Here is a 57,256-nt window from a genome sequence, read left to right as displayed (position 1 = left end):
GGGACGTCGGCGTCCCGGCGCAGGGCACGGGGGGCCAGGGGGTCGGACTCCCCGTCCGGTTCCGGACGCGCGGGCCGGCGCAGCGGGCGTTCGCGCAGCCGCAGCGGCCGCGGCATCAGCCGGACGGTGTCGGACCGCACCTCGTCCTCGCCGTCGTCGGCCTCGTCGGCCGTGTCCGGCTCGGCGGCCCCGTCCTCCTCCGGCACCGCGTCCGCCGCCTCCGCGGGTGCGGCCGGGACCATCGGGGTCTCCAGCGGGATGGGGGCGGCATAGGGCGGTGGCGGCGGCACGTCGCCGCCGAACCACTGCTCGCGCGGCGAGGGCTCGGCCTGCCTGCGCGAGGCGATCTCGGTGACGGCGGCCCCGGACTCCTCCGGCTCGTCCTCCGCACGCCGCCACGGGGACGCGTCCGGCTCCTGTTCCTCGAAGCCCGCGCCCGTCCCGTTCTGATCCTGGTGTGACACCGAGTTCTCCTGCGTGAAGGGGGTGTACTGCGGAGGGAGGGGTACCCCGCCGGGAACGGGGGTCGCTCCCTGGGTTCACTCTTACCCGCGGCGGCCCTGCGAAGCATCCCCTCTCCCTTCTCGAACACGATCCACTTGGAAGTTCCGCCCTCCGCGGGGATACGGTCGGTTCCATGCATGCGATCCGTATCACCGAACCGGGCGGACCCGAGGTCCTGGCCTGGTCCCAGGTCCCCGATCCCGTCCCCGGCGAGGGAGAGGTCATCGTCGAGGTGGCCGCCACCGCGGTCAACCGCGCCGACGTCGCCCAGCGCCAGGGCTCCTACCCGCCGCCGCCCGGCGCATCCGAGTACCCGGGGCTGGAGTGCTCCGGCACGGTCCTGGCCCTGGGCCCGGGCACCGAGGACTCCGGCTGGGCGGTGGGCGACGAGGTGTGCGCCCTGCTGTCCGGCGGCGGCTACGCCGAGCGGGTCGCGGTGCCGGTCGGCCAGCTGCTGCCGGTCCCCCGCGGGGTGGGCCTGGTCGAGGCCGCGGCGCTGCCGGAGGCCGCCTGCACGGTGTGGTCGAACCTGGTCATGGTCGGCGGGCTGGGGCGGGGCGAGACCGTGCTGCTGCACGGCGGCGGCAGCGGCATCGGCACGTTCGCCATCCAGTTCGCCCGCTCCCTGGGCGCCCGGGTGGCGGTCACCGCCGGCGGGGAGGAGAAGCTGGCGGCCTGCCGGGAGCTGGGCGCGGAGATCACCATCGACTACCGGACCGAGGACTTCGCCGCGCGGATGCGCGAGGCCGGGGGCGCCGACCTCATCCTCGACATCATCGGCGGCTCCTACCTGGCGGACAACCTGCGCTCGCTGTCCACCGGCGGCCGCCTGGTGATCATCGGGCTGATGGGCGGCCGCTCCGGCGAGGCCGACCTGGGCCGTATGCTCGCCAAGCGCCTCTCCGTGCACGCCACGACCCTGCGCTCGCGCCCCCTGGAGGAGAAGTCGGCCATCGTCGCGGGAGTACTGGAGCAGGTATGGCCGTTGGTAGAACAAGGAGCCATCCGCCCCGTCGTGGACCGCGTCCTGCCGATGCGGAACGCGGCGGAGGCGCACGACGTCATGGAATCGAGCGCGCACACCGGCAAGATCCTGCTCACCCGCTGACGGGCGCGGTCGACGACATTCGGTAAGGGGACATATGAGCAATACGGACGATGCGAACGAGCAGCCCCAGGTCCTGGTCGTGGGAGTGGACCAGCGCGGGGAGGACGACGGCCACGAGGAGCCCCGCACGCTCGCGGACATGGTGGAGCAGCCCGCCAAGGTGATGCGGATCGGCAGCATGATCCGCCAGCTGCTGGAGGAGGTGAAGGCCGCGCCTCTCGACGAGGCCAGCCGCACCCGTCTCAAGGAGATCCACACCTCCTCCATCAAGGAGCTGGAGGACGGCCTGGCGCCGGAGCTGATCGACGAGCTGGACCGCCTCACCCTGCCGTTCGCGGACGGTTCCGCTCCCAGCGAGGCGGAGCTGCGCATCGCGCAGGCCCAGCTGGTGGGCTGGCTGGAGGGCCTGTTCCACGGGATCCAGACCACGCTGTTCGCCCAGCAGATGGCGGCCCGCGCGCAGCTGGAGAACATGCGCAAGGCCCTTCCTCCAGGTGTCGCGGGCCTCCAGGCGCAGGCGCAGCCGGGCCGGGCCCCGGGCCGCGAGGACAACGTCTCGGGCCCCTACCTGTAGGGGAGCCGGGGCGCGGACGCCCCGTGCCGGGGCGCACCGCACACACGGGAGCCCGTCCCCTCATCCTCGGGGACGGGCTCCTCGTGGTCTTCCGGTGCGCCCCGGCAGGCCGGGGCGCACCGGGGCGTCCTACCTGACCGGCTCCAGGACGTCGCGGCCCAGGTAGGGGCGCAGCGCCTCGGGGACCACGACCGAGCCGTCCTCCTGCTGGTGGTTCTCCAGGATGGCGACGATCCACCGGGTGGTGGCGAGCGTCCCGTTGAGCGTGGCGGCGAAGCGGGTCCTGCCGTCCTCGCCCCGGAACCGCACGTTGAGGCGGCGTGCCTGGAACTCGGTGCAGTTCGAGGTGGAGGTCAGCTCGCGGTAGGTCTCCTGGGTGGGGACCCACGCCTCGCAGTCGTACTTGCGGGCGGCGCTGGTGCCAAGGTCGCCGGCGGCGATGTCGACGACGCGGTAGGGCAGCTCGAGCTTGTCGAGCATCTCCCGCTCCCAGGCGAGCAGCCGCCGGTGCTCCTCGTGCGCGTTGTCGGGGTGGGTGTAGACGAACATCTCCACCTTGTTGAACTGGTGCACCCGGATGATGCCGCGGGTGTCCTTGCCGTAGGAGCCTGCCTCCCGGCGGAAGCACGGGGACCAGCCGATGTACCGGTTGGGCAGGACGTCGGCGGGCAGGATCTCCCCCGCGTGGTAGCCCGCCAGCGGCACCTCGGAGGTGCCCACCAGGTAGAGGTCGTCGGCGGGCAGCCGGTACACCTCGTCGGCGTGGGCGCCCAGGAAGCCGGTGCCCTCCATGGTCTCGGGCTTGACGAGGACGGGCGGGATCATCGGGGTGAACCCGGCGGCGACGGCCTGGTTCATGGCCATGTTCAGCAGGGCCAGCTCCAGCTGGGCTCCGACGCCGGTGAGGAAGTAGAAGCGCGCACCGGACACCTTGGCGCCGCGCTCCATGTCGATGGCGCCGAGCTTCTCGCCCAGTTCCAGGTGGTCGCGCGGGGTGAAGTCGAACGTGCGCGGGGTGCCGACGGTGTCGAGGACCTTGAAGTCGTCGACGCCGCCCTCGGGGGCGCCCTCCTCGACGAGGTTGGGCACGGAGGCCACGGCCCGGTCCAGCTCGGCGGCGAGGCGGTCGGCCTCGGCCTCGGCGGCCTTGACCTCGGCGGCCAGCCCCTTGGCCCGGGCGAGGAGCGCCTCGCGCTCCTCCGGGGAGGCCTTGGAGACCGACTTGCCCACGCTCTTCTGCTCGGCCCGCAGGGTCTCGAAGCGGGTGAGCGCGGAGCGGCGCTCGGAGTCCAGCGCGAGCAGGCGGTCGGCGACGGAGGGGTCCTCCCCGCGGGCCCGCTGCGAGGCGCGGAGTCGGTCGGGGTCTTCTCGGAGAGCGCGAAGGTCGATCACGTCTTGCAGGTTACCGCCCGGCCCCGGCCCCGCAGACATCTTTTCCCGGTTCGCGTCATGAACGCGGTGTCACCACGTCATCACGAAGAGAGATCACCGGGTTCCGGGAAGGGGACGGCAGTGAAACCGTTGCGCGAGATGAGCACAGAGGAGCTGAGTGCGGCGCTGGAGGCCCTCGAAACCGAGCGGCCCCGCGACACCGCGCTGCGGCTGGCGCTCTACCTGGAGTTGCGCCGGGCCGCGGCCGAGGAGTGGGTGTTCGACGCGCAGGACGACGACGGCCTCCCGGACTCCTGAGCCCGGCCCGCGGGCCCGGTCCGGGAGCGCGGGACCGTGCGCGGGGTCAGTCGACCCCGCCGGAGCGGATCCGGGCCAGCCACCGTTCCGACTCGGCGTAGTCGGCCTCGGTGGCGGGGCGGGGGCGCAGCGGCGGGTCGAGCTCGGTGGCCCGCCCGCTGCGCGGGTAGCTGCCCAGGAAGCGCACGTCGCGGCAGACCCGGCGCAGTCCCATGAGGGCCTCGCCGACGCGGGCGTCGGCGACGTGCCCCTCGGCGTCGATGCAGAAGCAATAGCTGCCCAGTCCGTCGCCGGTGGGCCGCGACTCCAGCCTGGTGAGGTTGACCCCGCGCACCGCGAACTGGGTGAGGACCTCGATGAGCGCTCCCGGGTGGTCGTCGGCGATGAACGCGACCACCGACGTCAGGTCGGCACCGGTCGGCGCGGGCGGGCGCCCGGGCCGGGACAGGTAGATGAACCGGGTGGCCGCGTCGGCGCGGTCGCCCACCCCGGTCGCCAGGGCGTGCAGCCCGTAGCGCTCCCCGGCGATGACGGCGCAGATCGCGGCGTCGTAGGGCGCCCCGGGTTCGGAGACGGCGCGGGCGGCGGCGGCCGTGGAGGAGACGGTGTGCGTCTCGGCGTCGGGCAGGTGCCGGGCCAGCCAGCCCCGGCACTGGGCCAGGGCGTGCGGGTGCGTGGCCACCGTCTTGACGTCGTGCAGGGTGACGCCGGGCCGGGCGACCAGGGCGAACTCCACCGGGACCGCGGTCTCACCGGTGATGACCAGCGGTTCGCCGCCGATGAGCTCGGCGATGGTGGAGGTGACCCCGCCCTCGACCGAGTTCTCCAGGGGCACGACGCCGCCCTCGGCCGCGCCGGTGCGGACGGCGTCGAAGACCGCGGCGACCCCGTCGCAGGGGACGCGCGCGGTGTCGGCCGCGTCGGGGCGCAGGGCCCGCAGCGCGGCCTCGGTGAAGGTGCCCTCGGGGCCGAGGTAGGCGTAGCGGTTGGGCATGGTGTTCAGGCTATACGCACCCGGGGCGGCGGGGGCGATCACGACGGGTCGCGCCGCGGGGCGGGCGCCCTGCGCAGACCGGTCCTGTGCTCCGCCGGGACGGAGGTGTCGGGCTCGATCACCCCCGCGGCGACCGCCGCCTCCTCCTCCGTGTCGGCCGCCGGGGCCGGCCCGGCCTCGGGGGCCTCGGGGTCGGGGACGACGGTGACCGGGACCTCGGCGTCCTCGGCGACCACCGGTCCGCTGACGCGCGGGGCGGGCACGGCCGCGCCGATGCCCTCGCCCAGCCGGGCGGCCCGCACCACGCGGTACTCCTCGGGGCTGAGCAGGGTCGCGGCCTCGCCGCGCACCACGGCCTTGGCGTAGGTGCGCGATTCGGTACGGCCGTTGATGGACGTGACGACCACCCCGTCCCCGTCGCCGTTGAGCAGGGCGAGGGAGAAGGAGCGGGCCCCGGACATCTCCTCCAGGGCGTCGTAGTGGAGCACCGCCATGTCGCGCACGGCGAGCGGGTCGGCACCGCCGACCTGTGCGGAGGCGGCGGCGCGCTGGGCGAGGACACGGGTGTCGGCGTCGATGGCGCGGGCTCTGGCCAGCGCGTACCCGCCCAGGGCGAGTCCGCCCAGACCCGTGAGCACGCCCGTGACGGCCAGGATCATGGTGAACACCGTGCGAGCGTATCGCTACTGAGCGAATTTGTGGTGTTACTACCGGCGATTTCTGCCAGAAAACGGTCCCGAACCGCGCTTTCGTGCCCTCGCACGGCCGCGCGCGCCGTCCAGGGCCCGCCGCACGGTGGGGCGCAGCTCGCGGGCGGCCAGCGCCCGCAGCACGTCGGCGAACTGGTGTGCGCGGTGCAGCTGGGCGCGCAGGTCGGTTCCGGTGGCCCGGTGCTCCAGGGGCACCTCCACCTCGATCACCCGCAGTCCCGCCCGCAGCACGTCGATGGTCAGCCCGGTCTCCACCCCGAACCCCGGTGCCAGCGGCCGCGCCGCCTCGAACGCGGCGCGGGTGATGCAGCGCTGTCCGTTGAGCGGCTGCTCGGGCTCCCAGCCGGTCGCCCGGCGGACGCCTCCGCGGGCCAGGCGCACCACGAACCCGTGGCCGCCCAGGCGCAGCCGGGTGGCCGGGAACAGCGCGATGGTCATGTCGGCCTTGCCCTCGGCGACCGGGTCCACCAGGGGCGCCGCCCCGGCCGCGCTCGCCTCCAGGTCCGCGTCGAGGAAGAGGAGGTGCCGGGGCGGGCGGATCCCGTCGGCGCTCTCCTCGTGCTCCTCGATGAGCCGCACGCCCTCGGCCCCGGTCTCCATCGCCGCGCCCTTGCCGCGGTTGCGGCTGTGCCGGAGCACCCGGGCCCCGGCCTCCAGGGCCACCTCCGAGGTGCGGTCGGCGGACCCGTCGTCGACGACGACGACCAGGTCCACCCCGGGCAGCGCCCGCGCGGCGGTCACGGTGCGACCGACCCGCGCCTCCTCGTCCTTGGCAGCGATCACGACGGCGATCCCAGCCTTCTCGGGTCCGCCGCCCTCCCCCCGTGTCACCGCGGCCCGGTCTACGGGACGGTCCCGGTACCCGCGGCCACCGGCAGTGCGTCGGTGTCGGGGTGGATGACGAAGACCTCGTGCAGGCCGGTGACCTCCAGGACCTTCATGACGGCCGGTTTGGGGGCCACCAGTTCCAGGTCTCCGCCCTTGTCGCGGGAACGCTTCATCGCCGAGAGCAGGACACTGATGCCGGTCGAGTCACAGAACTCGGTCGACGACATGTCGATGACCAGCCTCCGGGCCCCCTCGTCGAGGGCCGTGATGAGCTCGTCGCGCAGGCGGGGTGCCGTGTACAGGTCGATCTCGCCACCGACGGTTACCACCGCGAGGTCATCTTGAGATCGGCTCGATATCTTCAACTCCACAGTCGTGACTGTAGCGGCCCGGTCCGGACCGGGCCACCTCGTTGACGGTGTTTCGCGACATCGGTCACGTTCCCTCCCGCGGACCGGGCTCCGGAACGGCGCACCGCAGGTCAGAGCGGGTCAGAGCAGGGCGCCGCGGGCACGGCCCCCGCCGCGGACGGTGAAGGGCAGGGACGCGACGGCCCCGTCCCCGCGCGGGGGCCCGGCCCGCCCCGACGCGCGGTCGGCGGCGGACGGTGCCGTGTGGTCCGCCGCGGCGCCCGCCCCGCACTCCGCTGCGGTGTCCTCGTCGGGCAGGTCCAGCACGGCCCAGACCGTGGTGGTGGTCGCGTCCATCTCGGTGCCCCAGCGGCCGGCCAGGTGCTGGACGATCCCCAGACCCCGACCGCCCAGTGCGGAGGTGCCGGGGTCGGCCACCCGGGGCATGGTGGTGGAGCCGCCGTCGCGGACGGAGATCTCGAGCCAGCCGCCGGGCCCGGGGGAGGCCTCCACCTCGGCCCGCCAGGCGACGCCGACGCTGTTGGCCGGGTTGGCGGGGGTGGGCAGGGGGCTGGCGTGGCGCAGCGCGTTGCTGACCAGTTCGCTGATGATGAGGGCGGCCTCGTCGATGCGCTCCTGGGGGATGCCCATGGCGCGCAGGTCGTCGCCCAGGCGGCGGCGCGCGTCCATCACGCTGGTGGGAACGTAGGGGAGGATGACGTGCCGTTCGACCTTGCTCGGGTGACCCCCGGTGTCGAACGGGGTGTGATCTCCTGCCACGGCTTTCGTCCCTGCGAGTTCGTGCTGTGGTGCGGTCCGGAACCCGCCCGTTGTGTGACGGCGAATTCCGCCAGGGGTGGAAATGCCCCGATCACCTCGAACGGAAACCAACGCCCCGGTGAATCACCGGGGCCGGCCGGCCTTGGGGCGCGTGGATCGCTGGCGTGGCAGGGCTTCGGGGCCGGATGAGATTTTCGGCGTTTCCTGTGACGGGAGTGGCCCCTGGGGCGCGCTCCGGCCGGTCACCCCGACCCGGACCGCCGCCACCCCGGGCGGTTCGACGACCTCCCCGTCGCTCCCGCCTCCCTCCGGGCCGGGCCCCTCGCCCCGGTGCAGCGGCAGGGTGAAGCACATGCGGGTACCGCGGTCCAGCCTGTGCGCCGTGACGTCCCCGCCCTGGTCCTGGGCGAGTTTGCGCACGATGTAGAGCCCCAGCCCCAGGCCGCCGAACCTGCGCCGGTCGCCGCGCACCCCGCCCTGGAAGAAGCGGTCGAACACCCGCTCCTCGTCGCCCGGCCGCAGGCCGGGGCCGTCGTCGTCCACCGAGACCGTGACGGTGTCGCCCTCCACCGCCACCGCGACGTGCACCGTGCCGCCCTCGGGGGAGAACTTGATGGAGTTGTCCAGCAGCTGGTCCATGATGATGCCGGTGGCCAGCGGGTCGGCGAACACCGTGGGCAGGTCGCCGGAGGCGCTCAGCACCACGTCGTGCCGGTCCGACAGGGACCGGAACGTCATCACGGCCTGGCGCAGCACCCGGGCCAGCTCGAACGGGACGGGGTTGACGTCCAGCTCTCCCCGGGAGGCGTCGGAGCCCAGGCTGAGCCGCTCCACCAGCAGGGTCAGCGCCGTGGACCGGTCCACGATGTTGCTCACCGCCTCCCGCTGGGCCTCCGAGCTCATCCGGGACCACTTGCGGATCAGGGTGGTGGCGAACCCGTGGATCGCGGTGATGGGGGTGCGCAGCTCGTGGCCGGTGGTGGCCAGGAACGCCTCGCGCTCGTCCTCCATGGCCTTCTGCGCGGTGATGTCGCGAAAGTCCACCACCCACTCGTGGGTGCGGGGGATCCGCGCCATGAGGATCTCCAGCCAGCGCCCGTCCTTGAGCCGGTGCTTGATCGGGCGGCCGTGGCAGGCGGGGATCGGGAACGGCGGGTGGCGGCCCTCCACCACCTCGGCCGAGTAGCCCGTGAGCTCGACGGCCGAGCGGTTCCACTTGCGCACCCGGCCGCCGAAGTCCAGCACGGCGATGCCGTCGGCACTGGAGTCGGCGACCGCCTTCTCGTGCACCCGCTGGTGGTTGAGCTCCTCGTAGGCCATCGCGTTGCCGATGGCGACCCCCGCGTGGGCGGCCAGCAGCTCCAGCAGTTCGAGTTCGACGTGGCCGACCCGGCGCTGGCTGTAGAGGGCGTACAGGGCCCCGTAGGGGCGGCCGTGCACGTTGGACACGCACAGGGCGATGGTGTGCAGGCCGGGAAGGTCGGCCCAGACCAGGTCCTGCAGGCCCCGGGTGTCCTCGTTGGCGAGCAGCACCGACTTGCCGCTGCGCAGCAGCTCGCCGAACAGGCTGGTCTCCAGCGGGGCGCTGTAGCCCTGGAGCTCCTCGGAGAGCCGGGTGATGCTCACCAGCTCCACCCGGTCCTCGTTGAGCAGGACGAAGCCGCCGGCGTCGGCGCCGGTCAACTCCGTGATGCCGCTGGAGATGCGGTCCAGCACCGACTGCAGGCTCAGGTCCGCGTTGATGTCGACGACCACGTCGGTGAGGCGGCGCACCAGCCGGGCGCGCTCCATGGCGGCGGTGTGCGCCTGCTCCTCGTTGTCCGTGGGGTAGAGGGTGAGCACCCAGCCGCCGGGCCCGCCCTCCGGGTCGGGCAGGGCGGCGGTGCTGATCCGCACGTCGATCGGGGTGCCGTCGCTGCGCACGCGGCGGGTGTGGATGGTGAGGGAGGGCCCGGCGCGCACCTGTTCGAGCACCGCGCCGTGTTCGGCCTTCAACTCGGCGGGGACGATCGGCAGCGCGGCGCCGAGCACCTCGTCGGCCCGCCAGCCGAACAGTCGCTCGGCCGCCGGGTTCCACAGGAACACCCGGAGCTCACTGTCGAGACCGACCACCGCGTCCGCCGAGGAGGCCAGCACGGCTGCGGCGCTGAGGGGCGCGCGCTCGGAACTCACGACGTCATAGTGCCACCCGAGGGCCCCGCGGGGCAGGGCTTTGGGCAATCCGATCGCTTTCCGGGCCCGATGGGACTCAGATCACCCTCGGCTCGGCGTCCGCGTCGGCCGCCATGTCGAGTCCGGCGCGCTCCCAGGACTGCATGCCCCCGGCGACGTTGACCGAGGTCCACCCGGCGTTGTTGAGGGCGGCGACGGCCTGCGCCGAGCGCCCGCCCGCGCGGCAGACCACGTACACCTTGCGGTCCTGGGGGATCTCCCCGGCCCGGGCGTTGAGCTCGCCGAGCGGAATGTGCACGGCGGCGGGGGCGTGGCCCGCCGCCCACTCGTCGTTCTCGCGCACGTCGAGCAGGTATCCGTCCGCGGGAACCTCGGTGACGCCCACCTCGGGCACGTTGCCGAACATCCATGACCCCCATGTAGATCCGTTTCCTCCGGAATCCTCCGGAGATTTTTCCGGGGGAGGGAACCGTGAGTGACGCGGCGGCGTCCAAGCGTCATGGCTCAGCACACCTTCGCGACGGCCCTGCCGACCCGCCTCGCCGCGCTCGCGGCCCTCGGCCTGCTCCTGACGGCCTGCGGCAACGAGCCCACCGAGGTGGGCACCCCGGCAACCGGATCCGACGAATCCAGTCCCTCCGCCCCCGACCAGGATGCCCCCTCCGACGGGGGGGACGGTACCGACGCCCCCCAGGAGGCGCCCGGCGAGGGCTCCTCCACCGAACTGACCATCGAGCGCTCCCTCGGCGACGACGAGGGACCGACCCCCCAGTCGGGCTTCGAGGAGGGGACGTGGACGCTCACCTGCGCCCCCGCCGGCGGCGACCACCCCGACCCGGAGTCCGCGTGCGCGGAGATCGAGGAGGTCGGGACCGAACCGTTCCTGCTCGACACCAGCGACATGATGTGCACGATGCAGATCGGCGGCCCCGAGGTGGTCCGGGTGACCGGCAGCATCGACGGCACCGAGATCGACACCGAGTTCAACAAGCGCAACGGCTGCGAGATCGAGCGCTTCGCCGAGGTGGAGGAGGTCATCGCCCCCTGACCGGGCGCTCGCGAAGCCTCGCGGGGGTGCGGGCCGTCGGCCCGCGCCCCCGCTTCCGTCGTCGGGGAGCGGGGGCGCTCCCGTGGTCGCGGGGCCCGGAGCGGGGGCCCGGGGCGGAAAGCCGGCCACAGGACGCCCGCGGGGGTGAGGCCGCGGCCGCGGGCCGTCCCCTGAGGACTGCGGAGCGCGGCGGGCGGCGGGGGAGGAGACCCGGGGTCAACCCGTGTACGGGGTGTCCCAGAAGGCGAGCTCGTGGCGCATGCCCTCGCGGAAGAAGCGCTCGGCCCGCTCGGGGTCGGGGTCGGCCTCCTCCAGCATCCGCCCGTACCGCTCGGTCAGCTCGGTGAACCCGGGGTCGGCGTAGGTGTCCACCCAGCGGCGGTAGCGCGGCTCGGTCGGCCGGTTCTCGGCCAGGGCGATACCGAGTCGGTTGTAGCCCCACATGCAGGGGTAGACGGCGGCCAGGCCGTCGCGGTAGTCGGCGGCCGCGTCGATGATCCACTCGGTGTAGGCGGCGCAGGCCGGGCCCTTCTCGCGGGTGGTGAGGTCGGCGCCGAACTCCCCGGACAGGGACCGGTGGAGTTCGAGTTCCTCGTTGAGGGTGCTGTGCGCGATGCCCACCAGGTCGGCGAGGTGGCCGTCGGGGGCCTGCCAGGCGAGCCGGGAGAAGGCCCGGGCGTAGTCGAGCAGGTACAGGTGGTCCTGCTCCAGCCAGTAGCGGAAGGCGCGGTCGTCGAGGTCGCCGCGGGCGATACCCGCGACGGTCGGGTGTGCGAGCTGTTCGGCGACCATGGGCCGCCCGATCTCGTGAAGGCGTTCGGTGATTCCCACGTCCGCAGTGTGCCATCCGCCCGCTTCGGGCCGGACGGGCGCCCCTGCCGTCGCGCGACCTCGAAATTTTCGGAGCCCCGGGGCGAGACCTCCCCATGGCACATCACTCGCATACCGCTATGAACAGGGATCTTTCTCCAGGGCTTCCGCACTCCTGTGATTCAACTCTCTTCCCACCTTGACCCGGATGCCCGCCGAACGTACATTCTCGTTCCATTGGTTTCGATAAAACTTCCGAAACTTTCTGGACCACGGAAAGGGCACCCCCCGATGACCCCACCCCCCGAACCCCTGGACGGCCCCTGGCGGGACACCTCCCTGGCCGACGGCGAGCGCGTGGACCACCTGCTCGCCGCCATGACCCTGGAGGAGAAGACCGCCCAGCTCAACGGCGTCTGGGTCAGCGCCGACGCCTCGGGCGCCCCGGTCGCCCCCCACCAGCACGACGCCTCCGGTGAACCGCTCGCCTGGGAGGAGGTCATCCGCGACGGGCTGGGCCAGCTCACCCGCCCCTTCGGCACCGCCCCGGTGGACCCGGCGGCGGGACGCGCCTCCCTGGTCCGCAGCCAGCGCGAGATCATGAACGCGAACCGGTTCGGCATCCCCGCCATCGCCCACGAGGAGTGCCTGACCGGCCTGGCCGCCTGGCGGGCCACCATCCACCCGGTCCCCCCCGCCTGGGGGGCCGCCTTCGATCCCGGCCTCGTCGAGCGCATGGCCGCGAACATCGGCGGGACCATGCGCCTGCTCGGCATCCACCAGGGGCTCGCCCCCGTCCTCGACGTCGCCCGCGACCTGCGCTGGGGCCGCGTGGAGGAGACCATCGGCGAGGACCCCTACCTGGTGTCCACCATCGGCGCCGCCTACGTGCGCGGGCTCCAGTCCACGGGGGTCATCGCCACCCTCAAGCACTTCGCCGGGTACTCCGCCTCCCGGGCCGGACGCAACCACGCCCCGGTGTCCGTCGGCCCCCGCGAACTCGCCGACGTCGTCCTGCCCCCCTTCGAGGCGGCCGTGCGGGAGGGCGCCCGCTCGGTCATGCAGTCCTACAACGACAACGACGGGATCCCGGCCGCCGCCGACCGCCGCCTGCTCACGGAACTGCTGCGCGACCGGTGGGGCTTCGAGGGCACCCTCGTCTCCGACTACTTCGCCGTCACCTTCCTGCACACCCTGCACCGGGTCGCCGAGAGCCCCGAGAGCGCGGGCGCCCTGGCCCTGGAGTCCGGCGTCGACGTCGAACTGCCCGACCCGCACTGCTACGGCGACCGGCTCACCGCCCTGGTCCGCTCCGGGGAACTCGACGAGGCGCTGGTCGACCGCGCCGCCCGGCGCGTCCTGCTGCACAAGTGCTCCCTGGGCATGCTCGACCCCGGCTGGTCCCCCGACCCCGGCGACTCCCCCCTCGACCTCGACCCGGCCCCGCACCGCGCCCTGGCCCGCACCCTGGCCGAGCGCTCCGTCGTCCTCCTCGACAACCCGGGCCGAGTCCTGCCGCTGTCCGCCCCGCGGACACTGGCGCTGGTCGGACCGCTCGCCGACACCCCCGACGCCATGCTCGGCTGCTACACCTTCCCCGCCCACGTGGGGCGGAACCACCCCGGGACCCCGCTGGGCGTGCCCGTCCCCACCGTGTACGAGGCGCTGCACCGCGAACTGCCCGACACCCGGATCGTCCACACCCGCGGCTGCACCGTGGACGGGCCGGAGACGGACGGGTTCGAAGCCGCCCTGGCGGCGGCACGGGAGGCCGACGTGTGCGTGCTGGTGCTCGGCGACCGCTCCGACCTGTTCGGCCGCGGGACCTCGGGCGAGGGATGCGACGCCGAGGACCTGCGCCTGCCCGGGGTCCAGCAGGAGCTGTGGGAGGCCCTGGCGGCCACCGGGACCCCGGTCGTCGCGGTGCTGATCACCGGCCGCCCCTACGCCCTGGGCGCCGCGGCCGACGCCTCGGCCGCGGTCGTGCAGGCGTTCATGCCCGGGGAGGAGGGCGCCGGCGCCATCGCCGGGGTGCTGTCCGGCCGGGTCGGCCCGAGCGGGCGGCTGCCGTTCTCCGTCCCGCGCTCCCCCGGCGGCCAGCCCGCCACCTACCTGGGCGCACCCCTGGCCCGGCGCAGCGAGGTCAGCTCGGTGGACCCCACCCCGCGCCACCCCTTCGGGCACGGCCTGTCCTACACCTCGTTCTCCTGGGAGGACCCGCGGGTCGACGGCCGGCCCGCCGACGGCTCCCCGGTGCCCGTCCCCACCGACGGGGAGGTGACCGTGGGCTGCACCGTCCGCAACACCGGCCGCCTGGCCGGGACCGAGGTGGTCCAGGTGTACCTGCACGACCCCGTGGCCCGGGTGGCGCTGCCGGTGCGGCGGCTGGTGGGGTACGCGCGGGTGGACCTGGAACCGGGGGAGGCGCGCGCCGTGGACTTCACCGTCCACGCCGACCAGTCGTCCTACACCGGACCCGACGGGGTGCGCACGGTCGACCCGGGCCTGCTGGAGCTGTCACTGGCGGCGTCGTCCGAGGACCCGCGCCACACCTTCACCGTGGACCTGCGGGGCCCCGCCCGCACCGTCGACCACACCCGCCGCCTCACCGCGGCGGTGCGGCTGGACCCGGCGGGCGAGGAGGAGGCCGCCGCGCCCGGGGGTCCCGGCCGCTGAGGGCGGGGGGAGCGGGGAGGACAACGGGGAGGGGGAGGGTCGGAGGTGTCCGGTGGACGTGCGCCGCGCCCGTGGCCGGGAGCGGCCACGGGACCCCCGGAGGGGTGCGGGCACCGGACTCCGGGCATGAGAGAACCCGGTGATGATCGACTCACGATCTCCACCGGGTATCTTGTGGGCGAGGAGGGATTTGAACCCTCACATCCTTTCGGACACACGGACCTGAACCGTGCGCGTCTACCGTTCCGCCACCCGCCCGAGTGACATGCATTCAGTTATGTTGCCAGGTGATCCGGGCTTTTCGTCCGGTTCCCCCTGGCGACATGCATAAGGCTAGCACGCTCTCAGCGTGGGTCGCACATCGTTTCCCAGGGCCCCTCCGGGAGCCCCGGACGCCCCTCTTGCGGGGGTACGTATGAAACCAGGGGCACCATCGCCCGGTTACGATCGTCTACACATACGGATGTGGAGTACAAAGGGAGGTAGCTCGTGGGAGTGCTCCAGCGCTTCGAGCGCAGGCTTGAGGGCATGATCGAAGGCACTTTCGCGATGGCCTTCAAGTCCGAGTTGCAACCGGTCGAGGTGGCGAGCGCCGTCCAGCGGGAGATGGACGAGCGCGCCGCGATCGTCGCCCAGGGGCGGACCCTGGTCCCCAACGACTTCATCGTCGAACTGGCGGCCAGCGACAGGGAGCGCCTGGAGGTCTACGCGGACAGCCTGGGCCAGGAGCTGTCCAAGCTCGCCCGGGACTACGCCACGGAACAGGGCTACTCGTTCGTCGGTCCGGTCCGGGTGCACTTCAGGTCCGACGAGGGCCTCAAGACCGGCCGCTTCCGCATCCGCTCCGGCGTGGTGCGCGGAACCATGGTGAGCAAGGAGGGCGAGGTCCGCACCCCGGTGGGCGACCCCACCCCGGGAGCCCAGCGCCAGCCGGGCCGTCCGCGCCTGCTGATCTCCCCCGGCGGCGCCACCGCCGAGGGCAGTATCGCCAGCCACGGGATGCAGCAGTCCTTCGAGCTGACCACGCCGGTCACGCTGCTGGGCCGCGGCACCGACTGCGACCTGCGCCTGGTCGACAACGGCGTCTCGCGCCACCACGTGGAGATCCGCCTGGACGGCGACGAGGCCATCCTCGTCGACAAGGGTTCCACCAACGGGACCTTCGTCAACGGGCAGCAGGTGCGCCAGGCCCGCCTGGTGGACGGCACCAGGATCAGCCTCGGCCGCACCACCATGACCTTCCGGCGCGACTGAGCCGGACACAGGTGACCGAGGACTCCGGCCGGCCGCCCCGAACCGGGCGCAACCAACACCGCCGCGTCGGCGTCACAAAGGTCAAGTCCGGGGTTCGGGTCCATTCGGACCCGCTGTCGGATATCCGGCCGGGAAGGTAGTCTCCGCGAAGACCCGACCGATCGGGCACAATGGCCGCGACCCGAGGGGCCGCGGACCAGCGACCTCAACTCACCGGAACGAAGGTGGGGAAGACACGGTGGCGGCGCCGACGACCGCCACCCCGGCCGGAGCACGACAGGGGCTGAAGAGCAGTTCGATGTCCAACTTGACCCTCATACTGATCAAGATCGCGTATCTCGCGGTGCTTTGGCTGTTCATCCTCATGGCGATCGGTGTGGTCCGCACCGACCTCTTCGGTCCTTCCAAACGCAAGCCGAGGAAGAAGCCGCGTCCCGCCGCACGGCCGGCGCCCCGCGGCGGCGGCACCCCCTCCCACTCGGGGGCCGCGCCGGCCCGTCCCCAGCGCCCGCGCCGGAACGAGCCCAGCATCCTCGCCGTCACCCAGGGACCGCTGACGGGCACCACCGTGCCGCTCGCGTCCCAGCCCATCCTCATCGGGCGCGCGCCCGACTCGACGCTCGTCATCACCGATGACTACGCCTCGGGCCGCCACGCGCGCGTCTACTCCGACAACGGCCGCTGGTTCGTCGAGGACCTGAACTCGACCAACGGCACCTACCTCGGCCAACAGAAGCTGAACCGCCCCCAGCCCATCACGGTGGGTCAGCCCATCCGTATCGGCAAGACCGTCCTGGAACTGCGCAAATGACAATCGCTCTCCGATACGCGGCGTACTCCGACGTAGGATGCCTCCGCGAAGGCAACGAAGACTCCGGTTACGCCGGCCAGCACCTGCTCGCGGTGGCGGACGGCATGGGCGGCTACGCGGGCGGCGAGGTGGCCAGTTCCATCGCGATCTCCTCGATCCGCCGCCTGGACGCCGAGGACCACCGGGCCGACGACATGGCCGAGGTCCTCCAGCAGGCCGTGGAGCAGGCCAACGCCTCCCTCGCCCGGCGGATCATGGAAGAGCCCCGGCTGGAGAACATGGGCACCACCCTGACCGCCATGCTGTGGTCGGGTCCCCGGGTCGCCCTCATCCACATCGGCGACTCCCGCGCCTACCTGCTGCGCGGGTCGCGCTTCGAGCAGATCACCCACGACCACACCCTGGTGCAGACCCTCGTCGACGAGGGCAAGATCACCGAGGAGGAGGTCGCCACCCACCCGCAGCGGTCCCTGATCCTGCGCGCCCTCGACGGCAAGAGCCCGGTCGACCCCGACATCTCCATCAGCGAGGCCAAGGTCGGCGACCGCTACCTGCTCTGCTCCGACGGCCTGTCCGGCGTAGTCAGCAAGAAGACCATCCACGAGACCCTGGCGACCGAGACGGACCTGCGCACGGCCGCCAAGAAGCTCATCGACCTGGCCATCCGCGGCGGAGGCCCGGACAACATCACCGCGGTCATCGCCGACGTGATCGAGACCGAGGGCGACCGCGAGGGCCCCACCCTCGCCTCCCAGGTGGTCGGCGCCGCCGACCAGCGGCGGGACGTGGCCGCCCAGGGGCAGGACAGCCCGGCGAGACGGGCCCAGGAGGTGCGCTCCGGCGGCGGCGACACCGCCGAGATGGACCCGGTCCGCGGCGAGCCGGCCTACGCCGGGGCCCCGGCGCCGAGCGGCCCCCCGGCGGGCGGCGCCTACGCCGCCCCCTACGAGGAGCAGCCCTACCCCGACCACGAGGAGCCCGCGAACCCGCGGCGCCCGCGCGGCGGCGGCAACGAGCCCGAGTACCGGACCCGCCGCTGGTGGCCGATGATCGTCGGCTTCCTGGTCATCGTCGGCCTCGTCGCCGGAGCGGGCTACTACTTCGGGCGCCAGTACATCGACTCCCAGTACTTCATCGGCCCGTCCGAGTCGGGGCAGAACGTCTCGATCTACCGCGGCATCGACACCGACATCGCGGGGTTCAGCCTGTCCGAGGAGGTCGAGGACACCGGGATCACCCTGGAGTCCCTGACCGACGGGGAGCGCCAGTCCATCGAGAACAACATTCCCGCCGACGACCTCCAGGACGCGCGCCAGCGCGTGGAGGCGCTCCGCGGGGGCGCCGCCTCCGAGGGCGCACAGGGCGCGGAGACCGAGGAAGGAAGCGGGTGAGGCCAGGTGAGTGACACTTCCGCACCCGAGGCCCCCACCGCACTCCCCCCCGTCAAACGGCGCAACGCCGAGCTGGTCCTCATCGTGGTGGCGGTCCTCATCACGATGCTGGGCATCGCGATCGCCGGCCTGAACCTCAACGGCCGGGTCCCGGCCGCGACCTGGACCGTCGGCCTGACCTTCGGCGCCCTCTCCGTCGCCGCCCACGCGGCGATGCGCTTCGTGGCCCCCTACGCGGATCCGCTCATCCTGCCCTGCGCGCTGTTCCTCAACGGCATCGGCGTCGCCATGATCTGGCGGCTGAACGCGGTCGAGAACGAGAACATCGAGAGCGCCGGCGTCGGGATGCAGCTGGTCTGGACGGCGCTGGGCCTGATCTTCTGCTTCCTCATCATCATCTTCCTGAAGGACCCCCGGGTCCTCCAGCGCTACACCTACATCAGCGCCCTGGTGGCGCTGGTCCTGCTGGCCCTGCCGGCCCTGCCGGTCATCGGCCACGAGGTGTACGGCGCGCGGCTGTGGATCAAGATCGGCCCGATCACCTTCCAGCCGTCGGAGTTCGCCAAGATCGCGCTGGTCATCTTCCTGGCGTCGTACCTGATGAGCAAGCGCCAGGTGCTCCAGATCGTGGGCAAGCCGATCAAGATCGGCCGGTTCACCCTCATCGAGCTGCCGCGCGCCCGCGACCTGGCGCCGATCCTGGTCGGCTGGCTGATCGCCATCGGCATGCTGGTCGTCCTCAAGGACCTGGGCACCTCGCTGCTGCTCTTCGGCACCTTCCTGGCGATGCTGTACGTCGCCACCCAGCGCTCCTCGTGGGTGACCCTGGGGCTGCTGATGTTCGCGGGCGGCGCGACCGTCGCCCACTTCCTGTTCTGGCACGTGCGCGCCCGCGTGAACATCTGGATCAACGCGTTCGAACCGGAGGTCTACGAGGCGGTCGGCGGCAGCCAGCAGCTGGTGCAGGGCATCGTGGGCATGGCCTACGGCGGCCTGTTCGGCACCGGCCTGGGCGCCGGGCGGCCCACCGACATCTTCGCCGCCGACAGCGACTTCATCCTCGCCTCCATCGGTGAGGAGCTGGGCGTGACCGGCCTGCTGGCCGTGCTCATGGTCCTGTTCATCCTGGTGGAGCGCGGTATGCGGGTGGCCCTGGCCTCCACCGGCACCTTCAACAAGCTGCTGGCCAGCGGCATGGCGTTCGTGCTCGTGTACCAGACCTTCATCGTGCTCGGCGGCGTCTCGCGGGTCATCCCGCTGACCGGCTCGACCACACCGTTCATGTCCGCCGGCGGTACCGCGCTGCTGACCAGCTGGATCATGATGGGCATCCTGCTGCGCATCAGCGACAACGCCCGCCGCCCGGCACCGCAGGCGATCCAGGACGAGGGCGCGACCCAGGTGATCCGACGATGAACACGACGATCCGCAGACTGAGCATCTTCTGCCTGCTCATGTTCCTGGTGCTCATGGTCAACGTCACCTGGATCCAGGGCATCCAGGCTCCGGCGATCAAGGACGACCCGCTCAACCGGCGCCAGTACGCCGAGCAGGCCAGCGCCCCCCGCGGCCCGATCCTGGTGGCCGGGGAGAACGTCGCCTACTCCGAGAACATCGCGGAGGAGGGCGAGCCCGCCCGCTACCAGCGGATCTACGAGGGCGGGTCGATGTACACGCCGATCGTGGGCTCCTTCCGCAACTACGGCGCCTCCGGCATCGAGGCCACCCAGAACGACCTGCTCAACGGCAGCGACGACCGGCTGGCCGTGCGCAACTTCCGCGACATGATCACCGGCCGCGAGCCGGAGGGCGCCCAGGTGCAGCTGACCCTGGTGCCCGAGGTGCAGGAGGCCGGGTTCGAGGCGTTCGAGGCGCTGGGCGGCAGGAACGGCGCCGCGGTCGCGCTCGACCCGAACACCGGGGCGATCCTGGGCGCGATCTCCTACCCGTCCTACGACCCCAACACGGTCGTGGACATCAACAACCCCAACGACTCGGTCGCCAACTACGTCGAACTGGAGAACGACGAGCGCAAGCCCCTGCTGAACCGGGCGCTCAACGAGCGCTACCCCCCGGGTTCGACGTTCAAGCTGGTCACAGCCGCGGCGGCGATCGAGAACCTGGACGCCGGGCCGGACAGCACCCAGGAGGCACCGGACCTGCGCGAGTTCCCATCCGGTCCGCCGCTGCCCAACGCCATGGGCAGCTGCAACGGCGGGCAGCCCGACACCCTGGCGCACTCCATCCAGATCTCGTGCAACACCTCGTTCGCGAACTGGGCCATCGATGTGGGCGGCCAGGCGCTCAGCGACCAGGCGACGGCGTTCGGATTCAACCCCGAGGAGCCGATGGCCGTGCCGCTGTCGGTGGTGGACAGCTACGCTCCTGTGGAGACCGACGAGAGCATCCTGGGCCGCGCCGGCATCGGCCAGTCCAATGTCGAGGCCACCCCGCTCCAGATGGCGATGGTCGCCGCCGGTATCGCCAACGGCGGCGAGGTCATGCGACCCTACGTAGTGGACTCCGTGCGCGACTCCGACCTGTCGGTGATCACCCAGACCTCCCCGGAGACGCACTCCGAGGCGGTCAGCGCCCGCACCGCCGACATGCTGACGGAGATGATGGTCCTGGTCACCACGGCGCCCGAGGGCAGCGGCACCAACGCCGCGATCCCGGGCATCCAGGTGGCCGGCAAGACCGGTACCGCCGAGAACGGCACCGACCGGACCCACAACTGGTTCATCGGCTTCGCCCCGGCCGACGATCCCCAGATCGCGGTCGCCGTGGTGGTGGAGTTCGGCGGCGGGAGCGGCAACGAACTCGCGGCCCCGGTCGCACGAGCACTGATGGAGGCAGTGGTTCAGTAGTGAGCACCTACGAACCTCCTTCCCAGAACGGTCCCGGCGGGCTCGCCGGGACCGTTCTGAGCGACCGTTACCGACTCGAGGAGCAGATCGGCTCCGGCGGCATGGGCACGGTCTGGAAGGCCACCGACACCCTGCTCAACCGGCCCGTCGCGGTCAAGCTCCTGCACCCGTCGCAGATGGCCGAGCCCACCGCCAGAGAGCGCTTCCGCACCGAGGGGCGGATCACCGCGGGCCTCTCCCACCCGGGCATCGCCCAGGTCTTCGACTACGGGGAGGAGGACGGGCGGGCGTTCCTCATCATGGAGCTGGTGGTGGGCGAGCCCCTCTCCCAGGTCCTCAAGGAGCGTGGCGGGCTCACCCCGGACGAGACCCTCGACTTCATCGGCCAGGCCGCCCAGGCACTGGCTGCGGCGCACGCCCGCGGGGTGGTGCACCGCGACATCAAGCCGGGCAACCTGCTGGTCACCGGGGACGGCAGGCTCAAGCTCACCGACTTCGGCATCGCCCGCGGCGACATGTCCGTCACCCTCACCCAGACCGGAATGGTCATGGGGACCGCCCAGTACATCTCTCCCGAGCAGGCGTCGGGACGGCCCGCCACCGGCGCCTCCGACCTGTACGCGCTCGGCGTGGTCGCCTACGAGTGTCTGGCCGGGGAGCCTCCGTTCACCGGCGACAGCCCGATCGCGCTGGCCCTGGCGCACACCCGCGACGAGCCGCCGCCGCTGCCCGAGCACGTTCCTCCGGAGCTCGACGACCTGGTGTTCCTGCTGCTGTGCAAGGACCCCGAGGACCGGCCCGCCTCCGCGGGCGACGTCGCCCACATGGCCGCGGTCATCCGCTCCGAGGCGGGCACCGGACCGCCCACGCCCTCCGCCGGGTTCGGCGGCGTGGCCGCCACCCGGGTGGTCGCCGCGGTCCCCGACTCCGGGCGCACCACGGGGAGCACACCCCGGCGCACCACCGGACAGCAGACCGTAACGCCTGGTCAGGATGACGGCTCCGCTAGGCTGGCGTCCCAGCGGCGGGTCGGGTTGCCGGTGATCCTCGCCGCGGTCGGCGCGGCGGTCCTCATCGTCGCCGCCGTCCTGGGGGGCTTCTACCTCAGCGGCGACCGCTCGGACGGGGCGGACAACGTGCGCGGCGAGCAGCCGCCCGTCACCGTCGACGAGCCCACGCCGACCCCCTCCCCCGAGCCCGAGGAGGACGAGTCCACCGACGTGCCCGTCGTTCCCGACTACACACCCGACTACACGCCGACGACCCCCGAGGAGACCCCGAGCCACACCCCCGAGCCCACCGACGGGGAGACCGACCCCGACACGACCGACCCGGGCGACGGGAACGGTGAACCCACGGACGGGGAGACCGACCCCGGGACCACCGACCCGGGTGAGGGCGGCGGAGGCGGCGGAGGCGGAGGCGACGAGCCCCCGCCCGGAGGTGGTGGCGACGACGCCGCCGTGACGAGGCCATGAGCGGCAGACGCTCGGAGTAAGAAGGTCCGCACGCGGGCCCAGAACAAGGATCAGTACACGACATGTCCCAACCCCGGCTCTTCGGCGGGCGCTACGAACTCGACGGCATCGTCGGGCGCGGCGGCATGGCCGAGGTCTACCGCGCGCGAGACCTGAGACTCGACCGGCTGGTCGCCGTCAAGACTCTCAGGCACGACCTGGCCCGGGACCACGTGTTCCAGGCCCGCTTCCGCCGGGAGGCCCAGTCGGCGGCCTCCCTCAACCACCCCGCGATCATCGCCGTCTACGACACCGGCGAGGACATGATCGACGGGCTCTCGATCCCGTACATCGTCATGGAGTACGTGGACGGCAGGACGCTCAAGGAGCTCCTCGACGACGACCGAAGGCTCCTGCCGGAGCGCTCCGCCGAACTCGTCGACGGCATCCTGCGCGCGCTGGAGTACAGCCACGACAACGGGATCGTCCACCGGGACATCAAGCCCGCGAACGTGATGCTGACCCGCAACGCCGAGGTCAAGGTCATGGACTTCGGCATCGCCCGGTCCATGGACGACAACCAGGCGACCATGACCCAGACCTCGCAGGTCATCGGCACCGCCCAGTACCTCTCCCCGGAGCAGGCCCGGGGCGAGCGCGTGGACCCGCGCAGCGACATCTACTCGACCGGGTGCGTGCTCTACGAGCTGCTGACCGGGCGGCCGCCGTTCACCGGCGACTCCCCGGTGTCCATCGCCTACCAGCACGTCCGCGAGGAGCCGGTGCCGCCGTCGCAGGTGGACCCGCAGGTGCCGGAGTGGCTGGAGGACATCACCCTGCGGGCGATGGCCAAGGACCGCGACCAGCGCTACCAGAGCTCCGCGGAGATGCGGGCCGACATCCAGCGCGGCCTGGCCGGGATGCCCACCCAGGCGGGCAACATGGCGATGGCCGCCGGCGGGGCGACGACGATGCTGCCGCCCGCGGAGGACCGCTACGACGACCGGTACGACGACTACGACGACTACGAGGACGAGAAGAAGAACAACACGGGCAAGATCGTGTTGTGGTCCCTGCTCGGCATCGGTGTCATCGCCTCCATCATCCTGGTGATCTTCCTGATGAGCCGGGGCCCGGGGGAGGCCGAGACGCAGGCCGTGCCGAACGTGGTGGGGTCGACGGCCGAGGAGGCCCGGACCGAGCTGGAAGAGGCCGGGTTCAGCGAGGTCAGGATCGAGCAGCGCGCCGACGACGAGGCCGAGGAGGGCACGGTCGTCGAGACCGACCCGGAGGCCGGCGAGGAGATCGCGCTGGACGACGAGATCGTCCTGTACGTCTCCAGCGGCCCCGACGCCCAGGAGATCCCCTCGGTGCAGGGGCAGAGCGAGGCCGACGCGATCAACACGCTCAACAACGCCGGGTTCACGAACGTCGTCCCCGAGCAGCAGAACCACGACAGCATCGCGTCCGGGCAGGCGATCAACACCGACCCGCCCGCGGGCAACGCGGTCGCCCCGGACACGGAGATCCGGCTGTTCGTCTCCAGCGGCCCGGGCAACGTCCAGGTCCCCGACCTGATGGGGATGACCCGCGACCAGGCCGAGTCCGCCCTGTCGGAGCGCGGGCTGACGGCGTCCTTCCACGAGGTGGAGGACCCCAACAACCCGCCCAACACGGTCGTCAGCCAGTCGATGCAGGCCGGCCAGGAGGTGGCCCCGGGAACGACGGTCACCGTGACCGTGGCGATCGCCCCGACCCAGCCCGAAACGCCCACCGATCCGGGCAACGGGAACGGCAACGGGAACGGGCAGCCCACCGATCCCGGCGGGGAGACCCCGCCCGAGGGGGAGCAGCCGCCGGACCAGGAGGGGTTCGTGTTCGAACCGTCGCTGCGGGACTAGGCGCGGGAGGGAACGACGGCGGGGCCGCTCCGGCAGGGGCGGCCCCGCCGTCGTTCACAGGCCTTCCGTGCCCGACCCTGGGGTGACACCGGGCCCCGTGCTGGGCGTAGACTGTGTTTCCGTTCTGACCGGCCCCACCCGTACTGGAGCAGCGACCGTGCCCAAGTCCCGCAACGATCGCAAGAAGAAGGTCGTCTACACGCCGCCTCCTTCGAAGGAGAAGCCCAAGGTCAGCCCCAGGTGGCTGGTCCCGGCCATGCTCGGCTTCTTCGTCCTGGGCATCCTGTGGATCGCGGTCTTCTACATCGCGGGCCAGTACGTGCCCTACATGCAGGACCTCGGCAACTGGAACCTGGCCATCGGCTTCTCCGGCATCATCGTGGCCATCATCCTGTCCACCCGCTGGCACTGACCCCCGGCACGCCGCTCCCTCGGGAGCCGGCACCCTCGTGATCGCGGGCCGTCCGCAGCTCGGACGGCTCTCCCCCGTGCTCGCCCGCGGACGGATCGGGCCGGCCGCGGATGCACGAAGGCCCCCGGAGCACCGCTCCGGGGGCCTTCGCCGTACCGCGGCCTCAACCGGTGTACAGGGCCGCCAGGAGCACGGGGGACACGAGCACCAGTGCCGCCAGCACCGCCCCGAGCACGGCCATCGCCCCGATGTGGACGAGGTTCCGGGTGCGCGGGGAGGCCGATCCGCCGGGCAGGTGGGCGTAGACCGCCCCCAGGAGCAGGCCCACGGCCAGCCCGCCCAGGTGGGCGGTCCAGGAGATGCTCGGGAACACGAACGTGATGACGAGGTTGATCCCGATCAGCAGCGCCACCATCCGGACGTCCAGACCGAGCCTGCGGCCGATCACGAACACCGCCCCGAAGAGCGCGAAGATCGCCCCCGAGGCGCCGATGGACAGCGTGTCCGGGGCCGCCAGCAGGGTCAGCGCCGACCCGCCCAGCGCGCCCAGCACCCACAGCGCCAGGAAGCGCCCGTGGCCCAGCCACCGCTCCAGCTGCGGCCCCAGGGCGTACATGGCCCACCCGTTGAACAGGATGTGCCACAGCCCGGCGTGCAGGAACGCCGAGGTGATGAGCCGGTACCACTCCCCGCGGAAGGCCACGCCGCCGCCCCACATGCCCAGCCGCTCCACCAGCGGTGAACCCGCCGTGCCGAGCGGCGAGCCCGCGGTGAGCATCTGGGCGACGTAGCCGACGCCCATCAGCCCCAGGATCGCCCAGGTGACGTACGGCGCGGTGACGGCGCCGCCGCCGAACACGGTGCGGGTCCTGCGCACCCGGCGGTTGCCCTCCGCCACGCACTCGGGGCAGTGCTGCCCCACCGACGCCGCCGTCATGCAGTCCGGGCAGATGGGCCGGTCGCACCGGGTGCACGACAGCCCCGTCGCCCGGTCGGGATGGCGGTAGCAGGTGCGCCGGGTGGGCCGCTGCGGTCCCGGATCCGCTCCGGGCGGCGGGGGAGAGGCGGTCATGGTCCGGGTCTTCCTCCTGTGCGCTGCCGTGTGCCCATCGGTGCCGCCGTGCCCCCGTGGAAGCCGGTCAGCGGGTGATCTCGATGCTGTTGATCACGACGTCCTGCCGGGGGCGGTCCTGGGCGTCGGTCTCCACCTGGGAGATCTGCTGGACGATCTCCTCACCCTCGACGACCTCGCCGAAGATGGTGTGGCGGCCGTCGAGCCAGTAGGGCTTCTCGACGGTGATGAAGAACTGGGAGCCGTTGGTGCCCGGGCCCGCGTTGGCCATGGCCAGCAGGTAGGGGCGGTCGAAGCGCAGGCTCGGGTGGATCTCGTCGTCGAACGTGTAGCCGGGGCCGCCGCGTCCGCTGCCCAGCGGGTCGCCGCCCTGGATCATGAAGCCCTCGATGACCCGGTGGAAGATCGTGCCCTCGTAGAGGCTGCCCTTGCCGGGCTTGCCGGTGGCGGGGTCCATCCACTGCTTGGAGCCGTCGGCCAGGCCGATGAAGTTGGCGACCGTCTCGGGCGCCTCCTCCTCGAAGAGCCGGATGACGATGCTTCCCTTGGAGGTGTTCAGCCGAGCGGTCGGCTGAGCCTTGGAGTCCGACACCTGAGTGCCTTTCGGTCGACTTCTTTGACGTGATCACGTTACCCGTCCGGCCCGGCAGGTTAGGAGGAACCCGACAGGACCGTGGAGAACATCCTCTACCTCACGGTACGCCCGCATCGTCCCGTGTTCTGCGGCGTACCCCGTCGGCGGTGTCGAAACGCCGATCGCCGACGGAGAGGACGTATGTTGAGATAACACCCGGATAACGGGGAAGGACGACGGGAGGCCCGGATGCGAGCCGTCGGCACCGACCGTCGCCGCTCCGGGTGTGACCGTATGAAATCGGTGAACGACCGAAGGAGCTGACGACGTGCCTACCACTGCCAACCGTCGCAAGGCACGCAAGGAGGCCGAGGTGGCCCTCGCCCGACTGCAGGTCCTGGCCAAGGACCAGGCCGACCGGTTCGGTCCGTACGCGGACCAGGCCCGTGAGCAGGCGGCCCGGACGCTCCTCCAGGCCCGAGGCTGGACCGCGCCCCGGCTGGAGACCGCGGCCCACCGGGTCGAGGACACCGTGGCCCCCCGCGTGGTCGGGCTGCTCACGGCGGCCGCCCAGCGGGTCGACCCCAAGCCCGCACGGCGCGGGCTGGGCGGACGCCGCGTCCCCCGCGGTGTCCTGGTCGGGGGCGCCGCCCTGGTGGGCGGTGTGATCGTGTACTCCCTGATCCGGATGCGCCAGGCGTCGCAGGACGCCGAGTGGCAGGAGCACCTGGACCAGGCCCGCGAGCAGGTCCGGGAGACCCGGGAGAACCTGGAGGAGAAGGTCGGCAAGGCCGCCGAGAAGGCCGCGGAGAAGACCGGCAAGGCCGCCGGTGCCGCCGCGGACAAGGCGAAGGACACCAAGGAGGCCGTCAAGGCCACCGCGGGTGACCGCTCGAAGGAGAACGGCCGCCCCGGCAAGTAGCACGGACCGGTGGGTGGCGGGCCGGGACGACGTGGTCCCGGCCGCGCCCCCTCCACCCGTTCCCGGCGTCCGCCGGAGGGCGGACCGGGCTCCGTGCTCCCCGGGAGCGGTTCCTATTCGTCCTTGACGAGGCGGAACCGGTCGGGCAGGGGGTAGCGCCAGTCCTTGCCCAGCAGGGCGGCGATGGTGCCGATGGCCGGGAGGACGGCCCAGCCCAGCAGGATGGCCAGCAGGAAGAACGCCGGGATGACCAGCCAGATGGTCAGCAGGCTCAGCACGGAGCCGATCAGGCAGGCCAGCTGGAAGTTGAGCGATTCCAGCGCCTGGCGCCGGACGTACGGAGAGATGTTGTTGGCGCCCAGGAACAGGACCAGCGGGGCGACGATCGGGAAGAAGTAGTTGCCCGCGTGGCCGACTCCGGCGACCACGCGCTCCGCCGCCGTGCTCGGGGGCGGACCGCCCTCCCCGCTGCGGGCCGCTGCCGGGGCGGCGGGCCCTCCGCGGGGTGTCATCCCCAGGTCCTGGGTGAGGGGTTCGAGTTCGGCCCCGTACTTGGCCCGCATGGCCTGGTCGAGGCGCTCCTCGAACTCGTCCTCGTTGAGCTGTCCCTTGCCGTAGGCGTCCCGGAGGACCTCGGCCACCGCGTCCCGGTCGGCGTGGGTCAGCCGGATCTGGGGCTGTGGTGGCTCCCACGGACGCCTCACGGGGTGCTGGGGTTCCTGCACGGCCACTTTCCCTCTCCCCCTGCGCTCGGGAGTGCGACCGCGACGGCCGCACTCCCTCCATGATGCGCCACGGGGGAGCGTCCCGGTATCGGGATCGTCCCTGATCCTCCCCTGATCCGCGTCTCCTCCCGACGGCGGACTCCGACGGGCGCGGACCCAGACCTTCGTAGGGGGTGGGGACCGTCTCTCCCGCGCGGCCGGCGGCCGCGCACGTTCCCCGCCGGGGCTCTCCCCTCCCCGGCCCCCGCGCCGTGTCCGGCGCCTGGGGTTCGGGCCGCGTCCTCTCCTCCGCGGCCCCGTGCGCTAGTGGTGCGCGGGGACGGGGTCGGCCCCGCCGGCCGCCTCCTGGCGGTCCTGCTCCTGCTCGTAGCGGCGCTCGGCGCTGGTCAGCAGGTCGTACCAGCTGGTGACGTCCTTGCGCCGCCGCAGCAGGGCGCGCCGCTCGCGTTCGGTCATGCCTCCCCAGACACCGAACTCGATGCGGCTGTCCAGCGCCTCGGCGAGGCATTGGGTACGGACCGGGCAGCCCCGGCAGATCAGCTTGGCGCGGTTCTGCGCGGCGCCCTGGACGAACAGGGCGTCCGGGTCGATCTCCCGGCATTTGGCACGGGCCGCCATCTTCTCATTCCACATGTTGCCCCACTCCCAAGATCAGCATGTGTGGTGATCGGAAACCCGCCGGCCGGCAGCACCGGCGGGGGGAGGAGGACGCGGGCCGAATCCGAGGGCGGGAACGTATCCGGACGGGGGGCCGCCCGGGCCGACTTCGGGGGTCGATCGTTTCGGCGCGCTGTCTTCCTCGTTGTCGCTGGTGTCGAAACTACGGACCGTCTCAGTTCACCAACAGACCCCAACTGGCCTATTTCTCATATGGCCCAGTAGGACCATTGCACCTAGATGGAGTGTCATCATACACACACGGAGAGTTACACCACATCAGAGAAGGGGACTACTGTGACCCTAGCGAAACACTCCAGCCGCACCATTCCACGACAAGCCGGATGACCTGCGGTTTCACCATGGCCGACGGGCGTTCGTCCCGGGTCGGACAGACCCCGCCGAAGCGGGCCACCCGGCCGTCGCATCCCCCGAACGGACTATGCGGCCGCCGTGGCACACACACTCCGCAACCCCGCAGGTCACGCATTTCGCACACCACCGGGGGCACTCCGGTCCTACCCATTGGTAACCAAAAGGATCCGCGACACTTCGCGCAGGAAGTCCCTATTCGATCGTGACGCGGGTCCCCAACACTCCCTTTTCACGCCTATCCGCCAAAAGCTCCAGCAACGATGAATTCGGATAAGGCTGGCAGGAGAGAACACACGTCACCCTGGACCCGGGTGCGACCAGCCCGAAACCCCCGCGCCGGACCGGCCTCCGGTAGGGCCCGTCCCCGGGGGCTCCCCGAGGACGGCGAGGGCCCCGTCCGGGGAGGGCGGAGCCCGGGCGGGCCACGCCGAACGCCGGCACACCACGGCCCGATCCGCGCACACCCGCACCCCCGGCGCGCGGGAGTGCACCCGCTCGGCTCTCAGGGTTTTCCCGTACAACGTGGCCGCATGGCGGTGAACGCGGTGGGGACCGCGGCCGTGTTCGTCTCCGACCAGGACGGGGCGCCGGGGTTCCGCCGGGGCGCGCTCGGACTCGGGGCCGAGGCGGTCCGGGCCTTCGGCGAGGACCGCCGGCCGGAAGTCGGCCCCGCGTCGGATCCACGCCGGTGCTGCACCGGCCCTTCCCCGGCACGAACGCCGGGGGCGGCCGGGACCGACACCGGTCGGCTCGGACCCCGGCGCCGGCATGGCGCGCCTGCGCGTTGCGGGCGCGGCCGCGGCGGGGCCCGACGGCATGCCGTGGGTCCTCCAGGCGACGCTCTCCGGCCCCGGCGGCGATGGGATACGTGCTCCCGGGCCGGAGCACCCGTCCCCGCCCCCGCACCGGGAGCACCCCGCCGGACCGGCTCCTCGGCGCCCTCGCCGGCCCCGCCCGCCGCGAGATCCCGACGCGCTGCCGGAGGGGGAGCAGAGGGCCGGCGGCCGTGTTCGACATGGGTCGGCCGGGCGTTTCCGGGCACCTGCGGGCCCTGCGGGGGAGGGGCCTGGCGGACAAGCCCCGGGACGGGCGCCAGAGCCTGTAACGGGTCACCGCCCGGCCCCTGGAGGACCCGGCGGACCGGCCCACCCCGTACCAACGGTTCGGGCGCGACCGGATGAACGCCCTCGGCGACGTCCTCGACCGGGTGGACGAGGGCGGCTGAGGACCTGCGCTCCGTCCACGTCGGCCGGTTCTCCCCCGCCCGCCGCAGAGGCTCCGGCCCGCGCCGGCCACGCCGGAACTCCTGGCGCGGTGGCCGATGCCCGGAGCCCAGGCCCGGGGCGGGGCACGCCTCCACCTTCCGCGCCCGGCCCGTGGACCGGACCGGGTCCCCCGGGACCGTCGTCTGCGAGATCCGGAGGTCGATCCGCCCCGCCTTCTGCGCATCAGCCGGGCCGAGCCGCCCCCTCCGCCATGACCGCCGAGATGCCATGGACGCTGCGGGCCGAAAGGAGGGGAGCCTCCTGGTCCTGGAGCGCTCGGGCTTCGACCCGGGCGTTCCCGTCCAGCGGCTCGCCCGCGGGGCCGTGAACGGCGGCACGCCGGCCGTGTGCTGCAACGCCCCGAGGACCTCCTCCGGGGCGTGCGGTGGGGCTGACCCGGAGGAGCGGGGCCGGGGCCCGCCCGCGGCGGCTCCCTCCACGGGGGCCGCCGGGTCGCCGCCAGGGGCCTATTCGGGCGCTTCCTGGAGGGCGCGGACCTCGATGCGCGACCGCAGGGCGGCGGAGCACCGCTCGGCCCAGCCGACCGCGGTCCGCTCGTCCGGGGCGTCGATGATCCAGAAGCCGCCGACGTACTCGGTGGCGTCGACGAACGGGCCGGGCGTGTGCTCCACCTCGGGACCGGTGGCGTCGACGGTGATCGCGGTCGAGGGCGGGTGGAGCCCTCCGGCGTGGACGAAGGCGCCGGCCTCGTTGAGCGCGGTGTTGAAGGCCTCGACGGCGGCCATCACGGCCTCCAGCTCGGCGGGGTCCATCTCCTGCATCGACTCCATCGTCGGCTCGTCGGCGGTGTCGTGCGGCATGGTGAGGAAGTACTGCGGCATGGTCGGCTCCCTTTCCCGGTAACGGCCGCTCGGAGGGATCCGTCGGCGGATCCGTGCGACCGTCCTCCCGTGGACACCACCTTCGTCGAAGCGGAACGGGGCGACCAGCCTTTTGACGAGGACCGAAAGTCTCCCGGGCCGCGCCCCCGGGCCGGCGTCCCCCGCCTCGGACGGGGGCGGGTGGGGCGGAGAGCGGGTGGGACGGGTGTCCGGGGATGGGGGGTCGCGGCGCCGACCCCGACCTCTCCTGGGGTGCGCGCCGCCGCCCGGCCGGAGGGGGCGCCGGGCACGGGCGGTGCGCCGGAACGGGGCCCGGTGCGCCCCAGGAAGCCCACGGACAGGGGACGGTCTCCGCCGCGCGGGGGCCGGGCGTGGACGTGACCGGGAAGGGGCGCACCCTCCGCACGAGAAGCCCGGGCCCGTGCCGACCCGGGCACCGCGCGAAGCACCTCGGGACGCGGTGCCCACCGCCCCCGGCCCGGACGGCACCGGGACCGGGACCGGTCACCGGCAGGAGGTACCGGGACCCGGCACCGCCGACCGCCGCGTTCCCCGGCCGCGGCCGACGCGGGGGCCGGGGGTCCGCCCGGTCACAGGTCGGCGACGATGTCGCCCGACCCGCACGGGCACCCCTGTTCCCTGCTCCCCTCGACGAGGCGGCCGGCCGGATGGCGGCGAAACGCGCCCCTGCGCTCGTGCGGGCGGCATGACCGGTGCCGCCCGTGCCCATCCGTTCCGAATCCGTTCCAGGGCCCGGGAACAGAGAACGGGGACCCCCGAAGGAGTCCCCGTGCACTACGTCTGACCTGCTGTTATCCGCTGTGGAGCCAAGGGGAGTCGAACCCCTGACCTCCGGTATGCAAAACCGGCGCTCTGCCAGCTGAGCTATGGCCCCTCGCACCCCGGTACCAGGCCCGGTCGCTACGCAGAGCATACCCTCACCAGGGCGCACCCCGGATCACGACCGCGGGGGCCGTGGGCCAGGGGTCGAACGACACAAAGCCGTGGGCCGCACCACGGGAACATCGGCCCACCCACGTCTTCGTGTGACGCACCGGCACCGGACGGCGCGCGCCGCGCCGTGCCGACTCAGTTCTCGCCGGCCGCCGTGGCCTCGGTCCACAGGTCGAGCTCGGCACGGTCCGCCTGGATCTTGCGGTAGATGGCGAAAGCCCCGAGGGCCACCAGCGCCAGAACGATGATCTTCTTCACTGTCTGGACCCTTTCGTTGATCCGATTCGTTCGGGAAGCCCCCGCAGGAGGGCTCCGTAGAGAACTTTATGAGGTTGTCACCTAGCAGACTAGCAAGCCGTCAAGTGAGGAGCGCCATCCGCCGCAGGATCCCCACGGAGGCTTTGGGGGACAGGGCGATCCGGGTCAGTTCCGCCCAGACCTTCTTGCAGGTGGCGACCGATTCGTCCGCCTCCACGATGGTCCCTCCCTGGGTGGCCTCCACATACGCCAGGTCCGCCTCGTCCTCGTCGAACTCCAGCACCGAGAACGGCCCGGCGATCCCGGGGTGGGGCCCGGCGGAGGTCGGCAGCAGCTGCACGGTGACCCGCTCGGAGGCCGCCTCGATGATCCGGGTGGTCTGCGCCCGCAGCAGCCCCCGGTCGCCGGAGATGCGCTGGAGGGCGTCCTCCTCCACGATCGCGTGGTAGCGGACCTGCTCCAGGACCTCCTGGCGCTTGAGGTAGGCGGCGACCATCCGCTCCACCGCGTCCTCCCCGTGGCCGAGGGCGCGGCCCACCAGTGCCGTGTAGTCGGGGCTCTGCAGCAGGTCCGGCACGAGGATCCCGCCGTACACGCGCAGGGAGACCGCCCCGGCCTCGTTGCCCACGTAGGCCGAGGAGAGGACGTCCTCGTACTCGGTCCACCACGGGCGCATCCGCGACTCGCGCACCAGGGTGAGGATCGCCTCCCGCTGGCCGCCGGTGACCCCGTACAGTCGCAGCAGCGCGGAGATCTCCATGACCGACGGCCACTTGCGGATCCCCGTCTCGATATGGCCCAGCTTCGCCGGAGACCATTCCAGTTCCTCGGCGACATCGCTGAGGGTGAGACCCGCCTGAACACGATGGCGGCGGAGCTCGGCGGACAACCGCCGACGGCGGACCGTGGGACTGGTCATGGCACCGTTCCAATGACGGAGAGTGTCGAAGGTATGTGACCAGCGAAACACGGCATCTAGCATCTAGCAATGAGTTTCTAGAAAAGAGCGGCTGATTCGATGCATTAAGAGGGAAAGTCGCCCGCCACTATCTGTGACGAGTGTCCCTAACAGGGAATCAGGAGCCCCATCGACAACACGGGCCACATCAGCGGAAAGCGCGTACGATGCAGAAGATGCCCGTTCCGGCGGGCTCGCCCGCACACGTAGAGGAAACCCATGAGCCACCCCATCGACGATGTCGAGCAGTTGATCGCGAACGCCGAAGCGGAGATGCCTCCGAGCACCCGCTCCCGCCTCATCGCGAAACTCCGGATGGGGAAGCACATCGACGAAGCCGCCGCGGAGCTGGAGATCAGCCCCAGACAGGTGTTCTCGACCGCCAGAATCCTGCAGCCGTTCGGGGAGCAGCTCGACTCGACGCTGATCGCCCAGCGCGACCCCTCCCTTCCGCACGGCACCGTCACGGGGTACAACAAGCGCTGCCGCTGCCCGGAATGCCGGGGCGCCCTCCAGCGGCGTATCTGAGCCGACCTGGAACGATGCGGAGTTAACCCAGACTTCTCCCATCAATTCGCTTAGCGCAGGCTTAGTCGGTGTCCAGTTTGGGGACACCGCAAGCATGAACGAGCACGTGGACTGGTCGGCCATGAGCGACGAGGACTTCGTAGCGCTGCTCCGGCAGCTCATCGAGGCCCCCGAGGCCGACGAGGACTGATCCCCCGCACCACAGCCTCATATCCTCCACGCCCCACGCGGGTCCCCTACCGCCACCCGCACCTCCGGTGCGCCCCCGGCTCCAGGGGTACGGCCCGCTCCGGGTGATGCCCGCGGGCGGGTGACCGGCCGGCGGTGGTGTTCGGTTGCGCCGGGGCCGCCGGGGCCGCCGGGGCTGCCGGTTGCGCAGGGTCGGATCGTCGCTGCGCCCGGGAGGGGATTTCCGGGCGGCGGGCCGGCGGGCGGTGCCGCTGCGGCCGTAGGCGGGTGCGGGCATGCTCCCTGCCACTCCGCCCTGGGGTGTGGCGGGGGAGGGCCGCCAGGTCCACCGTCCTGTCCGGGTCCCTGCCGGGTGCATGCCCTCCCTGATGTTTCAACGCTGTTGTGGGTGGAGGTCTCCTGCCCGGGGTCCAGCGTCGTCGGGAGGGAGAACCACTTCATACGGCCCCGAGGGGTGGGGGTGGGCGTTCCCCAGGTCCCGGACACAGGAGGGGTGAGGGCCGCGGTCATCCTTCCCGCCCTGGCCCCCGGGGGGTGAGAGCGGCAAGTGGATTTCCCGGCTGGGCACAGGGGGGTTGGGGGAGGGAGAATCGGGACCTGTGCCGCAGGGGATTGTTGTCTTTTCTTGGGCCCTCGGCCACAGCCGGAGGGTGTTGCTTGGACCTCCGCCCCAGGGGGTGAAGGCCGCAGGAGGGTTTCCCGGCCCGGACACAGGGGGGTAGGCGGACTTGGAGGTTTCCAGGAGGGTCACCATCTGGGGTGGGCGGTCTGTGGGGGCGCCCGGCAGCAAGCGTTGGTTTCCAAAAGCCCGGCCGCTTGGGAAGGTACAGACTGCGGAGCGTGGGCCCGTCCCGTCGCAGTCGGCGTGCGGCAGAGCGCCGGGCCGGTGCGTTCGACGGGCGTGCTGGGTGGTGGGGGTTTACGGGGCGGGTGCGCGCGAGGCCTGCCCCGCCCGGCCACACAGGTCCACGGAGGAAGGGTCCGCCTGTAAACCCGCGGTCGCACCCGACCTCGCTTGTAACACCAACCACAGCCGGGGTAACCCCAGCCATGAGCACCCTCCCGCACCACAGGGGGTGAAAGCCGCAGGCACCTTCCCGCCCCGACCCCCAGGGGGTGGAGGGAGGAGGGAGCGCTGGCCCTCGCCATCGGTCCGGGAGTGCCCAGCCAGGCCCGGTGCGGGTGTTCGGTGCCGGCCGTTCCCAAGCGGGGAGAGGTCCTCTGCGGCCTTCACCCCGGGGGCCAGGGGTGGGAGGTTCTCTGCGGCTTTCGCCCCTTGGGGCCGGGGCGGGAAGGTGCCTGCGGCTTTCACCCCCTGTGGTGCCCGGGGCGGTTCGGGTGCGGGTCGCTCCGCCTGTGGTTGGTGTTACAAGCGAGGTCGGACAGGCCCGTCCCTTTCCAGGCGGACCGGGTGTGTCAAGTTAAGGGTGTAACTGTTTTTCTTGGTCACTGGCGTGTCGCGGTCAACCGCCCGTCGAAGGCCAGATCGAACGCGTTCAGCGCTCGCTTCCACCGGCCGGCCCACTTCACCGCACCCGCCCCGGTCGGATCCAACGCCATCAACGCCAGATACACGCACTTGAGCGCGGCCTGCTCGTTGGGGAAGTGTCCCCGGGCCTTGACCGCACGCCGGATCCGGGCGTTGATCGACTCGACCGCGTTCGTGGTGCAGATGACCCGCCGGATCTCCACATCGAAGGCCAGGAACGGCACCATCTCCGCCCACGCCTGCTCCCACAACCGCACGATCGCCGGATACCGCTCACCCCACACCGAACAGAACTCGGCGAACCGCTCCCGGGCGGCCTCCTCGGTCGCCGCGGAGTAGACCGGCCGCAGCGCGCCGGCGACCTTCTGCCGATCGGCGACCGAGGCGTAGCGGAAGCTGTTGCGCAGCAGGTGCACGATGCAGGTCTGCAGCACCGTGCGCGGCCACACGGCCTCGACCGCCTCGCCCATGCCCTTGACCCCGTCGGCCACCAGCATGAGCACATCGGCCACCCCGCGGTTGCGCAGCTCGGTGAACACGTGCGCCCAGTACTTGGCACCCTCACCGCCCTCGCCCGCCCACAGACCCAGGATGTCGCGCTCGCCCTCGGCCGTCACCCCGAGCACGACGTAGACGGGCCGGTTGGTGACCTGGCCGTCGCGGATCTTGACGTTGATGGCGTCCACGAACAGCACCGGGTAGACGGGGTCCAGGGGCCGGTTCTGCCACTCGGCCATCCGGTCCATCGCACCGTCGGTGATCGTGGAGATGGTCTGCTTGGACACGTTCGCCCCGTAGACCTCGGCCAGGTGGGCGCAGATCTCGCCGTGGGTCAGGCCGCGGGCCGAGAGTGAGAGCACGATGCCGTTGACGCCGTTCAGGCGGCGCTGGCGCTTCTTGACGATCTGCGGCTCGAAGGAGCCGTCGCGGTCGCGGGGCACGTCGAGCTCGACGGGGCCGGCCTCGGTGGTGACGGTCTTGGAGCGGGTGCCGTTACGGGCGTTGCCGCTGCCGCTGCCGTTGCCGGGCGCGGAGCGTTCGTGTTTGGCGTAGCCCAGGTGGGCGTCCATCTCCGCTTGCAGGACGTTCTCCAGGGTGGTCTTGGTCAGGCGGGACAGCAGCCCGTTCTCGCCGACCAGGTCGATGCCCTCGGCCTTGGCCTTGGCGACCAGTTCCGCGACCAGCTCTTCGTCCGACCTGCCAGTATCCTTCTTGACCTGCGCCTTGTCACTCATGGTGAACTCCTACCCCCTTGGAGTTACACCCTTATCTTTACAGTCCCCGCGGGTTTGCAGGCGGACCCTTCCTCCGTGGACCTGTGTGGCCGGGCGGGGCAGGCCTCGCGCGCACCCGCCCCGCAAGCCCCCACCACTCGGGACGTGCGCCCAACGCCCAGGCCCGGCGCTCTGCCGCACGCCGACTGCGACGGGACGGGCCCACGCTCCGCAGTCTGTACCTTCCCAAATGGCTGAGCCTTTGGAAACCAACGCTTGCTGCCGGGAGCGACCACAGACCGCCCTTTCCAACGGGTGACCCTCTTGGAAACCTCCAAGTCCGCCTACCCCCCTGGGGCCGGGGCCGAGGTTCTTCCCCGCTTTCACCCCCTGCGGTGCAGGTCCCGGTTCTCCCTCCCCTCAACCCCCCTGTGCCTGGGGCGGGAAGCCCCCCTGCGGCCTTCACCCCCTGCGGCGGAGGTCCAAGCGATGCTTTCCGGCTGTGGCCGAGGACCCCGGTCCGACGGGAAACCCCCTGAAGCCCGGGCCGAGAAACACCCACCCACACCCAAAACAAAAAAAGGGGGGCCGCCCCCAGGCAACCCCCACAACAACCCCACCAACGAAGGGAGGCCCGCCTCACCAGAGACGGGCCTCAACCCCCAACAAAAAACCGTGGCAGCAACCTACTCTCCCACCCCACCACAGGGCAGTACCATCAGCGCAAGGAGACTTAACGACCGGGTTCGGAATGTAACCGGGTGTGACCCTCCCACCATAACCACCACGGAAACCAACACCCACACCCCGAAACCCCAACAAAGAGCCCCGAAGCCGGGAAACATTTCCACCAGCTATGTGAAACGTATGCGCGAGCACCCAATTATCTGCAGCGGACAAGCCCTCGGCCTATTAGTACCGGTCAGCTCCACCCCTCACAAGGCTTCCACACCCGGCCTATCAACCCCATCGTCTATAGGGAGCCTTACCCTCTCAAAGGAGGCAGGAGACCTCATCTCGAAGCAAGCTTCCCGCTTAGATGCTTTCAGCGGTTATCCCTCCCGAACGTAGCCAACCAGCCATGCCCTTGGCAGGACAACTGGCACACCAGAGGTTCGTCCGTCCCGGTCCTCTCGTACTAGGGACAGCCCTTCTCAAGTCTCCAACGCGCACAGCGGATAGGGACCGAACTGTCTCACGACGTTCTAAACCCAGCTCGCGTGCCGCTTTAATGGGCGAACAGCCCAACCCTTGGGACCAACTCCAGCCCCAGGATGCGACGAGCCGACATCGAGGTGCCAAACCATCCCGTCGATATGGACTCTTGGGGAAGATCAGCCTGTTATCCCCGGGGTACCTTTTAGCCGTTGAGCGACACCGCTTCCACACGCCGGTGCCGGATCACTAGTCCCAGCTTTCGCTCCTGCTCGACACGTCCGTCTCACAGTCAAGCTCCCTTGTGCACTTACACTCAACACCTGATTACCAACCAGGCTGAGGGAACCTTTGGGCGCCTCCGTTACTCTTTGGGAGGCAACCGCCCCAGTTAAACTACCCACCAGACACTGTCCCCGAACCGGATCACGGCCCAAGGTTAGATGCCCGAAACAGTCAGAGTGGTATTTCACCAACGCCTCCACCACCACTAGCGTGATAGCTTCACCGGCTCCCACCTATCCTACACAAACCATCCCAAACACCAATGTCAAGCTATAGTGAAGGTCCCGGGGTCTTTCCGTCCTGCTGCGCGAAACGAGCATCTTTACTCGTAGTGCAATTTCACCGGGCCCATGGTTGAGACAGTGGGGAAGTCGTTACGCCATTCGTGCAGGTCGGAACTTACCCGACAAGGAATTTCGCTACCTTAGGATGGTTATAGTTACCACCGCCGTTTACTGGCGCTTAGATTCCCAGCTTCACAGGGGCGAACCCCCATTGACCGGTCCTCTTAACGTTCCAGCACCGGGCAGGCGTCAGTCCGTATACAGCGTCTTACGACTTCGCACGGACCTGTGTTTTTAATAAACAGTCGCTTCCCCCCGCTATCTGCGACCCCACCCAGCTCCAGCCGCGAAGGCCTTCACCAGACAGGGCTCCCCTTCTCCCAAAGTTACGGGGACAATTTGCCGAGTTCCTTAACCATGGTTCACCCGAACGCCTCGGTATTCTCTACCTGACCACCTGCGTCGGTTTAGGGTACTGGCCGCTCACGAACTCGCTAGAGGCTTTTCTCGACAGCATGGGATCACTCACTTCGCCTAAAACGGCTCCGCATCACGTCTCAGCCTTCACGGGAGGCGGATTTACCAACCCCCCAGCCTACACGCTTACCCCCGGACAACCACCGCCGGGTAGAGCTACCCTCCTGCGTCACCCCATCACTTACCTACTACAAGCTCGGATCCCAGACCGGTAAAGCAACCAGTCCCGAAGGACCGGAAACCCACCAGCGTGGTTAGCATCACCTGATTCGATACTGGGCGCTCGTGCACGGGTACGGGAATATCAACCCGTTATCCATCGACTACGCCTGTCGGCCTCGCCTTAGGTCCAGACTCACCCTGGGCGGATTAACCTGCCCCAGGAACCCTTAGTCAATCGGCGGCAACGTTTCTCACGTTGCTTTCGCTACTCATGCCTGCATTCTCACTCGCACGCCCTCCACCACACGATCACTCGGCGGCTTCACCGAACGCACGACGCTCCCCTACCAACCCGGCAAAAACCGGGCTCCACAGCTTCGGCGGTGTGCTTAAGCCCCGCTACATTATCGGCGCAGAACCACTTGACCAGTGAGCTATTACGCACTCTTTAAAGGATGGCTGCTTCTAAGCCAACCTCCTGGTTGTCTCAGCAACTCCACAACCTTTCCCACTTAGCACACGCTTAGGGGCCTTAGCTGATGATCTGGGCTGTTTCCCTCTCGACTACGAAGCTTATCCCCCGCAGTCTCACTGCCACGCTTCACTTAACCGGCATTCGGAGTTTGTCTGACGTCAGTAACCTTGTCGGGCCCATCAGCCAAACAGTAGCTCTACCTCCGGCAAGAAACACGCAACGCTGCACCTAAATGCATTTCGGGGAGAACCAGCTATCACGGAGTTTGATTGGCCTTTCACCCCTACCCACACCTCATCCCCCAGGTTTTCAACCCTGGTGGGTTCGGGCCTCCACGAGGTCTTACCCCCGCTTCACCCTGGACATGGGTAGATCACTCCGCTTCGGGTCCACAGCATGCGACTCAAACGCCCTATTCAGACTCGGTTTCCCTACGGCTACCCCACCCGGGTTAACCTCGCCACACACCATGACTCGCAGGCTCATTCTTCAAAAGGCACGCCATCACCAGACACAAGATCCAGCTCTGACGGCTTGACAGCACACGGTTTCAGGTACTATTTCACGACCCCTCACCGGGGCACTTTTCACCTTTCCCTCACGGTACTAGTGCACTATCGGTCACCAGGACGTATTTTGGCTTAGCAGGTGGTCCTGCCAGATTCACACGGAATTCCTCGGGCTCCGCGCTACTCGGGGACAGCGTCAACACCTGATCAGAACCTTCACCTACGGGACTCTCACCCACTCCGGTACCGCTTCCCAACGGATTCAGCTAGCTCTGACCACTAGTGCTCCGGGCCGGCAGACCCGAAAAGACACGCCCCACAACCCCGCACACGCAACGACTGCCGTCTATCACACGCGCACGGTTTAGCCTCTTCCCCGTTCGCTCACCACTACTAGGAGAATCACTGTTGTTTACTCTTCCTACGGGTACTGAGATGTTTCACTTCCCCGCGTCACCACCAACCGCCCTATACATTCAGGCGGCGGCAACCCGATACAACTCGGGCTAGGTTTCCCCATTCGGACACCCACGGATCAAAGCTCGGTTGACAGCTCCCCGTGGCCTATCGCGGCCTCCCACGTCCTTCATCGGCGCCTGGTGCCAAGGCATCCACCGTATGCCACTATCACTTGGCCACTACAGATAACAAGATGCTCGCGCACACTATTCACAAATCAAAACACCAACCGCATACCCTGCTACCACTCACCCACCCGGACAACCGAGAACCCCCACCCCCGCACACAGCGGAGACAAGGGAACCAGGCCCACAGGCTTCTGAGAGTTCTCAGAGGCGGTCCGCGGGAACCAACCACAAGGGTTGCTTCCTCAGACACCCAACAACGCGCCCTCCAAGGCTTCTAGGACCCTTGGAGGTGAAGTCCGACCAATCCATTACAACCAATCCCACCGGAACACCACAGATCAACCATGGGTTCAGCAGGTCCACTTTCGAGTCCGGCCAACCATAGGAAAAGTGTTGGCCTGAAAAGACTCCTTAGAAAGGAGGTGATCCAGCCGCACCTTCCGGTACGGCTACCTTGTTACGACTTCGTCCCAATCGCCAGCCCCACCTTCACTCACTCCCTCCCCGAAGGGTTAGGCCACAAGTTTCGGGTGTTGCCGACTTTCATGACGTGACGGGCGGTGTGTACAAGGCCCGGGAACGTATTCACCGCGGCGTTGCTGATCCGCGATTACTAGCGACTCCACCTTCATGGGGTCGAGTTGCAGACCCCAATCCGAACTGAGACCGGCTTTTAGGGATTCGCTCCACCTCACGGTATCGCACGCCCATTGTACCGGCCATTGTAGCATGTTTGCAGCCCAAGACATAAGGGGCATGATGACTTGACGTCGTCCCCACCTTCCTCCGAGTTGACCCCGGCAGTCTCCCATGAGTCCCCACCATTACGTGCTGGCAACATGGAACAAGGGTTGCGCTCGTTGCGGGACTTAACCCAACATCTCACGACACGAGCTGACGACAGCCATGCACCACCTGTCACCCGCCAACTAAATGACCCCACATCTCTGCAGGTCCACGGGTGATGTCAAACCTTGGTAAGGTTCTTCGCGTTGCGTCGAATTAAGCAACATGCTCCGCCGCTTGTGCGGGCCCCCGTCAATTCCTTTGAGTTTTAGCCTTGCGGCCGTACTCCCCAGGCGGGGCGCTTAATGCGTTAGCTACGGCGCGGAAACCGTGGAAAGTCCCCACACCTAGCGCCCAACGTTTACGGCATGGACTACCAGGGTATCTAATCCTGTTCGCTCCCCATGCTTTCGCTCCTCAGCGTCAGGTAAGGCCCAGAGACCCGCCTTCGCCACCGGTGTTCCTCCTGATATCTGCGCATTTCACCGCTACACCAGGAATTCCAGTCTCCCCTACCTACCTCTAGCATGCCCGTATCCACTGCAGAACCGGGGTTAAGCCCCGGTCTTTCACAGCAGACGCGACACGCCGCCTACGAGCTCTTTACGCCCAATAATTCCGGACAACGCTCGGACCCTACGTATTACCGCGGCTGCTGGCACGTAGTTAGCCGGTCCTTATTCCCCACCTACCGTCAACCCCGCGAGAACGCGGAGCCTGCGTGAGTGGTAAAAGAGGTTTACAACCCGAAGGCCGTCATCCCCCACGCGGCGTCGCTGCGTCAGGCTTTCGCCCATTGCGCAATATTCCCCACTGCTGCCTCCCGCAGGAGTCTGGGCCGTGTCTCAGTCCCAGTGTGGCCGGTCGCCCTCTCAGGCCGGCTACCCGTAATCGCCTTGGTAGGCCGTTACCCCACCAACAAGCTGATAGGCCGCGAGCCCATCCCCGACCGAAAAACTTTCCACCCTCGACCATGCGGAGGAGGGTCGTATCCGGTATTAGACGGCGTTTCCACCGCTTATCCCGGAGTCAGGGGCAGGTTGCTCACGTGTTACTCACCCGTTCGCCGCTCGTGTACCCCGAAGGGCCTTACCGCTCGACTTGCATGTGTTAAGCACGCCGCCAGCGTTCGTCCTGAGCCAGGATCAAACTCTCCATAAAGGTCTTGCACCGCCACCCCGAAAGGGGTGCGGAAACCTAGAAGAAAATCCTGACCGAACCGTCTGGCTCAATGTCCTTCTGGTCCAATCAAAGGAACCTCGCACACTCCGATCTCACTGATCGTCGTGTGACGGGGCCAAAACAAACTTGGCTGTAAAAATCGAACACGCGCTGTTGAGTTCTCAAGAAGCAACCGCTCTTCCCGTACAAGCCCCGGGTACGTGTTTCTGTTCCCGGCCGCTCTTCCGTGGAAGGCGTCTGCGTTTCCGCTTTGTTGTGCCCTCACTTTATCAGTGTTTCCGTGTCCCGCCAAACCGGCGTTTTCCGGAACCTTCTGATTTCTCGTGAAGGCGTGTGCCCCTTTCGAGGCGACCCGACCGAGTTTACATGGTCGAAGCAGTGCTTCGAACCGCTCACTTCGGAAGGGAGGTCGTCGCCGATCCCGGTCCGGTGCCGAGTCGACTCCTGCTCGGAGCCGCTCGCCGCCCCGGGGCGACTCGGAGAACACTACCCGCCTCCGGAGGGCCCGGCAAACCGAACCTCCTGTGTCGCCGCTCACACGTCGTCTCCACTCGTCACCGCCCCCTCCACTCACCCGGGCACAGCCCCCGTCCACGCTCCTGCTCACCTCCGTGACAGAGAACTCCGCCTCTCTGCCCGAACACGGAACGACCTTCGCGCCAGAACAATGCACGACCCTTCCTTTCTTTCTGTTTTCGCACGTCAGAGTGCTGACATGATCATTTTCGGGAAACCCGGAAAAGTTCCGAAAGCACCCTTGAAATCACACTTCCCCCGTTCCATGATGTGCAGCATCACCGGAGACCCGTGGCACCCCCGCCCGGAATCCCGCAGTCTCCGGTGGGGCCGCGTGCCGTGGTTCGGGGGAACGGCGGGCGCAGCGCGGTCGTACGTGTTCGCATCCGTGCCCTGTGCGGGCGCACTCCGTGGAAGGACGTACATGGACCGCACATCCCCCGAATCCCCCGAAGAGGTCCGCGCCGAAGAGTCCGACTCCGACTCCCCCCAGAGCCACACCAGCTGGAAGCGCTTCGCCCTGTTCTCCGTCCCCGCCGGGATCGCCGTGGGCGGGCTCCTGGTCGCGATGGCACAGGGCGCCCTGGCCGCCTCCTTCACCGTCTCGGGCCAGGAATTCAAGATCTCCGCGGACAGCCTGCGCGGCGAGGGCTTCGTCCAGTACGGCTGGCTCGACCAGACCGTCCGCCGGGAGGCCGTGCCGGTCGCGGTCGCCGGTATCCGGGAGGCGGAGATCGTCGGCCTGTGCCAGTCGGTCCTCACCGAGTTCCCCATCGTCGGCGAGATCTCGCTCCGGCTGACCGCCGGCGACCAGGGCACGCCCGTGATGGCGGAGAACCTGGTCATCGACATGTCCCAGATGGGCGGCGACGCCGAGTTCGAGAACATCGAGATCGGCCGGGACGCCGGGACCCTCGACAAGGGCCCGCGGGGCGCGGCCGGGTTCAACGACCTGTTCGGCATGCAGTCGGACGTCATCGTCGTCGACGACCTGGAGCAGACCGCCCGGGCCGCCACCGCGGGCACCTTCCGCCTCGCCGACCTCGACCTGGGCGTCAGCCTCGGGGAGGACGAGTGCTTCTGAGCGGGATCAGGGGCCTGTGGGCGGCCTGGCGCACCTGGCGCAGGCGCCGCCCGTTCGCGGGAGGGCTCCTGATGATCGCCTCCGGCGTCGTCATGGCCTCGCTGGTCGCCATGCCGATCGAGCTGATGGTCCACACCGGCGTCGGTGCGGTCTCCTCGGCGCTGTTCGGGGGCATGCTCATCGTCCTGGGCCTGGTCACCTGGTTCACCCCGAACCAGCACGTCGTCACGGGGTCCCTCGCGGGCTTCCTCGGGCTGGGCGCGCTGGTCCTGTCCAACCTGGGCGGTCTGGTGGTGGGGACCCTGCTGGCGCTGGTCGGCGGCGGACTGGCCTTCGCCTGGCGGCCGGTGGCGCGGCCTCCGCGGCGCCGCCGGCGCGCGATCCACCGGAGCTGATCCCGGGACACGAGACCGCCGGGGGCGGGCACGGGGCGACCGCCGCCCGTCCCCGGCCGATCCGGAAAACCATGGCTACCGAACCGAATGGCGCGCACCCAGACGACCCCTTCTCCTCAGGAGTGCTCATGTCGGTTCCGCGACCGAGATCCCGCACCTACTCCTTCCTCGCCCTGGCCGGCGCCGCACTGCTGCTGCCGGGCGGCACCGCACTGGCCGCCCAGGCCGGTCCGACGACGGTCGAGCCGGCCGGGGCCGCGTTCTCCGCGACCCTGAGCGGCAGCGCCACCTTCACCGCCGGGAGCGTCGTGGTCACCTGCGACGTCTCGGCGGCCGACCCCGGCGGCGGGAACAACCTGGTCCCCGCCGCCCCCGGCAACCACAACCCGGACGGTGCCGTGTCCGGGCCGATCAACGCGCCCACCTTCGAGGACTGCTCCACGAACCTGCTGTTCGTGGACGCGACCGTCACGGTGGCGGACCCCGTGTGGGAGATGTCCATGCAGTCCGGTTCCCCGGCGGTGGGCACGATGACCGTCCCCGCGGGCGGCATCGTGGTGACCACCAGCGGCCTGGCCTCGTGCACCGCGACGGTGAGCCCCGGCGGCCCGGTCGGGGTGGAGGGCACCTGGACGAACGGGGCCCCCGCCTCGACGCTGGCCTTCGCCACCTCCGCCCCGGTGGTGGTGGAGGGCGGCTTCGGCTGCCCGGTGAACGCCACGGAGTCGGACTTCACCGCGACGTACCTGGTGACGAACGCCGATGACCCGTCCGCGCCGATCACCGTGACCGGCTGACCTGTTCAGCCGGGGGCCGGGCGCCCCCGTGCGGCGGCCCCCGCGTGTCCCTCCGGGCACGGCGGGGGCCGTTCCCGCCCCGGGGCGGCTGCTACATGTCGTCGGACATGTCGTCCTCCATGCCCTCCTCGGACATGTCGCCTTCCATGTCGTCCCCGGACACCTCCCCGTCCATGGACTCCTCGGTCATGTCGTCCGTCATCTCCTCGGACCCGCCCATGTCCTCCTCCAGGGGCTCCTCGGTCATCTCCTCCGAATCCACGGTCTCCCCGCCCCCCGTGGTGTTCTCACAGGCGGCCAGGCCGAGCACGGCGGTGGCGGCGACGGCACCCGCGGCGAGCAGCCGGCGGGCGCGGTGGAAGGTCGTGGGCATGTCTTCTCCTCGGTGTTCTCCTCCCGGCCCGCGGCCGCGGGCCGGGGTCCCCGGTCGGGGGCCGCCGGTTCAGGCCACGGTCACGGTGACGCGGTGGTGGCCGGTCGCTCCGTCGGGCGCGGGAGGCGCCCGGTCGGGGGTCTGTGTGCGTCCGCCGCGGTCGGTGGCGCGGACGGAGATCGTGTGCTCCCCCGGTTCGGGGTCCCATTCCAGGAACCACTGGCGCCAGGTGTCGACGCCTCCCTCCGGGGCGAGTTCGGCGTCGGCCCAGGGGCCGCCGTCGATGCGGACCTCGACCCGGTCGATGCCGGTGTGCTGCGCCCAGGCCGTACCGGCGACGACGGTGCGGCCCGCCGCCAGGTCCGCCCCGTCGCGGGGGGTGTCGATGCGCGACTGGGTCTTGACCGGCCCCCTGGCGGACCATCCGCGGGGGACCCAGTAGGCGTCGAAGGCGTCGAACGAGGTGAGTTCGATGTCGACGATCCACTTGCAGGCCGAGACGTAGCCGTAGAGGCCGGGGACGACCATGCGGACGGGGAATCCGTGCTCGGCGGGGAGGGGCCTGCCGTTCATGCCGACGGCGAGCAGGGCGTCCCGGCCGTCCATGACGTCGGCGACCGGGGTGCCGATGGTCATCCCGTCCTCGGAGCGGGACACCAGCTGGTCGGCCGGGCCGCCGTCGGCGGGGGAGCGCACCCCCGCCTCGGCGAGCAGGGACGCGAGCGGGACGCCGGTCCACCGCGCGTTGCCGATGTAGTCGCCGCCGACGGGGTTGGAAACGCAGGTGAGCGTGATGTCGCGCTCCCTGAGCCCGGGGTGGCGGAGCAGGTCGTCGTAGGTGAGGACCAGCTCGCCGCGGACCCCGAGGCCGTGGATGCGCAGCGACCAGGCGGACGCGTCGATGCGCGGGACGGACAGGGCGGTGTCGATGCGGTAGAAATCGGCGTTGGGGGTGAAGTAGGGGGCTAGTCCGTCGATCTCCAGGTCGACGCCCTCGGCCAGGGGGGCGGCCGGGTCCCCGGTGGCGGGCAGGGCGGCGTTCGCGGGTGTGAGCCCGCCTCCGGTGGTGGCGGGCAGGAGGCGGGCGGTGATCCCGGCCCCCGCGGAGGCCGCGGCGGCGGCCCCGGCCAGGAGGACGAAGCGCCTGCGGTCGAAGCCGGCCGTGTCCTCGTCGGAGGCGGCCGGGGTCCGGGTGGCGAGGAGGAGCCCGGCCGTGAAGACCGCGGCCCCGGCCAGGGCGGGCAGGGCGTCGAGCGGTCCGGCACCGGGACGGGTGAGTGCGGCGGTGAGGCCGATGGCGGTGAACAGGGCGACCCCGGCGAGCGCGGCGGGGCGGACCCGGACGGAGGCGATGCCGATGAGGGCCGCCGAGCAGGCGAGGAGGACGGCGATGCCGCCGAGCAGCACGGTCTTGTCCGCCGTGCCGAAGACGTCCACGGCGAACTGCTTGAGGGGGAGGGGCACCAGGTCGACCACCCCGGCGCCGACGGCCTGGACCGGTGTCGAGGCCGGCCTGGACAGGAGGGCACCGACGACCTCGGCCGCGGCCACGGCGGCGCCCGCGGACACGAGTCCGGCGAGGGCGGCGGGGCCCGCGGGGATGCTGCGCGGTGTGTCGGTCATGCCCCCCGTTCGGAGCCGCCGGGGCGGGGGCGACCGCAGGTTGGATAACGGGACCATAACGGAGTCGTTCCCGGGGTCTCCCCGGGCGGTCCGGGTCCGAATCCCCCGGTGACCGAGCAGGGAAGGCTGGTGGTCCGGTGAGGCGGGCGGGTGCGCACGCGGTTCCGGAGGGTGCGGGCGGTCATGGGGAGGATCCCCTGCCGGGGCTGCTCCGCCGGGTCGCGCTGGGGGACCTGACGGCGTTCGAGGCTTTCTACCGGGAGCTGTCGGGGGCGGTGTTCGGCGTGTCCCGGCGGGTGCTGGTGGACACGGCGCAGGCGGAGGAGGTGTGCCAGGAGGTGTTCCTGGAGGTCTGGCGGACGAGCTCCCGTTACGACCCGTCGCTGGGGAGCGTGGCCGCGTGGGTGGCGACCATCGCCCACCGCCGGGCGGTCGACCGGGTGCGCTCCGAGCAGGCGGCGGCGGACCGGTTGTCGGCGGCCGGCCGGCTGGAGCCGGAGGCGACCCCCCGCGACACGGTCCCCGAGCAGGTGGAGAACCGGTTGGAGCGGGAGAAGGTGCGGCGCTGCCTGGGACGGCTGACCGACCGGCAGCGCGAGGTGGTCCGCCTCACCTACTACACCGGATACACGCAGAGGCAGGCCGCGGACCTGCTGCGGGTGCCGCTGACCACGGTCAAGGGCAGGCTGCGCGACGGACTGATCAAGCTGAGGGACTGCCTGGGGGTGACGGTGTGAGGCGGGCCGGGGAGCACGGGCTGACGGCGGGCTACGCCGTCGACGCCCTGGAGCCGGAGGAGGTCCGCAGGGCGGAGCGGCACCTGGCCGAGTGCGAGGACTGCCGCCGCGACCTCGTGGAGTTCCGCGAGACCACCGCCCGGCTGGCCCGGGCCGAGGCGGTCGAGCCGCGGGAGGAGGTGTGGGAGTCGCTGCTGGCCGAGGCGGGCCGGACCCGGCAGGAGCCGCCGCGCCGGGCCGGGAGGGGCGCGGCACGGTTCCGGGCCCTGGCCCGGTGGGCTCCGTGGGGCCTGGCCGCCGCGCTCGCGCTGTTCTCGGTCCTGCTGGCGGGGACCCTGGTGTCCGTCAACGAGCGGCTGGCCGCGCAGGAGGCGCGGACGGCGGAGATGGAGGCGCTGCTGGCCGCGGCGGACACGAACATGGTGTCGGCTCCGCTGGGGGAGGCGCGGGCGACCGTCTTCGCGTCCTACGACCGCGATGCGGCGGTGCTGGTGGTGGAGGGCCTGCCGGAGGCTCCGGAGGGTATGGCGTACCGCATGTGGTGGGTGGACGGCGGGGAGGTGCGGCCCGCGGGGATCATGGAGCCCTCGGGCGGGGACCGCTACGCGGGCTTCGCGGGCGGCATGGGTTCTCCGGACGAGCTGTGGGTGTCCCTGGAGCCGGAGGGCGACATGGCGGAACCCAGCGGCAAGGAGATGGCCATCGACATGTGACGGCGGCACGGGTCCCGGGACCCGTGCCGCCATGTCGACATGGAGCCGGGTCGACAGGGAGGCGGGTCGCCGTGTCGACCGGTCGACTTCGCGCCGAAGTGACAATGTCCGGCGGGCCACCGCTCACCCGCGTTCGGAGAAACGACGTCGTCCCGTCGCCTACCGTCTCAGTAACTTCCGGGTGGTCACGCGGCGAAGGCCGCCCGGTGAGGCGCGGAAGGCTTCGCCCGTCCCCGTACTCCCCGGAGACAGCATGGCTACCGATGGTCCGTCCCGTGTCCGACACTCCCTGGCGGTGGCCCGGGTCCTGGTGCGCGCCGGCGTCATCTCACCGGGCCGCCCCGACAGGATCGTCCGGCAGCTGCGCGCCCTGAAGACCTGGGGAGCGACGATCGCGGGCGGGTACGCGGCCGCCCAGGAGCGGGCTCCCGGGCACATCGCGGTCATCGACGAGCGGGGGGCGAGCACCTACGCGGAGATGAACCTGCGCGGGCGGGCGCTGGCCCGGACGCTGCGCGCCGCGGGGGTGGGCCCGCAGGGCAGGGTGGGCCTGCTGTGCCGCAACCACAGCGGGTTCGTACAGGCCATGATCGCCTGCGGCCGCCTGGGCGCGGACACGGTGCTGCTCAACACCGGCCTGTCGGCCCCGCGGACGGCGGACGTGGTGGCGGCGAACGGGGTCACCGCGCTGGTGGTCGACGAGGAGTTCGCGGAGCTGTGCGCGGACGTCCCGGCGGATGTCCCCCGGCTGAGGGCGTGGACCGAGGACCCCCGAGTCTCCGACCTGGCGTGGGAGGGCACCGAACCGGAGGGGGAGGAGCCGGAGCCGCCGGAACGGCCCGGGCGGCTGATCGTGCTGACCTCGGGGACGACGGGGACCCCCAAGGGCGCGCGCCGGCCCACGCCGAAGGGACCGCAGGACGCCGCGTCGATCCTGTCGCGGATCCCGCTGCACTCGTCGGACCGGATCCTGGTGTCGTCCCCGGCGTTCCACACCTGGGGCCTGGCGGGGGTGCAGCTGGGCATGACGATGCGGGCGACCCTGGTGATGCGTCGGCTCTTCGAGCCGGAGGACGTGCTGCGGACGGTCCAGGAGCAGCGGTGCACGGCGCTGGTGGCGGCGCCGGTGATGCTGCGGCGGATCATGGACCTGCCCAGGTCCACGCGCGACGCCTATGACACGTCGTCGCTGCGGATCGTGGCGTGCAGCGGCTCGGCGATGAGCCCCGCGCTGATCACCGGCTTCATGGACGCGTTCGGGGACGTGCTCTACAACCTGTACGGGTCCACGGAGGTGTCGTGGGCGACGATCGCGACCCCCGAGGACATGCGCAGGTCCCCGTCGACCGCGGGGCGCCCGCCGCTGGGGACGCGGGTGGCGGTGGTGGACGCCGACGGGGCGGAGCTGCCGCCCGGGCGCGAGGGGTCGATCTTCGTCGGCAACGCGATGCTGTTCGACGGGTACACCAACGGCCGGAACAAGCGGGTCGTCGGCGGGCTCATGGAGACGGGCGACCGGGGGCACGTCGACGCGGACGGGCTTCTGCACGTGGCGGGCCGGGACGACGACATGATCGTGTCCGGCGGGGAGAACGTGTTCCCCCGACCGGTGGAGGAGGCGGTGGTCGCCATGCCGGGGGTGCGCGAGGTCGTGGTGGCGGGGGTGCCCGACGAGGAGTTCGGCCAGCGCTTCGCGGCGTTCGTGGTGCCGCACGAGGGCGTGGTGCTGGACCCGAACGAGATCCGGATGCGGGTACGGCAGGTGCTGGGCCGGTTCTCGGTGCCGCGGGACGTGGTGTTCCTGGAGGAGCTGCCGCGCAACCCGGCCGGGAAGGTGGTCAAGCGCATGCTCCCGTTCGACGCTCCGCGCGGGTGACCGGGGGCGGGGCGCCGTCCCCTCCCGGGCGGCGCCCCGGCCGGCGTCCGGACACCCCGGTCAGGGGTATCCGAACCCCCGGGGGATCGGGTCCCCTTCTTCCTTGCGTGCAAGACAATTGCGTGCTTTGACATCGGGTGCGGGGTTACTACCATGTTGCCGATGCCCGACCGACCTCCAGCCCCCACGGGCGATTTCGCACTCCCCGCCGTGGACGAGCAGATGTGCTTCGCCCTCTACGCGGCGTCCCGTGCGGTCACCAACCTGTACCGGCCGCTCCTGGAACCCCTGCACCTCACCTATCCGCAGTATCTCGTGATGATGCTGCTGTGGGAGCGGGGGGAGTGCCCGGTCAAGGACGTGTGCTCCGCGCTCCAGCTGGACTACGGCACGCTCACCCCGCTGCTGAAGCGGCTGGAGGCGCGCGAGCTGCTGAACCGCGACCGGGACCCGCAGGACGAGCGCTCCGTGCTGATCACGCTCACCGAGTCGGGGGCGGCGATGCGGGAGCTGGCCGAGGGGATCCCGGAGGCGGTCGGCGCGGCCATCGGCCTTCCGGAGGAGGAGTTCGAGGCCACCCGTCTGGCGTTGCGGCGGCTGACCGCGAACGTGCTGGGCGAACAGACGTGAGAGGGGTTCGTCTCCGTCACCGCACCCGTCGGGGACGGGTGCGGTGACGGGCGGTCCGGGCGCCGCGGGGGTCGTGCCCGGCCCGGAGGCGGCGGGCGGGTCGGGGATCTCCTCCCCGGCCCGCCCGCTCTCGTTCCCCGGGGGGACCCGGGAGGTCCCGTGCCCGGCCCCCGGCGGCTCCTGGGCCGCCGGGGCGCGGTCCGCGGGTGCCCGCCCGCAGGGCTGCGGCACCGGAACGGGCGCTAGCAGGCGCCGGGGGTGTTCTCCCAGTACCCGGGCGAGGTCTCGGTGAGCGAGGTCGTCACGAAGACGTTCCACAGGCCGAGCGGGTCGCCGGAACCGACGGCGTAGGTCTGCCCGGAGCGGTGGACGGCGCGGCCCGCCTGGACGTGGGCGTAGTTGGTGGAGCGCACGCACTCACCGGGGTCGGGGCCCTCGCCCGGCCCCTCCGTCGGGCCCTCGGTGGGCTGTTCGGTGGGCTGCGGGCCGGGGTCCCCGCCCAGCCCCCAGAACCCGACGGTGTGACCGGTGGAGCAGACCGAGGCGAGGAAGTACGCCCCCGCCGTGCCGCAGCCGGCGGCGGGGTCGACGGGGGTGCCGTGGCCCAGGCCGGAGACCGTGTAGTGCGCGACCCGCGCCGAGGCGGCGTCGGAGCCCCCGTAGTAGGAGGCGGTGGTGGACCCCGGCAGGGACTCGGTGGCGGTGGGGGTGGCGGGGATCCCGTGCGCGTTCGTCCACTGCCGCACGCTCGCGGTGCCGTTGGCGGGGGCGACGGTGGTGTCGGAGGTACCGTGCCAGACGGCCACGCGCGGCCAGGGCCCGGTCCATCCGGGGTTCTTGGCGCGGACCCGGTCCCCCCACTGCTGCGGGGTCAGGGTCCTGCCGGGGTTCATGCAGGTGAAGGCGTCCACCATGCCCGTGGCGCAGCCGGCGGGGATCCCGGCGACGATGGCGCCCCCCGCGAAGATGTCGGGGTAGGCCGACAGCACCTCGCCCACCATGGCGCCGCCGGCGGACAGCCCGGAGGCGTACACGCGGCCGGCGTCCAGGCCGTGGGCGGACACCGTGTGCTCCACCATGGACCGGACCGAGCGGGCCTCCCCCGAGTCGCGGGCCACGTCGGCGGGCTCGAACCAGTTGAAGCAGCGGCTGGGGTTGTTGGCGGTCCTCTGCTCGGCGTAGGCGAGTGCGAACCCGCCCGCGTCGGCGGCCTGCGCCCAGCCGGAGTGCCGGTGGTAGGCGGCGGCGTCCTGGGCGCAGCCGTGGAAGAGCACCACCAGGGGCGCCTGCGCGGGCAGTCCGTCGGGCACGTAGGTGTACAGGGCCAGGTTCCCGGGGTTGGTGCCGAACGAGGTGACGGGGGCGAGGGCGGCGGCGTGGGCGCGGGGCGCCAGGGCGGCCAGGAGCGCGGCGGCCGTGACGAGGACGGTGGCCAGGGCGAGGGCGAGGGGCGCCCCCGCCCGGCGGGCGGTGGAGTCCATGGGGGGTTGCCTCCAGGGGGATACGGCGTGAGCGGGGGGTTCGGCCGAACCGTTGCCGGGACACTAACCCCGATGTGACGTGCGCGACATGTAGCGGAGGCCCCGATCACACACCCCTGTCCAGTGCGAACCCCACAGGGGTCCTCCGGGGCATGGCCGATGTCCACATGTCCGGGCCCGGTGGTGTGTATCCGGTTCCTATCCCCCGGTCGGGCGGGCGGGCCTACGTTGCTGCCATGACGACGCACGAGTTCCCGGCGGGCACGGCGCGGCGCGCGCCGGGTCCCCCCTCCCCCCGCCCCGCGGAGCACACCGCCCGGGTCGACCTGACCGGCAGGACCGCCTTCGTCTCCGGCGCCGCCGGCGGCATCGGACGGGCCTGCGCCCTGCGGCTGGCCGACGCGGGCGCCACCGTACGCCTGGTCGACGTGGACTCCGAAGCCCTGGCCGACCTCGCCGACCGGGGCGTGGGCGAGCCGGTCGTGCTGGACCTGACCGACCTGGACGCCGCGGAGGAGGCGGCCCGGGGCGCGGACATCGTCGTGAACAACGCGGGTGTGCAGACGGTCGCGCCGGTGCAGGACTTCCCTCCGGAGCGGTTCTCGTTCATCCTTCGTCTCATGGTCGAGTCGCCGTTCCGGGTGGTGCGCGGCGCCCTGCCGCACATGTACGCGCGGGGCTGGGGGAGGATCGTCAACATCTCCTCCGTGCACGGCCTGCGCGCCTCGGCCTACAAGTCGGCGTACGTGACGGCCAAGCACGGCCTGGAGGGGTTCTCGAAGGTGGTGGCGCTGGAGGGCGCCGCACACGGGGTGACCTCCAACTGTGTGAACCCGGGCTATGTGCGCACGGCGCTGGTGGAGAAGCAGATCGCGGACCAGGCCGCGGCGCACGGCATCCCCGAGGAGCGGGTGGTGTCGGAGGTGCTGCTGGCGCGGACCCCGCTGAAGCGGTTGATCGAACCGGAGGAGGTGGCCGAGCTGGTCGCCTACCTGTGCGGTGACGACGCGTCGTACGTCAACGGGGCGTCGCTGCCGGTGGACGGAGCATGGAGCGCGAGCTGAACACGACCCCTTCCGAGGACGACCCCGCGGGCGTCGCCGGCCAGGCCTTCTTCCTGGACCTGCTGCTGCGCGACGCCCCGGCGGTCGAGTACGAGCGCCCGGTGCTGCGGGCCCGGGCCCGGGGCGCCGACCCGGAGGTGGTGGCGGCGCTGGAGGCGGCCAAGCTGACCGCGCTGCGGGTGCGGTCGGTGATGCGGGACCGGCGGCGCCGCGAGTCGGAGCTGAGCGCGCTGTTCGAGACGGCCAACGACCTGGCGGGGATGCGCAGCCTGGACCAGGTGCTGCGGGCGATCGTGGAGAGGGCGCGCAACCTCCTGGGCACCGACGTCGCCTACCTGACGCTGAGCGACCCGGAGGCGGGCGGGACGGTGATGCGGGTGACCTCGGGGTCGGTGTCGGCGTCGTTCCAGCAGCTGCGGCTGGGGCCGGGCAAGGGCCTGGGCGGGCTGGTGGCCAAGACGGCGATGCCGTACGTGACGGCGAACTACTTCGCCGACCCGCGGTTCGCGCACGCGGAGAACATCGACCACGCGGTGCGCGAGGAGGGCCTGGTGGCCATCCTGGGGGTGCCGCTGAAGATGAACGGCCGGGACGTGGGTGTGCTGTTCGCGGCGAACCGCCGGGAGCGGCCGTTCGCGCACTCGGAGGTGGCCCTGCTGTCGTCGCTGGCGGCGCACGCGGCGATCGCGATCGACAGCGCCAACCTCATCGACGACACCCGCCGGGCCCTGGACGAGCTGCACACCGTCAACGAGCGTTTGCAGCGGCACACGGCGTCGGTGGAGCGTTCGGCGGCAGCCCACGACCGGCTCACCGACCTGGTGCTGCGCGGCGGCGGGGTGCGGGAGGTCGCGGCGGCGATCGCCGGGGTGCTGGGCGGGTCGGTGACGGTCCGGGACGAGACCACGGACGTGACGGTGACGGCGACCCCGCAGGGGTCGGTGACGGAGCGGTCGCACCCCCAGGAGCGGGACGAGGCCGTGGAGGAGGCGGTGCGGGCGGCGCTGGCGAGCGGCCGCGCGGTGCGCGCCCGGGACGCCTGGGTGGCGTCGGCGGCGGCGGGCAGCGAGCCGCTGGGGACGCTGGTGCTGCGCGGGGTGCGGCTGGACGAGACCGACCAGCGGGTGCTGGAGCGGGCGGCGATGGTGACCGCGCTGCTGCTGCTGATCCGCCGTTCGGTGAGCGAGACCGAGCACCGGGTGCGCGGAGACCTGCTCAACGAGCTGCTGGAGACGCCGCCGCGCGATCCGGCGTCGCTGCGGGAGCGGGCGGCACTGCTGCACGCCGACCTGGACGCCCCGCACGTGCTGGTGGTGGCGGAGGCGCCGGGGGCGGACCCGGGGCGGCTGCGGTCGGCGGCCACGCACGTGGCGGAGACCACGGGCGGCCTGGCGGGGAGCCGGGCGGGCCGGCTGGTGCTGGCGCTGCCGGGGACCGACCCCGGGCCGGCGGGGCGGCGGGTGGCCGAGGAGCTGGGGCCGGCGGCCGGGGGAGTGCCGGTGACGGTGGGGCTGGCCGGACCGACGGGCGGCCCGGAGCAGTTCCGGTCGGCGTTCTCGGAGGCGGCGCGGTGCGTGCAGACGCTGCGGGCACTGGGCCGGGTCGGCGGTGTGGCGACCGCGGAGGACCTGGGGTTCTCGGGGCTGCTGCTGGGCCGGGACCGGGACGTGCCGGGGTTCGTGCGGTCCGCCCTGGGCCCGCTGCTGGAGTACGACGAGCGTCGGGGGACCGTGCTGGTGGAGACGCTGCGCGCCTACTTCGCGGCCGGGGGCAACCTGTCGAAGGCCCGGACGGCGCTGCACATCCATGTGAACACGGTGGCGCAGCGCCTGGAGCGGATCGGTCAGCTCATCGGGGAGGACTGGCAGCACCCCGACCGCGCGCTGGAGCTACAGCTGGCCCTGCACCTGCACGGTCTCCTGGACAAGGGCGTGGACCTGCTCGGCGAGCAGTCGGGCGGTTGAGGAGAAGAGCGGCGTGTAGTGGTTGTCGTCGGGGAGTTCGGCGGTGGCCAGGGAGGCGGGCAGGCCGGCGAGGCGTTCGGGCGTGTACAGCCCAGGCGTCTCGTCCATGAGTCCGCGCGCCGTCCACAGCAGGCGGGCGGGGACGGGGAGCCGGCGGATCGCGCCGAGGACCTCCTCGTCGGTGAGGACCTGGCCGCCGTCGACCCGTACGGCCTCCTCGTTGCATGTGGAGCGCAGGTCGGGGGCGGTGCCGGTGAGGTCGCGGAGGATGTAGGCGTCGACCCAGGCGTTCCACCGCCCGGCGAAGGCGGGGTGCCTCCGCCAGAAGGCCCGGTAGTCGTCGGGGGACTCGAAGGACATCCGCAGCCGGGCCATGGCCGGGCCCAGGACGGAGTCGATGTCCGTTCCGGCGGGGGCGGGCAGCCCGTGGCCGCCGTCGACGAGCAGCAGCCCGGCGACCCGGTCGGGGTGGCGGACCGCGGCCAGGCAGGACACGAACGCGCCCATGGAGTGGCCGATCCAGACCGCGCGTTCCACGCCCAGGCGGTCCAGGACGGCGACCAGGTCGTCGACGTGGGCGGCCAGCCCGTAGGGGCCGGGCAGGGCCCCGCCGGCCCCGCGCCCGCGCAGGTCGGGAGCGTGCAGCGGGGGTCCGCCGCGGGCGGCCAGCTCGGCCGCGACCCGGGCGAAGGAGTGGCCGTTGGCGGTGATGCCGTGGACGGCCAGGACGGGGGCGCCGGGACCGTCACCCCACCGGGTGACGGTCAGGTCGCCCCCGGCGACGGGGACGGTGTACTCGTCCCCGCCGACCGGGGCGGTGTCGCTCATGCGGGTTTCCCTCTCATTCGCGTGCGGTCCGCCGGTCGCGCAGCGCGGACCGGATCCGCCCGGGCAGCGCGGTCAGGCCGCCGGGCGCGAAGAAGACCATCAGGACGAACAGTGCGCCGAGGATGAACAGGGGCTGGGAGAGCGGGGCGGCGATCCACTCGGGCAGGGCCGAGAAGGCCTCCCCTCCCGCCTGGCGCAGCCGGTGCTCGGCGTAGGTGTACAGCCCGGCGCCGACCAGGGCGCCCCAGCGGCTTCCCGCCCCGCCCAGGGCCACCATCACCAGCAGGGTGAGGGTGAACTCGGCGGTGGTGATGGTGGGCGTGACACCGCCGGTGACCAGCAGGTAGACCACGCCGCCCAGGGAGGCCAGGCCGCCGCCCACGGTGAACGCCGCCAGCTTGTACGGGTAGGGGTCCACGCCCAGCACGGCGACGCGCTGCTCGTTGGCGCGGATGCCCTGCCAGACCCGGCCCACCGGGGAGGCCGACAGCCACCACACCACGACGGTCGCGAACGCGGCGTAGGCGAGCGCCGCCCAGTACAGGTTGACGGTGTTCATGACGCCGACGAACGCGTCGGGGACCACGGCGGTGTTGAGGGACAGTCCCTCCTCCCCTCCGGTCGCCCGGCCCGGGTCGCGGGACACCAGGATGGATCCGGCCTGGGCGAACGCCAGGGTCACCATCGCCATCGCGATGCCGTTGACGCGCAGCGCCACCGCGCCCAGCAGCAGGGACAGCAAGGTGCCGGCCAGGACGGAGACCAGCGCCGACCACAGCAGGGGCAGCTCCAGGGTCCGCATGAGGAGCGCGGCGGTGTAGGCCCCGCAGGCGAAGTACAGGGCGTGCCCGAAGGACAGCAGGCCCACCCGCCCGTACAGCAGGTCGTAGCTGGTGGCCAGGCCGCCGAACACC

General features: G+C 71.2%; 47 protein-coding genes, 2 tRNA genes and 3 rRNA genes (2 of these 52 running past the window's edge). 24 read left to right on the top strand and 28 right to left on the bottom strand.

Annotated features, from left to right (window positions below; all coding sequences use genetic code 11):
• On the bottom strand, positions 1-464 hold the beginning of the coding sequence (locus ACSUPR_RS16460) for a MinD/ParA family ATP-binding protein (protein ID WP_436885498.1). Its footprint begins 1,129 nt before the window's first position; the window shows 464 of its 1,593 coding nt (coding positions 1-464); it begins with the start codon at positions 462-464; its stop codon lies off the left edge, out of view.
• 173 nt (positions 465-637) lie between these two features.
• Between ACSUPR_RS16460 and ACSUPR_RS16455 the strand changes: the two genes are divergently transcribed.
• Both ACSUPR_RS16455 and ACSUPR_RS16450 read left to right on the top strand, forming a co-directional pair.
• Entirely contained in the window at positions 638-1,612 is a 975-nt protein-coding gene (locus tag ACSUPR_RS16455; RefSeq protein WP_436885497.1) for an NAD(P)H-quinone oxidoreductase, read from the top strand.
• Between the two features lie 34 nt (positions 1,613-1,646).
• Positions 1,647-2,186 (top strand): bacterial proteasome activator family protein, encoded by a 540-nt coding sequence (locus ACSUPR_RS16450; protein ID WP_436885496.1) that lies wholly within the window; start codon positions 1,647-1,649, stop codon positions 2,184-2,186.
• Between the two features lie 129 nt (positions 2,187-2,315).
• Here ACSUPR_RS16450 and serS read toward each other — a convergent pair whose 3' ends face one another.
• Entirely contained in the window at positions 2,316-3,578 is a 1,263-nt protein-coding gene (gene serS, locus ACSUPR_RS16445) for a serine--tRNA ligase (protein ID WP_436885495.1), read from the bottom strand.
• 138 nt (positions 3,579-3,716) lie between these two features.
• Between serS and ACSUPR_RS16440 the strand changes: the two genes are divergently transcribed.
• Positions 3,717-3,875 carry a hypothetical protein gene (locus tag ACSUPR_RS16440; RefSeq protein WP_436885494.1) on the top strand — a complete coding sequence of 53 codons (159 nt, stop codon included), beginning with the start codon at positions 3,717-3,719 and terminating at the stop codon, positions 3,873-3,875.
• Positions 3,876-3,921: 46 nt separating this feature from the next.
• Here the strand turns inward: ACSUPR_RS16440 and pheA are convergent, their stop codons facing one another.
• From pheA to ACSUPR_RS16405, 7 genes are all read right to left on the bottom strand, one after another.
• Positions 3,922-4,869 carry a prephenate dehydratase gene (pheA, locus tag ACSUPR_RS16435; protein ID WP_436885493.1) on the bottom strand — a complete coding sequence of 316 codons (948 nt, stop codon included), beginning with the start codon at positions 4,867-4,869 and terminating at the stop codon, positions 3,922-3,924.
• A 38-nt stretch (positions 4,870-4,907) separates the two neighbouring features.
• Positions 4,908-5,528 carry a DUF4446 family protein gene (locus ACSUPR_RS16430; RefSeq protein ID WP_436892033.1) on the bottom strand — a complete coding sequence of 207 codons (621 nt, stop codon included), beginning with the start codon at positions 5,526-5,528 and terminating at the stop codon, positions 4,908-4,910.
• A 48-nt stretch (positions 5,529-5,576) separates the two neighbouring features.
• The gene (locus ACSUPR_RS16425; protein ID WP_436885492.1) at positions 5,577-6,410 is read right to left on the bottom strand and encodes a glycosyltransferase; all 834 of its coding nucleotides are present in this window, start codon (positions 6,408-6,410) and stop codon (positions 5,577-5,579) included.
• An 11-nt stretch (positions 6,411-6,421) separates the two neighbouring features.
• Positions 6,422-6,736: an STAS domain-containing protein gene (locus ACSUPR_RS16420; protein WP_436885491.1), complete on the bottom strand. Its 315-nt coding sequence runs from the start codon at positions 6,734-6,736 to the stop codon at positions 6,422-6,424.
• A gap of 162 nt (positions 6,737-6,898) precedes the next feature.
• Positions 6,899-7,537, bottom strand: coding sequence for an ATP-binding protein (locus ACSUPR_RS16415; RefSeq protein ID WP_436885490.1), 639 nt, complete (start codon positions 7,535-7,537; stop codon positions 6,899-6,901).
• Positions 7,538-7,660: 123 nt separating this feature from the next.
• Positions 7,661-9,709: a PAS domain S-box protein gene (locus tag ACSUPR_RS16410; protein ID WP_436885489.1), complete on the bottom strand. Its 2,049-nt coding sequence runs from the start codon at positions 9,707-9,709 to the stop codon at positions 7,661-7,663.
• Between the two features lie 76 nt (positions 9,710-9,785).
• The gene (locus tag ACSUPR_RS16405; RefSeq protein ID WP_436885488.1) at positions 9,786-10,115 is read right to left on the bottom strand and encodes a rhodanese-like domain-containing protein; all 330 of its coding nucleotides are present in this window, start codon (positions 10,113-10,115) and stop codon (positions 9,786-9,788) included.
• A gap of 93 nt (positions 10,116-10,208) precedes the next feature.
• Between ACSUPR_RS16405 and ACSUPR_RS16400 the strand changes: the two genes are divergently transcribed.
• Entirely contained in the window at positions 10,209-10,757 is a 549-nt protein-coding gene (locus tag ACSUPR_RS16400; protein ID WP_436885487.1) for an SSI family serine proteinase inhibitor, read from the top strand.
• Between the two features lie 216 nt (positions 10,758-10,973).
• Here the strand turns inward: ACSUPR_RS16400 and ACSUPR_RS16395 are convergent, their stop codons facing one another.
• The gene (locus ACSUPR_RS16395) at positions 10,974-11,588 is read right to left on the bottom strand and encodes a TenA family protein (protein ID WP_436885486.1); all 615 of its coding nucleotides are present in this window, start codon (positions 11,586-11,588) and stop codon (positions 10,974-10,976) included.
• 270 nt (positions 11,589-11,858) lie between these two features.
• Here ACSUPR_RS16395 and ACSUPR_RS16390 point away from each other — a divergent pair, with 270 nt between their 5' ends.
• Positions 11,859-14,243, top strand: coding sequence for a beta-glucosidase family protein (locus ACSUPR_RS16390; RefSeq protein ID WP_436885485.1), 2,385 nt, complete (start codon positions 11,859-11,861; stop codon positions 14,241-14,243).
• Between the two features lie 175 nt (positions 14,244-14,418).
• Here the strand turns inward: ACSUPR_RS16390 and ACSUPR_RS16385 are convergent.
• Positions 14,419-14,501: transfer RNA gene (locus ACSUPR_RS16385), tRNA-Leu, on the bottom strand.
• 237 nt (positions 14,502-14,738) lie between these two features.
• Here ACSUPR_RS16385 and ACSUPR_RS16380 point away from each other — a divergent pair.
• The 8 genes from ACSUPR_RS16380 (at position 14,739) to ACSUPR_RS16345 (ending at position 24,336) form a co-directional block, all read left to right on the top strand.
• Positions 14,739-15,497, top strand: a complete 759-nt coding sequence (locus ACSUPR_RS16380) for an FhaA domain-containing protein (protein ID WP_436892032.1) — start codon at positions 14,739-14,741, stop codon at positions 15,495-15,497.
• 298 nt (positions 15,498-15,795) lie between these two features.
• Entirely contained in the window at positions 15,796-16,308 is a 513-nt protein-coding gene (locus ACSUPR_RS16375) for an FHA domain-containing protein FhaB/FipA (RefSeq protein WP_436885484.1), read from the top strand.
• Positions 16,305-17,699 (top strand): Stp1/IreP family PP2C-type Ser/Thr phosphatase, encoded by a 1,395-nt coding sequence (locus tag ACSUPR_RS16370; protein WP_436885483.1) that lies wholly within the window; start codon positions 16,305-16,307, stop codon positions 17,697-17,699. The genes ACSUPR_RS16375 and ACSUPR_RS16370 overlap by 4 nt, the downstream gene beginning before the upstream one ends.
• Before the next feature lie 6 nt (positions 17,700-17,705).
• On the top strand, positions 17,706-19,115 hold the full coding sequence (locus ACSUPR_RS16365; protein ID WP_436885482.1) for an FtsW/RodA/SpoVE family cell cycle protein: 1,410 nt from the start codon (positions 17,706-17,708) through the stop codon (positions 19,113-19,115).
• Positions 19,112-20,566, top strand: coding sequence for a peptidoglycan D,D-transpeptidase FtsI family protein (locus ACSUPR_RS16360; protein WP_436885481.1), 1,455 nt, complete (start codon positions 19,112-19,114; stop codon positions 20,564-20,566). Before ACSUPR_RS16365 ends, ACSUPR_RS16360 begins: the two co-directional genes overlap by 4 nt.
• Positions 20,566-22,044, top strand: coding sequence for a serine/threonine-protein kinase (locus tag ACSUPR_RS16355; protein ID WP_436885480.1), 1,479 nt, complete (start codon positions 20,566-20,568; stop codon positions 22,042-22,044). Before ACSUPR_RS16360 ends, ACSUPR_RS16355 begins: the two co-directional genes overlap by 1 nt.
• A gap of 62 nt (positions 22,045-22,106) precedes the next feature.
• On the top strand, positions 22,107-23,924 hold the full coding sequence (gene pknB, locus ACSUPR_RS16350; RefSeq protein WP_436885479.1) for a Stk1 family PASTA domain-containing Ser/Thr kinase: 1,818 nt from the start codon (positions 22,107-22,109) through the stop codon (positions 23,922-23,924).
• A gap of 157 nt (positions 23,925-24,081) precedes the next feature.
• Positions 24,082-24,336: a cell division protein CrgA gene (locus tag ACSUPR_RS16345; protein ID WP_436885478.1), complete on the top strand. Its 255-nt coding sequence runs from the start codon at positions 24,082-24,084 to the stop codon at positions 24,334-24,336.
• A 163-nt stretch (positions 24,337-24,499) separates the two neighbouring features.
• Here the strand turns inward: ACSUPR_RS16345 and ACSUPR_RS16340 are convergent, their stop codons facing one another.
• Both ACSUPR_RS16340 and ACSUPR_RS16335 read right to left on the bottom strand, forming a co-directional pair.
• Complete coding sequence (locus ACSUPR_RS16340; RefSeq protein WP_436885477.1) at positions 24,500-25,408, bottom strand: rhomboid family intramembrane serine protease; 909 nt, start codon at positions 25,406-25,408, stop codon at positions 24,500-24,502.
• A gap of 67 nt (positions 25,409-25,475) precedes the next feature.
• Positions 25,476-26,000: a peptidylprolyl isomerase gene (locus ACSUPR_RS16335; protein ID WP_436885476.1), complete on the bottom strand. Its 525-nt coding sequence runs from the start codon at positions 25,998-26,000 to the stop codon at positions 25,476-25,478.
• Positions 26,001-26,310: 310 nt separating this feature from the next.
• Here ACSUPR_RS16335 and ACSUPR_RS16330 point away from each other — a divergent pair, with 310 nt between their 5' ends.
• Positions 26,311-26,904, top strand: a complete 594-nt coding sequence (locus ACSUPR_RS16330) for a hypothetical protein (protein ID WP_436885475.1) — start codon at positions 26,311-26,313, stop codon at positions 26,902-26,904.
• A gap of 113 nt (positions 26,905-27,017) precedes the next feature.
• On the opposite strand, the gene ACSUPR_RS16325 is transcribed toward ACSUPR_RS16330, so the two are convergent.
• The 6 genes from ACSUPR_RS16325 to ACSUPR_RS16300 form a co-directional block, all read right to left on the bottom strand.
• Entirely contained in the window at positions 27,018-27,608 is a 591-nt protein-coding gene (locus ACSUPR_RS16325) for a DUF1707 and DUF4870 domain-containing protein (protein ID WP_436885474.1), read from the bottom strand.
• Positions 27,609-27,932: 324 nt separating this feature from the next.
• Positions 27,933-28,262, bottom strand: coding sequence for a WhiB family transcriptional regulator (locus ACSUPR_RS16320; protein ID WP_436885473.1), 330 nt, complete (start codon positions 28,260-28,262; stop codon positions 27,933-27,935).
• 2,131 nt (positions 28,263-30,393) lie between these two features.
• Complete coding sequence (locus ACSUPR_RS16315; RefSeq protein WP_436885472.1) at positions 30,394-30,768, bottom strand: YciI family protein; 375 nt, start codon at positions 30,766-30,768, stop codon at positions 30,394-30,396.
• An 822-nt stretch (positions 30,769-31,590) separates the two neighbouring features.
• Positions 31,591-31,663: transfer RNA gene (locus tag ACSUPR_RS16310), tRNA-Ala, on the bottom strand.
• A gap of 194 nt (positions 31,664-31,857) precedes the next feature.
• Positions 31,858-31,980, bottom strand: a complete 123-nt coding sequence (locus tag ACSUPR_RS16305; protein ID WP_218619584.1) for a DLW-39 family protein — start codon at positions 31,978-31,980, stop codon at positions 31,858-31,860.
• A 100-nt stretch (positions 31,981-32,080) separates the two neighbouring features.
• Positions 32,081-32,899 (bottom strand): helix-turn-helix domain-containing protein, encoded by an 819-nt coding sequence (locus ACSUPR_RS16300; RefSeq protein WP_436885471.1) that lies wholly within the window; start codon positions 32,897-32,899, stop codon positions 32,081-32,083.
• A 258-nt stretch (positions 32,900-33,157) separates the two neighbouring features.
• On the opposite strand from ACSUPR_RS16300, the gene ACSUPR_RS16295 reads away from it, so the two are divergent.
• Complete coding sequence (locus ACSUPR_RS16295; protein WP_436885470.1) at positions 33,158-33,466, top strand: hypothetical protein; 309 nt, start codon at positions 33,158-33,160, stop codon at positions 33,464-33,466.
• 1,635 nt (positions 33,467-35,101) lie between these two features.
• On the opposite strand, the gene ACSUPR_RS16290 is transcribed toward ACSUPR_RS16295, so the two are convergent.
• The 4 genes from ACSUPR_RS16290 to ACSUPR_RS16275 all read right to left on the bottom strand — a co-directional run bounded on the left by ACSUPR_RS16290 (position 35,102) and on the right by ACSUPR_RS16275 (position 42,240).
• A complete protein-coding gene (locus ACSUPR_RS16290; RefSeq protein WP_436885469.1) occupies positions 35,102-36,379 on the bottom strand; it encodes an IS256 family transposase in 1,278 nt (425 codons plus the stop codon).
• 652 nt (positions 36,380-37,031) lie between these two features.
• Positions 37,032-37,147, bottom strand: a 5S ribosomal RNA gene (gene rrf, locus ACSUPR_RS16285).
• 102 nt (positions 37,148-37,249) lie between these two features.
• Positions 37,250-40,343, bottom strand: a 23S ribosomal RNA gene (locus tag ACSUPR_RS16280).
• A 365-nt stretch (positions 40,344-40,708) separates the two neighbouring features.
• Positions 40,709-42,240: ribosomal RNA gene (locus ACSUPR_RS16275) — 16S ribosomal RNA — on the bottom strand.
• The 16S, 23S and 5S rRNA genes sit together here, the layout of an rRNA operon.
• A gap of 961 nt (positions 42,241-43,201) precedes the next feature.
• Between ACSUPR_RS16275 and ACSUPR_RS16270 the strand changes: the two genes are divergently transcribed.
• The 3 genes from ACSUPR_RS16270 to ACSUPR_RS16260 all read left to right on the top strand — a co-directional run bounded on the left by ACSUPR_RS16270 (position 43,202) and on the right by ACSUPR_RS16260 (position 45,053).
• Positions 43,202-43,861, top strand: coding sequence for a DUF6230 family protein (locus ACSUPR_RS16270; RefSeq protein ID WP_436885468.1), 660 nt, complete (start codon positions 43,202-43,204; stop codon positions 43,859-43,861).
• Between the two features lie 71 nt (positions 43,862-43,932).
• Entirely contained in the window at positions 43,933-44,256 is a 324-nt protein-coding gene (locus tag ACSUPR_RS16265; protein ID WP_436892030.1) for a DUF6114 domain-containing protein, read from the top strand.
• A 128-nt stretch (positions 44,257-44,384) separates the two neighbouring features.
• The gene (locus ACSUPR_RS16260) at positions 44,385-45,053 is read left to right on the top strand and encodes a hypothetical protein (RefSeq protein ID WP_436885467.1); all 669 of its coding nucleotides are present in this window, start codon (positions 44,385-44,387) and stop codon (positions 45,051-45,053) included.
• A gap of 91 nt (positions 45,054-45,144) precedes the next feature.
• Here ACSUPR_RS16260 and ACSUPR_RS16255 read toward each other — a convergent pair whose 3' ends face one another.
• On the bottom strand, positions 45,145-45,426 hold the full coding sequence (locus tag ACSUPR_RS16255) for a hypothetical protein (protein WP_436885466.1): 282 nt from the start codon (positions 45,424-45,426) through the stop codon (positions 45,145-45,147).
• A 69-nt stretch (positions 45,427-45,495) separates the two neighbouring features.
• Entirely contained in the window at positions 45,496-47,049 is a 1,554-nt protein-coding gene (locus ACSUPR_RS16250; RefSeq protein ID WP_436885465.1) for a molybdopterin-dependent oxidoreductase, read from the bottom strand.
• A 137-nt stretch (positions 47,050-47,186) separates the two neighbouring features.
• Here ACSUPR_RS16250 and sigK point away from each other — a divergent pair, with 137 nt between their 5' ends.
• The 4 genes from sigK to ACSUPR_RS16230 all read left to right on the top strand — a co-directional run bounded on the left by sigK (position 47,187) and on the right by ACSUPR_RS16230 (position 51,005).
• Entirely contained in the window at positions 47,187-47,786 is a 600-nt protein-coding gene (sigK, locus tag ACSUPR_RS16245; RefSeq protein ID WP_436885464.1) for an ECF RNA polymerase sigma factor SigK, read from the top strand.
• The gene (locus tag ACSUPR_RS16240) at positions 47,783-48,499 is read left to right on the top strand and encodes an anti-sigma factor (RefSeq protein ID WP_436885463.1); all 717 of its coding nucleotides are present in this window, start codon (positions 47,783-47,785) and stop codon (positions 48,497-48,499) included. The genes sigK and ACSUPR_RS16240 overlap by 4 nt, the downstream gene beginning before the upstream one ends.
• Before the next feature lie 253 nt (positions 48,500-48,752).
• On the top strand, positions 48,753-50,375 hold the full coding sequence (locus tag ACSUPR_RS16235; RefSeq protein ID WP_436885462.1) for an AMP-binding protein: 1,623 nt from the start codon (positions 48,753-48,755) through the stop codon (positions 50,373-50,375).
• Positions 50,376-50,537: 162 nt separating this feature from the next.
• Positions 50,538-51,005, top strand: a complete 468-nt coding sequence (locus ACSUPR_RS16230; RefSeq protein ID WP_436885461.1) for a MarR family winged helix-turn-helix transcriptional regulator — start codon at positions 50,538-50,540, stop codon at positions 51,003-51,005.
• Positions 51,006-51,247: 242 nt separating this feature from the next.
• On the opposite strand, the gene ACSUPR_RS16225 is transcribed toward ACSUPR_RS16230, so the two are convergent.
• Complete coding sequence (locus ACSUPR_RS16225; protein WP_436885460.1) at positions 51,248-52,486, bottom strand: extracellular catalytic domain type 1 short-chain-length polyhydroxyalkanoate depolymerase; 1,239 nt, start codon at positions 52,484-52,486, stop codon at positions 51,248-51,250.
• A 236-nt stretch (positions 52,487-52,722) separates the two neighbouring features.
• On the opposite strand from ACSUPR_RS16225, the gene ACSUPR_RS16220 reads away from it, so the two are divergent.
• Together ACSUPR_RS16220 and ACSUPR_RS16215 are read left to right on the top strand one after the other, a co-directional pair.
• A complete protein-coding gene (locus ACSUPR_RS16220) occupies positions 52,723-53,550 on the top strand; it encodes a 3-hydroxybutyrate dehydrogenase (RefSeq protein WP_436885459.1) in 828 nt (275 codons plus the stop codon).
• Complete coding sequence (locus ACSUPR_RS16215; RefSeq protein ID WP_436885458.1) at positions 53,535-55,514, top strand: helix-turn-helix domain-containing protein; 1,980 nt, start codon at positions 53,535-53,537, stop codon at positions 55,512-55,514. The genes ACSUPR_RS16220 and ACSUPR_RS16215 overlap by 16 nt, the downstream gene beginning before the upstream one ends.
• On the opposite strand, the gene ACSUPR_RS16210 is transcribed toward ACSUPR_RS16215, so the two are convergent.
• On the bottom strand, positions 55,440-56,342 hold the full coding sequence (locus ACSUPR_RS16210) for an alpha/beta hydrolase (RefSeq protein WP_436885457.1): 903 nt from the start codon (positions 56,340-56,342) through the stop codon (positions 55,440-55,442). The two genes, ACSUPR_RS16215 and ACSUPR_RS16210, sit on opposite strands and share 75 nt — an antisense overlap.
• Before the next feature lie 13 nt (positions 56,343-56,355).
• On the bottom strand, positions 56,356-57,256 hold the 3' portion of the coding sequence (locus ACSUPR_RS16205; RefSeq protein ID WP_436885456.1) for a branched-chain amino acid ABC transporter permease. 212 nt of this gene lie beyond the right edge of the window; the window shows 901 of its 1,113 coding nt (coding positions 213-1,113); its start codon lies beyond the right edge, outside the window — the gene reads right to left on this strand; its stop codon occupies positions 56,356-56,358.

Origin of the sequence: Nocardiopsis dassonvillei, assembly GCF_964273065.1 — a bacterium.
Lineage (GTDB): Bacteria > Actinomycetota > Actinomycetes > Streptosporangiales > Streptosporangiaceae > Nocardiopsis > Nocardiopsis dassonvillei_B.
This window is presented reverse-complemented; position numbering and strand designations above follow the sequence as displayed.

What these genes read in the sequence shown, in the direction of transcription:
- ACSUPR_RS16370 (WP_436885483.1), top strand. Translation starts at nt 16,305, where the DNA reads ATGACAATCGCTCTCCGATACGCGGCGTACTCCGACGTAGGATGCCTC.
- ACSUPR_RS16455 (WP_436885497.1), top strand. Translation starts at nt 638, where the DNA reads ATGCATGCGATCCGTATCACCGAACCGGGCGGACCCGAGGTCCTGGCC.
- ACSUPR_RS16375 (WP_436885484.1), top strand. Translation starts at nt 15,796, where the DNA reads ATGTCCAACTTGACCCTCATACTGATCAAGATCGCGTATCTCGCGGTG.
- ACSUPR_RS16255 (WP_436885466.1), bottom strand. Translation starts at nt 45,426, where the DNA reads ATGCCCACGACCTTCCACCGCGCCCGCCGGCTGCTCGCCGCGGGTGCC.
- ACSUPR_RS16390 (WP_436885485.1), top strand. Translation starts at nt 11,859, where the DNA reads ATGACCCCACCCCCCGAACCCCTGGACGGCCCCTGGCGGGACACCTCC.
- ACSUPR_RS16210 (WP_436885457.1), bottom strand. Translation starts at nt 56,342, where the DNA reads ATGAGCGACACCGCCCCGGTCGGCGGGGACGAGTACACCGTCCCCGTC.
- ACSUPR_RS16340 (WP_436885477.1), bottom strand. Translation starts at nt 25,408, where the DNA reads ATGACCGCCTCTCCCCCGCCGCCCGGAGCGGATCCGGGACCGCAGCGG.
- ACSUPR_RS16225 (WP_436885460.1), bottom strand. Translation starts at nt 52,486, where the DNA reads ATGGACTCCACCGCCCGCCGGGCGGGGGCGCCCCTCGCCCTCGCCCTG.
- ACSUPR_RS16265 (WP_436892030.1), top strand. Translation starts at nt 43,933, where the DNA reads ATGATCGCCTCCGGCGTCGTCATGGCCTCGCTGGTCGCCATGCCGATC.
- ACSUPR_RS16235 (WP_436885462.1), top strand. Translation starts at nt 48,753, where the DNA reads ATGGCTACCGATGGTCCGTCCCGTGTCCGACACTCCCTGGCGGTGGCC.
- ACSUPR_RS16290 (WP_436885469.1), bottom strand. Translation starts at nt 36,379, where the DNA reads ATGAGTGACAAGGCGCAGGTCAAGAAGGATACTGGCAGGTCGGACGAA.
- ACSUPR_RS16230 (WP_436885461.1), top strand. Translation starts at nt 50,538, where the DNA reads ATGCCCGACCGACCTCCAGCCCCCACGGGCGATTTCGCACTCCCCGCC.
- ACSUPR_RS16400 (WP_436885487.1), top strand. Translation starts at nt 10,209, where the DNA reads ATGGCTCAGCACACCTTCGCGACGGCCCTGCCGACCCGCCTCGCCGCG.
- ACSUPR_RS16450 (WP_436885496.1), top strand. Translation starts at nt 1,647, where the DNA reads ATGAGCAATACGGACGATGCGAACGAGCAGCCCCAGGTCCTGGTCGTG.
- pknB (WP_436885479.1), top strand. Translation starts at nt 22,107, where the DNA reads ATGTCCCAACCCCGGCTCTTCGGCGGGCGCTACGAACTCGACGGCATC.
- ACSUPR_RS16320 (WP_436885473.1), bottom strand. Translation starts at nt 28,262, where the DNA reads ATGTGGAATGAGAAGATGGCGGCCCGTGCCAAATGCCGGGAGATCGAC.
- ACSUPR_RS16295 (WP_436885470.1), top strand. Translation starts at nt 33,158, where the DNA reads ATGAGCCACCCCATCGACGATGTCGAGCAGTTGATCGCGAACGCCGAA.
- ACSUPR_RS16405 (WP_436885488.1), bottom strand. Translation starts at nt 10,115, where the DNA reads ATGTTCGGCAACGTGCCCGAGGTGGGCGTCACCGAGGTTCCCGCGGAC.
- ACSUPR_RS16250 (WP_436885465.1), bottom strand. Translation starts at nt 47,049, where the DNA reads ATGACCGACACACCGCGCAGCATCCCCGCGGGCCCCGCCGCCCTCGCC.
- ACSUPR_RS16270 (WP_436885468.1), top strand. Translation starts at nt 43,202, where the DNA reads ATGGACCGCACATCCCCCGAATCCCCCGAAGAGGTCCGCGCCGAAGAG.
- ACSUPR_RS16300 (WP_436885471.1), bottom strand. Translation starts at nt 32,899, where the DNA reads ATGACCAGTCCCACGGTCCGCCGTCGGCGGTTGTCCGCCGAGCTCCGC.
- ACSUPR_RS16440 (WP_436885494.1), top strand. Translation starts at nt 3,717, where the DNA reads ATGAGCACAGAGGAGCTGAGTGCGGCGCTGGAGGCCCTCGAAACCGAG.
- ACSUPR_RS16215 (WP_436885458.1), top strand. Translation starts at nt 53,535, where the DNA reads ATGGAGCGCGAGCTGAACACGACCCCTTCCGAGGACGACCCCGCGGGC.
- ACSUPR_RS16430 (WP_436892033.1), bottom strand. Translation starts at nt 5,528, where the DNA reads ATGATCCTGGCCGTCACGGGCGTGCTCACGGGTCTGGGCGGACTCGCC.
- ACSUPR_RS16315 (WP_436885472.1), bottom strand. Translation starts at nt 30,768, where the DNA reads ATGCCGCAGTACTTCCTCACCATGCCGCACGACACCGCCGACGAGCCG.
- ACSUPR_RS16220 (WP_436885459.1), top strand. Translation starts at nt 52,723, where the DNA reads ATGACGACGCACGAGTTCCCGGCGGGCACGGCGCGGCGCGCGCCGGGT.
- ACSUPR_RS16360 (WP_436885481.1), top strand. Translation starts at nt 19,112, where the DNA reads ATGAACACGACGATCCGCAGACTGAGCATCTTCTGCCTGCTCATGTTC.
- pheA (WP_436885493.1), bottom strand. Translation starts at nt 4,869, where the DNA reads ATGCCCAACCGCTACGCCTACCTCGGCCCCGAGGGCACCTTCACCGAG.
- ACSUPR_RS16260 (WP_436885467.1), top strand. Translation starts at nt 44,385, where the DNA reads ATGTCGGTTCCGCGACCGAGATCCCGCACCTACTCCTTCCTCGCCCTG.